The 41,960-nt window shown below is 65.0% G+C and carries 34 protein-coding genes; 14 read left to right on the top strand and 20 right to left on the bottom strand.

Annotated elements, in window-relative coordinates; translation table 11 throughout:
• From ACK5F2_RS03250 to ACK5F2_RS03200, 11 genes are all read right to left on the bottom strand, one after another.
• Positions 1–948: nucleotide sugar dehydrogenase (locus tag ACK5F2_RS03250; protein WP_409862757.1), on the bottom strand; the 948-nt coding region annotated here is incomplete at its 3' end.
• Between the two features lie 35 nt (positions 949–983).
• Positions 984–2,555 carry an exosortase A gene (gene xrtA / locus ACK5F2_RS03245; RefSeq protein ID WP_409862756.1) on the bottom strand — a complete coding sequence of 524 codons (1,572 nt, stop codon included), beginning with the start codon at positions 2,553–2,555 and terminating at the stop codon, positions 984–986.
• The gene (locus ACK5F2_RS03240; protein WP_409862754.1) at positions 2,552–3,772 is read right to left on the bottom strand and encodes a TIGR03087 family PEP-CTERM/XrtA system glycosyltransferase; all 1,221 of its coding nucleotides are present in this window, start codon (positions 3,770–3,772) and stop codon (positions 2,552–2,554) included. Before ACK5F2_RS03240 ends, xrtA begins: the two co-directional genes overlap by 4 nt.
• 73 nt (positions 3,773–3,845) lie before the next feature.
• The gene (locus ACK5F2_RS03235; RefSeq protein ID WP_409862753.1) at positions 3,846–4,898 is read right to left on the bottom strand and encodes a FemAB family XrtA/PEP-CTERM system-associated protein; all 1,053 of its coding nucleotides are present in this window, start codon (positions 4,896–4,898) and stop codon (positions 3,846–3,848) included.
• Positions 4,895–5,782: an XrtA system polysaccharide deacetylase gene (locus ACK5F2_RS03230; protein ID WP_409862751.1), complete on the bottom strand. Its 888-nt coding sequence runs from the start codon at positions 5,780–5,782 to the stop codon at positions 4,895–4,897. Before ACK5F2_RS03230 ends, ACK5F2_RS03235 begins: the two co-directional genes overlap by 4 nt.
• 22 nt (positions 5,783–5,804) lie before the next feature.
• A complete protein-coding gene (locus tag ACK5F2_RS03225; protein ID WP_409862749.1) occupies positions 5,805–6,893 on the bottom strand; it encodes an XrtA/PEP-CTERM system-associated ATPase in 1,089 nt (362 codons plus the stop codon).
• Between the two features lie 3 nt (positions 6,894–6,896).
• Entirely contained in the window at positions 6,897–8,420 is a 1,524-nt protein-coding gene (locus tag ACK5F2_RS03220) for a TIGR03016 family PEP-CTERM system-associated outer membrane protein (protein WP_409862747.1), read from the bottom strand.
• The gene (locus ACK5F2_RS03215) at positions 8,401–9,366 is read right to left on the bottom strand and encodes an XrtA-associated tyrosine autokinase (RefSeq protein WP_409862745.1); all 966 of its coding nucleotides are present in this window, start codon (positions 9,364–9,366) and stop codon (positions 8,401–8,403) included. The genes ACK5F2_RS03220 and ACK5F2_RS03215 overlap by 20 nt, the downstream gene beginning before the upstream one ends.
• Entirely contained in the window at positions 9,367–10,947 is a 1,581-nt protein-coding gene (locus tag ACK5F2_RS03210) for an XrtA system polysaccharide chain length determinant (RefSeq protein WP_409862743.1), read from the bottom strand.
• Between the two features lie 103 nt (positions 10,948–11,050).
• Complete coding sequence (locus ACK5F2_RS03205; protein WP_409862760.1) at positions 11,051–11,620, bottom strand: XrtA/PEP-CTERM system exopolysaccharide export protein; 570 nt, start codon at positions 11,618–11,620, stop codon at positions 11,051–11,053.
• Positions 11,621–11,913: 293 nt separating this feature from the next.
• The gene (locus tag ACK5F2_RS03200) at positions 11,914–12,783 is read right to left on the bottom strand and encodes a ThiF family adenylyltransferase (protein ID WP_409862741.1); all 870 of its coding nucleotides are present in this window, start codon (positions 12,781–12,783) and stop codon (positions 11,914–11,916) included.
• An 87-nt stretch (positions 12,784–12,870) separates the two neighbouring features.
• Here ACK5F2_RS03200 and ACK5F2_RS03195 point away from each other — a divergent pair, with 87 nt between their 5' ends.
• The 3 genes from ACK5F2_RS03195 (at position 12,871) to ACK5F2_RS03185 (ending at position 18,006) form a co-directional block, all read left to right on the top strand.
• Positions 12,871–13,947 (top strand): molybdopterin biosynthesis protein MoeY, encoded by a 1,077-nt coding sequence (locus ACK5F2_RS03195; protein WP_409862739.1) that lies wholly within the window; start codon positions 12,871–12,873, stop codon positions 13,945–13,947.
• 90 nt (positions 13,948–14,037) lie between these two features.
• Positions 14,038–16,830: an XrtA/PEP-CTERM system TPR-repeat protein PrsT gene (gene prsT / locus ACK5F2_RS03190; protein WP_409862736.1), complete on the top strand. Its 2,793-nt coding sequence runs from the start codon at positions 14,038–14,040 to the stop codon at positions 16,828–16,830.
• A gap of 153 nt (positions 16,831–16,983) precedes the next feature.
• The gene (locus ACK5F2_RS03185; RefSeq protein WP_409862734.1) at positions 16,984–18,006 is read left to right on the top strand and encodes an EDSAP-1 family PEP-CTERM protein; all 1,023 of its coding nucleotides are present in this window, start codon (positions 16,984–16,986) and stop codon (positions 18,004–18,006) included.
• 564 nt (positions 18,007–18,570) lie between these two features.
• Here ACK5F2_RS03185 and ACK5F2_RS03180 read toward each other — a convergent pair.
• Entirely contained in the window at positions 18,571–21,318 is a 2,748-nt protein-coding gene (locus tag ACK5F2_RS03180; protein ID WP_409862733.1) for a TonB-dependent receptor, read from the bottom strand.
• A gap of 301 nt (positions 21,319–21,619) precedes the next feature.
• Positions 21,620–22,666 carry a glucokinase gene (gene glk / locus ACK5F2_RS03175; RefSeq protein WP_409862731.1) on the bottom strand — a complete coding sequence of 349 codons (1,047 nt, stop codon included), beginning with the start codon at positions 22,664–22,666 and terminating at the stop codon, positions 21,620–21,622.
• Between the two features lie 343 nt (positions 22,667–23,009).
• Here glk and ACK5F2_RS03170 point away from each other — a divergent pair, with 343 nt between their 5' ends.
• A complete protein-coding gene (locus tag ACK5F2_RS03170) occupies positions 23,010–24,905 on the top strand; it encodes a glucokinase (RefSeq protein ID WP_409862730.1) in 1,896 nt (631 codons plus the stop codon).
• A 13-nt stretch (positions 24,906–24,918) separates the two neighbouring features.
• On the opposite strand, the gene ACK5F2_RS03165 is transcribed toward ACK5F2_RS03170, so the two are convergent.
• Positions 24,919–26,055: a TIGR03364 family FAD-dependent oxidoreductase gene (locus tag ACK5F2_RS03165; protein WP_409862727.1), complete on the bottom strand. Its 1,137-nt coding sequence runs from the start codon at positions 26,053–26,055 to the stop codon at positions 24,919–24,921.
• A 140-nt stretch (positions 26,056–26,195) separates the two neighbouring features.
• On the opposite strand from ACK5F2_RS03165, the gene ACK5F2_RS03160 reads away from it, so the two are divergent.
• From ACK5F2_RS03160 to ACK5F2_RS03130, 7 genes are all read left to right on the top strand, one after another.
• Positions 26,196–26,771, top strand: a complete 576-nt coding sequence (locus tag ACK5F2_RS03160) for a GGDEF domain-containing protein (protein ID WP_409862725.1) — start codon at positions 26,196–26,198, stop codon at positions 26,769–26,771.
• Between the two features lie 100 nt (positions 26,772–26,871).
• Positions 26,872–28,005 (top strand): MFS transporter, encoded by a 1,134-nt coding sequence (locus ACK5F2_RS03155; protein ID WP_409862722.1) that lies wholly within the window; start codon positions 26,872–26,874, stop codon positions 28,003–28,005.
• A gap of 109 nt (positions 28,006–28,114) precedes the next feature.
• Entirely contained in the window at positions 28,115–29,155 is a 1,041-nt protein-coding gene (locus ACK5F2_RS03150; protein ID WP_409862720.1) for an SPFH domain-containing protein, read from the top strand.
• Positions 29,156–29,162: 7 nt separating this feature from the next.
• Positions 29,163–30,746 carry a DUF4178 domain-containing protein gene (locus ACK5F2_RS03145; protein ID WP_409862718.1) on the top strand — a complete coding sequence of 528 codons (1,584 nt, stop codon included), beginning with the start codon at positions 29,163–29,165 and terminating at the stop codon, positions 30,744–30,746.
• A gap of 58 nt (positions 30,747–30,804) precedes the next feature.
• Positions 30,805–31,026 carry a DUF350 domain-containing protein gene (locus ACK5F2_RS03140; protein WP_133604056.1) on the top strand — a complete coding sequence of 74 codons (222 nt, stop codon included), beginning with the start codon at positions 30,805–30,807 and terminating at the stop codon, positions 31,024–31,026.
• A gap of 16 nt (positions 31,027–31,042) precedes the next feature.
• Complete coding sequence (locus ACK5F2_RS03135) at positions 31,043–32,617, top strand: polyamine aminopropyltransferase (RefSeq protein ID WP_409862758.1); 1,575 nt, start codon at positions 31,043–31,045, stop codon at positions 32,615–32,617.
• Positions 32,618–32,646: 29 nt separating this feature from the next.
• Complete coding sequence (locus tag ACK5F2_RS03130) at positions 32,647–34,263, top strand: FAD-dependent oxidoreductase (RefSeq protein WP_409862715.1); 1,617 nt, start codon at positions 32,647–32,649, stop codon at positions 34,261–34,263.
• On the opposite strand, the gene speD is transcribed toward ACK5F2_RS03130, so the two are convergent.
• Genes speD through ACK5F2_RS03100 form a run of 6 tightly spaced genes read right to left on the bottom strand, consistent with a single transcriptional unit; the run spans position 34,242 to position 40,114 of the window.
• On the bottom strand, positions 34,242–34,613 hold the full coding sequence (speD, locus tag ACK5F2_RS03125) for an adenosylmethionine decarboxylase (RefSeq protein WP_409862712.1): 372 nt from the start codon (positions 34,611–34,613) through the stop codon (positions 34,242–34,244). The two genes, ACK5F2_RS03130 and speD, sit on opposite strands and share 22 nt — an antisense overlap.
• A gap of 23 nt (positions 34,614–34,636) precedes the next feature.
• On the bottom strand, positions 34,637–34,888 hold the full coding sequence (locus tag ACK5F2_RS03120; RefSeq protein ID WP_409862710.1) for a MoaD/ThiS family protein: 252 nt from the start codon (positions 34,886–34,888) through the stop codon (positions 34,637–34,639).
• Positions 34,885–36,102: a gephyrin-like molybdotransferase Glp gene (gene glp / locus ACK5F2_RS03115; protein WP_409862708.1), complete on the bottom strand. Its 1,218-nt coding sequence runs from the start codon at positions 36,100–36,102 to the stop codon at positions 34,885–34,887. Before glp ends, ACK5F2_RS03120 begins: the two co-directional genes overlap by 4 nt.
• Positions 36,095–37,489 (bottom strand): threonine synthase, encoded by a 1,395-nt coding sequence (gene thrC / locus ACK5F2_RS03110; RefSeq protein ID WP_409862705.1) that lies wholly within the window; start codon positions 37,487–37,489, stop codon positions 36,095–36,097. Before thrC ends, glp begins: the two co-directional genes overlap by 8 nt.
• A gap of 8 nt (positions 37,490–37,497) precedes the next feature.
• Complete coding sequence (locus ACK5F2_RS03105; RefSeq protein WP_409862703.1) at positions 37,498–38,877, bottom strand: homoserine dehydrogenase; 1,380 nt, start codon at positions 38,875–38,877, stop codon at positions 37,498–37,500.
• A gap of 10 nt (positions 38,878–38,887) precedes the next feature.
• Complete coding sequence (locus ACK5F2_RS03100; protein ID WP_409862702.1) at positions 38,888–40,114, bottom strand: pyridoxal phosphate-dependent aminotransferase; 1,227 nt, start codon at positions 40,112–40,114, stop codon at positions 38,888–38,890.
• A 100-nt stretch (positions 40,115–40,214) separates the two neighbouring features.
• On the opposite strand from ACK5F2_RS03100, the gene ACK5F2_RS03095 reads away from it, so the two are divergent.
• The 3 genes from ACK5F2_RS03095 to ACK5F2_RS03085 form a co-directional block, all read left to right on the top strand.
• Positions 40,215–40,595 carry an Mth938-like domain-containing protein gene (locus ACK5F2_RS03095; protein WP_409862700.1) on the top strand — a complete coding sequence of 127 codons (381 nt, stop codon included), beginning with the start codon at positions 40,215–40,217 and terminating at the stop codon, positions 40,593–40,595.
• 110 nt (positions 40,596–40,705) lie between these two features.
• The gene (locus tag ACK5F2_RS03090; protein ID WP_409862698.1) at positions 40,706–41,185 is read left to right on the top strand and encodes a peroxiredoxin; all 480 of its coding nucleotides are present in this window, start codon (positions 40,706–40,708) and stop codon (positions 41,183–41,185) included.
• A 522-nt stretch (positions 41,186–41,707) separates the two neighbouring features.
• On the top strand, positions 41,708–41,960 hold a 253-nt coding region (locus ACK5F2_RS03085), incomplete at its 3' end, for a PIN domain-containing protein (RefSeq protein ID WP_409862696.1).

Here is a 41,960-nt window from a genome sequence, read left to right as displayed (position 1 = left end):
CCCCAGCACATTGACCTTGGCGCCTTTGATGTAGGAGCCGGCTGCGATCATGTGCTTGACGGTCTGCTCAGCGATGAACTTGCCCATGCCGTCATTGATGCGGCGCCCGGCAAGAATCACCTGCGGGTGGTAGCCCAGCATGTCGGCCTTGTGCGTCAGGTAGTAGGGGTCCACGCCAATGCCGTGTCCACCCACCAGGCCCGGCTTGAACTTCAGGAAGTTCCACTTCGTGCCGGCGGCCTCCAGAACTTCGCTGGTGTCGATGCCGATCTTGTCGAAGATGATGGCCAGTTCGTTCATCAACGCGATGTTCAGGTCACGCTGGGTGTTTTCGATGACCTTGGCCGCTTCGGCGGCCTTGATGCTGCTGGCGCGGTGCACGCCAGGCACGATGATCTTTTCGTAGGTCTGCGCCACCTTCTCCAGCGTTTCCGGGGTGTCGCCGGAGACGATCTTCAGGATCTTGGTGAGCGTGTGCTCCTTGTCGCCCGGGTTGATGCGTTCGGGGCTGTAGCCCACGAAGAAGTCCTGCTTCCACTTCATGCCGGACTCGCGCTCCAGCACCGGGATGCAGACTTCCTCAGTGGCGCCGGGGTAGACCGTGCTCTCATAGACCACGATGGCGCCCTTCTTCATGTGGCGGCCCACGCTGGTGGAGGAACCGATCAGGGGGCGGAAGTCGGGGATGTGGGCCTCATCCACCGGGGTGGGCACGGCCACCACGATGATGTCGGCCTCGGCCAGCAGGGCCGGATCGGCGGTGTAGACGGCATGCTTGGCGGCCTGCACCTGCTCATCGCTCAGCTCGCGCGAGGGATCGGTGCCGCGCTGGCAAGCCTCCACCTTGGACTCGGCGATATCAAAGCCGATGGTGCGCATATGCTTGCCGAACTCCACCACCAGGGGCAGGCCGACATAGCCCAGACCGATCACCGCTACCGTCGTCATTTCCGTATTCCCTCTCTAGATTCAATTCATTGCCATCAGCGCATGCGCTGCGCGCTCTGCAGTGCGGCGGCAATCGCTGGCCAGTTGTTGCTGAGGAATGATTTCAAGGTTTCCTCGGCCACAGCAGGATTGTCGACACTGCTGCGGGTATAGACGATGACGGAGGCGGCATCGTCACCGTCACCGCTGAGCTGGTGCCAGGCAGTCAGGAGCTTGGCGCGCACTGGGCTGGCGGTCAGGCGCCCCCCGATCCAGTAGAACTGCCAGACGCGCAGCCGGGTGTTGGCTTCAGCACCACTCAGACCGCGAAGCTCGGCATCATGCAGAGAAACCGTCTCGGCGCCCAGGGCAACGCTGCGGCTTGAGCCCTGGACGCGGGACCATTGCGTATCCTCAGACCGGACCAGCATATTGCTGGAACTGACGAGCTTGCTCTCATGATTCTGGTGCCGGTAATAGGCCAGATGAAGCCCCACAGCACGAGCGCCCTGCTCATAGCTCTGCTGGAACTCGGCGGCGGGTCGCTCGAAGACCGGCTTCCACGCGGGCAAGACATGGTCCTGAGGCTGCCATGGCGTGAGCGGTGCCAGCTGCAGGCGGGGGGATGCGAGCGGGCCCGCCGCAGGCTCCATGGCGCGCAGCAGCTGATGGGGCAGCACGGCGGCCACGACCAGGCAAGCCGCAGCCAACCAAAAGGGAGCGCTCGCCGCCGGCGAGTGCGAGATGCGGTCTGCGGCCCCAGTCTGCGCTGACTCGGGCTCCGAATCCGCCCAGCGCGCGCCGACCATGAACATCGCAAACATGACCACGCCGAAGAACACCCAGCCGTAGACCAGATGATCGGCACCGACCGCCAGCTCGTTCCCCGAGTGGTGCCCCAGCATGACGATGAGGTAGGCGCGCAGCCAGTTGGCCACAATGGGCAAAACGGTGGCGAAAGCGATGAAGGCCAGCCGCCGCTTCACAGACTTGTAGCTGAGATAGGCGAACAAGGTACCGACCATGACCGAGGCGATCAGGTAGCGCAGGCCACTGCAGGCCTCGACCACGGACCAGTTTCCCGAAGGAATCACGAACTGCAGGCCCTCGCGATAGACCGGGATGCCCGACATGCGCAAGGCCAGCACGGTGAAGTCAGCCGTGGACTCCATGAGCGTGGGCATCAGAAACTCGCCCACCGGCACGCAGAAGAGAAGGAAGCCCAGTGGGAAGGCCATGGCCGCCGCCACCTGCGGCCCCAGCATCAGGGGAACGCAGGCGATCACCATGAGGACGAGTCCGGCCTGGGCCAGGGCATTCACGGCAACCATTTCCCCGAGCAGCCAGGCGGCACCCGCCATCAGCAGTGGCAGCGCAAACCACAGCGATGGTCGGGGATTCATCAGCGCCAGGCGGGCCCGCCGACGCCAGATCAGCCACAGCGCGATGGGCGGCACGATAAAGGCATGGGCAAAGGTGTCAGACCGCTGCCAGATGCCGACCATGGCCATCGCCGTCTCGCGGTAGAGCCCCAGCAGGGCCAGGATCAAGACAAGCAGCAGGGGCAGCGCAAGGCGCCAGCCGCTGTCGCGCCCGGATACCGGAGACTGGATCAGAGCCTGGGTCATGAGGGCTGCACCTCCTCGCGCCGAATATCCTGAAGGTGCCGGTCAATGCCCGCGAGATGGGCCGACCAGCTGTAGGAGCGCAGCACACAGGCTCGCCCTGCCTCGCCCAGGGTCCGGGCACGCTGCGGCGCGGCCAGCAACTCATTGATCGCACGCACGTAGTCGCCGGCTTGTTCGGCGGCCAGCAGTTCCTGCCCGGCTTGGGCGTCAATAGCCTCCACGCATTGGCGGGCCGCCACCACCGGACGCCCCATGGCCATGGCTTCCAGCACCTTGTTCTGAATGCCGCGCGCAAGGCGCAGCGGCGCGACCACCACATCGGCATGCTGCAGATAGGGGCGAACATCGGCCACCGTACCGGTCACCACCACACCCTCGCCCGCCAGCGCCATCACCGCCGGCGTCGGGCTGCGACCCACGATGTAAAAGCTCAGTGCCGGCCGGCTGCGGCGCAGCTCGGGCAAGATCTCGGCGCAGAACCAGCTCACGGCGTCCACATTGGGCCAGTAGTCCATGGCGCCGGTGAACACCAGGGCCTGAGTTCCCGGCTCAAAGGGCGAGGGGCGCTGCTCATCAGGCGCAAAGAACTCGGCATCGACCCCGTTGCACATGGCTTCGACAGGCCCTGTGCACTGCGGAGCAAGACGGCGGAACAGCGCCGCCTCCTTCTCCGTCACGAAAAATGAGCAGCTCGCACGCTCGGCCACACGGCGCTCAAAGTCCAGCAGCTGTCGACCCTCACGGCGGTAGAGCCAGGACATGGGCCAGGCATGAGCCTGCGCATACTCCGTCCACTTGGCCGAATCCACATCCACGAAGTCCACCAGCATAGGCACCCCGTCAAGCGAAGTGGCGTACTGAGCCATGGACGAGGAAAACACCACCGAGGCATCCAGGCCAACGCGCTGGGCCAGCTCGCTCACCCAGCGCGCCATGCCCGCATCCCGGTAGTAAGGCAGGGTCAGGGCTTCGCCGCTGAACAGGCCGCGCAGGCTGGCCATCTTCGCGGTGGCGGGGTTCAGGCGCGTGGCAAACACATCAACACAAAGGCGTTTGAGCAGGGGCAGGTATTGCTCGTCCTCGGGGTCGTCGACAAAGGTCGCCAGATAGACCTCATGCTGGGCGGCCAAGTGCTTGAGCAGATGGTAGGAGCGCACCTTGTCGCCCTTGTTGGGCGGATAAGGCAGGCGATGCACAAGATACAGAATCTTGGCCATCAAGCTGCCCCTTGCCAGCCGTTCAAGCGCGGCCTGGCAGCCCCACAAGGCGACACTGGCTTCATGAGCACCATCACCCCAGGTTGCGCACGATGTAAGGCCCCAGCCAATTTGCCCAGGACAGCGGCATGCGGCGCCAGGTCTTGATCAAGAGCTGGTACTTGGCGTTGCTGGGATTGTTCTGGGGCACGGTATCGCGGCGGTAGAGGCAGTATTCGTAGTGCAGCGGCGTCGGCTCAAAGCCCCAGTTCTTCTTGAACGCATAGGAGCCCGTATCCTGCTTGCTGCGGCCATAGTCAAACACCTTGAGGCCGCGCGCGCAGGCGCGCCGCATCAATTCCCAGTATTTGAAGTCATTGGCCGCCAGCTCGCGTGCCGCAACGGCGTCGCCGGCATAGTAGGGCAGCACTTCGTCACGGAAGTAGAAACTGAGCACCGAACTGAGGGGGGTCCCCTGTGCATCGGACACCGTCAACACCTCGCAGTCGGGCCCGAACTCCTGAAGCAAGGCCTCGAAATAGCGGCGCGGCATCGCAGGTGTGCCGTGACGGTGCACATTGTCGGCATAGAGGGCGAAGAAGCGGGACGCGTCCTTGTCGATATGGCCGATCAGCCCGTTCTTGATGCCCTTGCGCACCATGGCTCGCTGCTTGCGCGGAATGGCCAGCATATTGGCCTCTTCCTCGGGCAGGATCTCCTTGCGAAAGGTGACGTAGAGGTCTTGCTGCGGCCAGTCCGCATGGCGTTGCTGCACATGTCGCAGCTCCAGGTGCTCGACGCCCAACTCGCGCGCCAGCCGCTGCGCCTCGACTTCCAGGGCCTGGGCCGCCTCTTCGGTGTCCGCCGCCACGCCGCCGTACACCGCAAAGGGCAGGCTGATCAGAGAATGGCCAAACAGCCGGCTCTTGATCTGGGCCAGGGGCAGTACCCCCTCGAGGCGCCCTGCCCTTTCGGCATAGAGGAAGAAGCAAGTGTGACCAAAAATCTCGCCCACCATGCGCATCCAACCCGCACGATGGAAGAAGCTGGCTTGTGCACAGCCGAGCACGAAGGCGTCCCAGCGCTGCGCCGTCTGCACATCGCCAAACGCCAGGCGCTGGACGCAAAGACGCGCCGCCTCACTCATGCCGACGCCGCCACGGCCGCACGCCGGCCCTGAGCCTGCCCAAGGAAAATCTCGTCCATGCGGCCCCATTCGAAGTCCTGCAGCAGCTGCGCGATACGGGCTTCGGTGCGCTGGATATTGACGTAGTGCCGAAAGCGCGTTTTCAGATCGATGCCCTCAATGCGCGGCTGGCCGGGATCAATCTCCCAGGGGTGGAAATAGAACACCGCCGATTGCTGATCCTGCTGGTTCACCTGTGCAATCAGCCAGCGCGACAGGGCATAAGGCAGCAAACGGAAGTAGCCTCCGCCACTGGAAGGATAGTTGCGCCCCCTCAGACGCAAGGTCGTCACCGGCACTTCGAGCAAGCCCTCGCGGACCGGAAAGGCGAAACGCGGGGCATCAGGCATGCCGTAGTGGTCGTGCCGAATTGGATAGACGCTGGAGCTGTAGCGATAGCCGCAATCGCGCAGCACATCGAAGGCCCAGAGATTGCCCTTGCCGATGGAGAAGCTCGGGGCGCGATAGCCCAGCACCTCATAGCCGCTCAGATCCTCCAACAGGGCCTTGGCTCGCGCCACATCGCTGCGAAAGGCCTCGGGACTCAGGTCGCTGGCGCGTTCATGGCCGTAGCCATGGCTGGCAATCTCATGTCCCTGCTCAACAATGCGCCGCACCAGCGCCGGATAGCGCTGGGCCACCCAGCCCAGGGTGAAGAAGGTCGCGCAAATGCCCCGATCCGCCAGCAGCGCAAGAATGCGATCCACATTGCGCTCGACCCGGCATTCGCGCACATCCCAATCGCCACGCGGGATGAAAGGCGCGAAGGCGGAGACTTGGAAGTAGTCCTCCACGTCTATCGTCATGGCGTTGCGCGGGCGACTGGGACGGGTGGGCATCAGCATCGGACACTCCGAGGAAGGCAGATCAAGACCCGTCACGGGGCGCATCGCCCCGCACGGACGGCTGGCTCACCGCTTCCACCAAACGCTGCAACAGGGCCAGTGTCTGGAGGTTGATGCGCTCAAGGCGCGCCAGGCTGTTCTCCAGGCGCTGCATCTGCCCCAATTGCTGCTCCTGGCTCAGGGTGGCGATCTCCTGCGCCAGGCCCGCAGCCTGTTCCGTCCCCAAGGCCAGGCGACTCAGATCGAGATCCAGCGTGGGGTGAGCCGCCAGGGCGAGGCCGCCCGACTGGGCAGGCACCTGGGACTCCTGGGCGATATCGCGCAAAACCTCCTCGACATCTTCCTTGCCCAGGTGGGTCTTGCCGGACATAAAGCCCAGCAGCAGCAGGCGATCGCACAGGGAGTTGATCCGGCGAGGAATACCCTGACTGGCCTGGTGCACCACCAGAAAAACCTCGGGATCAAAGCTGGGTTTGCCCTGGCTGCCCGCACACTTCAGGCGATGCTCGATATAGCGCTGGGTTTCGTCCTCGTCCAGCGGGCCGATATGGCAGGTGGCCGCGACGCGCTGGCGGAACTGCTCCATCTCGGGACGCTGCAAGATGCCGCGAAACTCCGGCTGCCCCACCAGAAAGGTCTGCAGAAGCGATTGATTGCTGAACTGGAAGTTGGAGAGCATGCGCAGCTCTTCCACGGCGCGAGCACTCAGGTTCTGAGCCTCATCGACGATGAGCAGGCAGCGCTTGCCCTGGCTGGTCTGGCTGACAAAGAATGCCTCCAGCGTCATCAGCAGCTCGGATTTGGGCAGGTCCTTGACTCGCACACCAAAAGCCGCGCCCACCATGCGCAAGGTGTCTTCGGCATCGAGTTGCGTGGTCACCAGATTGCCGATGACCACCTGGCTGCGGTTCAGACTGTCGAGCAGGCCGCGCAGCAAGGTCGTCTTGCCCGCCCCGATCTCGCCCGTGATGACGATGAATCCGTCATTGCGCAGCACGCCGTAGTCCAGATAGGCCTTGGCCCGGCGGTGCTGCTTGCTGCCGAAATAGAAATTGGGGTCGGGGCTGAGCTGAAACGGCTTGCTGTTCAGCCCGTAGAAAGCTTCATACATGGGCTAGAACTGCTGGGTAAAGGTGGCGAGCACGGCATTCTCGCGATAGGGTTGGATGCTGCTCTCAAAGTCGCTGTGTCGAAGCCCCAGAACCAGGGAGCTGCGAGGCCCCAAGCGGGCCGACCAGTTGGCCAGGACGGAGCGCAGTGCGCTATATTGACTGCTCAACTCGCCACGGCTCTTGAGCTGACTCAGGGTCAGCGTCAAGCTGCTATCCGGCGTCAGCCTATGCGCCAGATTGAGCGCGTAGACCTGCTGGCGGATACGGCTGCTATTGCTGAAGTCATCACGGCCATTCGCCACCGGATCCAAGAGCTCGCTGCGCGTGCGCGACAGGGTGAAGGTAGCCGAGGTCCGCAGGCCTTGCAGGGCGAAGGAGGCCTCCTGGCGCCGCATCAGACTGTTGCTGCTGTTGACAAACCCACCCTGGACCAGGGCGTTGGGATCCAGGCCCAGCTGCGCGAGCTGCTGTCGCACCAGCACATCGCGCTTTTGCAAATCGGGCTCACGGCCAGCGGCCAGCGCAAACAACAAGTCGTAGTTGCTCAGCCCCCCGCCATTGCCCTGCAATCCGGGGCGGTTGACCGACTGGCTGTCGACAAAGCGCCAGACCGAGCGGGCCATGCGGTGCTCCAGACTGATGGAGTGCGTGTCTCCGTATTCGTGATGCTGCCAGTCCAGGGAGAGCCGGGTCCGCGTCTGAGGCTGCCACTGCGCGCTGAAGCCGTAGGTGCTGCCGTTGCGTGCGCTAGGTGTCGCCAGATCCGCGCGCTCGCGCCCGACAGTCAAGGAAGCCGACCACTCCGGATCGGGACGCAGCAAAAGACTCACGCTCCCCTGCTCGGTGTCCGTGCTTCGCCCCTGCCTGGGCGCCGAGTGCAGGCGGCTGAGTTGGGCCGACCAGCCCAACAGACCGGTGGCACCGAGCCCGCCGAGCTGCATGGACAAGTTGTGGCTGCTGGCATCACCAGCCACGCTATCTTTGGCCCTGGCTTCGGTGAAGGCGGCTTGCATGCTGTAGCTGAACAAACCGGCCAGCTGTCCCCTGAGCACAGGCCTCAAGGACAGCGAATAAACCTCGGCCGTGTTCCCGCCTGGCAGAACCGGCGATGCAGAAGTGGGGCCGAAGGCGGACAGCGTCTGCTGGCTGATGCTGGCAGTAGCATCCACACTCAAACGATCTTCGATCAACTCCGCGTTGGCACGCGCGCTAAGTCGGTGCTGAGTTTGGTTGGCACTCTCGCTGCGGCTGTACAGCAAGCCGTTCAGGGTGTAGTCCAGATCACCCCGCAGCCGGCCACCCGAACTACTGACGCGCAGCCCGGGACTGATCTGGGTAATGAGCGCAGCGTCCTTGGCCGTGCTGCTCAAGCGCAGATTGTCGGTATAGGTCTGAGTCAGTCCGAGGCTGGTATCAAGGCGCAAGGCACGGCCATCGGCACCGGACTGCGACCAGGCGGGCAAGGCCAGCAGCACCAGCAGCCATGCCACGCCCTGAGACAGGCGCTCAGGCTTTGCTCGCTTCATGCTCTTGTTCGCCGGATGGCGCCGCCGCCTGACCATAGCCATATCCATAGCCGTACCCGTAGCCATATCCGTAGCCATAGCCGCCACCACCGCCAGACTTCGCCTGATTCAGCAGCATGAGCTTCACAGGGCAGGCCTCAATAGTGGCCAAGGCCTGCTGTACGGCACTCTGCGGTGTCTTGTCGGCATGCACCACGATGACGATTTGCCCCATATGTGAAGCCAGTACCCGCGACTCGGTGGTCAATAGCAGGGGCGGGGAATCGAAGATGATGATGCGATCCGGATAGCGCTTGGCCATGGCATGCAAGAGATTGCTCATGGCATCGCTGGCCAGCAATTCGGTGGCCCTGGCATGCGGTGTGCCGCTGGGCAGAATGGTCAGCTTGTCGACATTGGTGCGCAGCAGCACATCACTCATGTCAACCCTGTCTTCCAGCACATCCAGCAATCCAGGTCCCTGAGGCAAACCCAGCATGCGCAACACGGAGGGTCGGGCCACGTCGGCGTCGACCAGCATCACCGTGTTGTCCATCTCGGCCGCAATGCTCATGGCCAGATTGATCGAGGTGAAGCTCTTTCCTTCGCCGGCCAAGGCGCTGGTCACCATGAGCAGATTGGCATGATTCAGGGTCGATGCGCCCCGCCCCATGGCATTCTTGATCAGCGGACGCTTGATGACCCGGTACTGATCGGCAATCTGTGTCCGCGGGGCGTTGGGTGTCAGAAAGCCCTGGGCGGCCAGAGCCCGCAGATCAAGTTCCACGCGGCGCGACTGCGTCGCGGAGTTGGTATCGGCCTCAGGCAAGGGCAACTCGGCCGGTATGACAGAGGCCGCCGGCATACTGGCCTGCTGCACAGGCTGGGCCGAATCACCGGGCAGCGAAACGCCAGCCTGGCGCAGTTGCTCCAGGCGTTGTGCTGCTTGTTCAATAAGGCTGCTCATTCAACCCGCCTGTCTGCTCAACACGATGGCCATCGCCACCAGACCCAGGATATACACGCCGACCAGCCCCCCGGATGCCGCGCCAAAGCGGATCCAGTCCATGCGCTGACGGCGCTGATCGGCCGGCGTGGTCAGGCGTGACACCACGCCAAGAACCGGCAACTCGGTGCGGGTGCGCAGCTCATTGCCATCATGGAAAACGGGCCGCAACTGCGATGCCGCAAAAGCGGTGAACAGGCCAGCCGCCAGCGCGGCTGCCAGGGCGCCGCCGAGCAGCAGCAAGCGATTCGGCGCCACCGGCTTGGGCGAGGCACGAGGCGGGTCGATGACGCGGAAATCGACAACGCCCGAAGCCACGTCCAGCTCACCACTGAGGGTCGCCGACTCACGCTTGGCCACCAGTTCCTCGTAGTTCTTCTTGTGAATCGCGTAGTCGCGATTGAGCTGCGAAGCCTCGGCCTCCAGCTGCGGAGAGGTCTTTACGGCCGCCATGGCTTGCGCATAGCGGCTGCTGTACTCCGCCACACGCGCCTTCAAGGAAGCAACCTGCACCTCGGCGGCAGCGGCCATGCGACTCAGCTCCTGCTGCATCAAGCTGCCAGACGAGCCCGACACCGGCGCCGCCATCGCGGTCTTGCGCAGCTCGGCCACTTCCTTGCGCTTTTGATCTTCCAGATCGGCGATCAGCTTGCGCGTGCTGACGATGTCGGGATGCTGCTCGGTGTAGCGCTGCAGCAGCGCATCGAGATTGCGGCGCTGGGCATCGATTCGGGCATCGATCTCGGGGGTGGAGACGGCGAGCGAAGATTCCTGCAGAAGGCTTTGCGTGGTACTTTCCCCGCCGTCCTTGGAACGGCTTGAGTCCAGCTGCTTCTTCGCCGCATCGCGCGCATTCTCTGCCTCGCGCAGCTCCAGCCGCGCACGCTCCAGCTGGCCGCTGAGCTCACCCAGTCGCGACGCGGCGTCCTTGCCGTCGGCCGCCATGTTCTGGATATTGCGCAGGCGGAAGTCCTTGAGGCGACCTTCGGCCTCTTCCAGCTTTGCCTCGTAGTTCTTGATCTGCTCGTTGATAAAGGTGGCCGCCGTGGCGGAGTCCTTGCGGCTGGCGCCCAGACTGGACTCCACGAAGATCGACACCAGCGATTGAACCACCCGCTTGGCCGTCTCGGGATCGCTATCTCGATAGGACAAGGTGTAGAGATTGTCCCGGTTGGTACTCTGGATGGACAGCGACTTGGTCACCGTATCGATCAGGGCCTCCTGCTGCGCCTTGGACTGACTCTTCAAATCCAGGTCCGCCATACGAACCAGCTTTTCCACATTGGGGCGGCTGATCAAGGTGCGGCTCAGCATCTGCACCTGCTGCTCGACGTTGGGCTGCACAGCCAAATTCGCCATCAGGGGCTTCAGGATCGACTGCGTGTCGACGTAGATGCGCGCGCTGGCTTCGTAACGATCGGGCATCATCAGCACGACCACGGCCGCGATGAGACCCACCACCCATGACACAAGCACCGCTGGCCAGCGGTACTTCCACATGCTGCGGGCGATATTGAGAAGTTGAGCGATCAGAGAATCCATCGAGATGCACTCGGGCTAGGCATGCAATGCCTTGTGAACAGGTCTGCTTCCGCAATGGCGCGCGGCAAGCCGTGCACCCAGGCGCCTCAGCGCATGCCGGACATCAGAAAAAGCTCTGGGGGATGATCAGGATGTCCCCGGGACGCATCTCGACATTGGCCGCCACATCGCCGCGTTTGAGCAGATCCGACAGGCGCACCGAATACTGCTTGTTGCCTTCGGCCGCCCGCAGAATCGTGGCTCGGTTGCCCGCAGCAAAATCAGTCAGACCGCCCACCGCGATCATCACATCCAGCAGCGTCATCTTCTGCTTGTAGGGAAGGAACTGAGGCCGGGCAGCCTCGCCCACCACACGAATCTGCTCGCTGTAGGGCCCGACAAAGCCCGTCACCACCACGGTCACGACCGGATCGCGAACATATTTGCCGAGCTGCTTCTCGATGTCGCGGGCGATCTCCACGGAGTTCTTGCCCTGCACCATCAACTCATCCACCAGCGGCGTCGAGATCTTGCCATCCGGGCGCACGGGCACCGAAGTTGACAGCTCTGGGTTTCGCCAGACGATGATGTTCAAGGTATCACCTGCCCCGACGACGTAGCTGTAATCCTGCCCGCCTGCCGATGCCGGCGCTGCCGGGTGGCTCGGGCCCGTCATGGCGCAGCCGCCAAGCATCAGACTACCGACAGCCAAGCCGATCACGACCGCTTCCCGCAGGGTTCGAGCAACACGAATGTTCAAAGCGTTCTCCGTAAGAAAGTGTCTGTGCAGCACCGTCGCCCAGGCGCACTGCGCGGTCCATCCGGCGATTCATGATGCCACAAGCCCATGAGCAATCTCAGGGCATGTTCTAGGGCGCATTCCACCCTAGAAACAAGCACTCGCGCCATCCCCCGAGTAGGGGCAAGTCGAGCAATCCGCGCGATATTGCACGCCCAGACCAAGCCAGCGCAGCAGACTGCCGTCAACTACTCAAAACTGCCACGCAATATCGGCCGGATGAAGCGAAGCATGAGCTGCTGAAGGGGATTCGAGTTGCCGCCCGGACGCCAAGTAAATCGCAGCTTCTGGCTGTAGGCATCAAACTGCATGGCCCACGGTGCCGCGCGCAAACTCCCTCGCCCCAGCAGCACCTTGAGCACCGAGGTCCCCATCAGGCCGGCGCAGAAATCGCAAGCCATCATGGTCGACGGCCCCTTGCGGCTGGCAAAGTCCACCGCTTCTGGGACCACGATGTAGTGACGCTGCAACATCGCCGGAGACAAGCCGGCAATGAAGCGCGCGTACTGCTCCTGTTCCGAACGCCCCTCCACCTTGAAGTAGTCCTCAAAGCTGACGCCACCCGGCTTGAAATAGAGCAGGGCGGCGCCCATGCCCAAGGGTGCGGCAGTTAGGGCATGAATGCCGCGTTCGTAACTTTCCTTGAACAGGCGGCGCCGCGCCTCGATGGCGAAAAAATCGATCCCATCGACGTAGACATCGACACCCTCCAGGAACTCGCCAACGTTTTCAGCCTGGACACCGCGCGCAAAGACTTTGACCTCGGCCTCGGGGTTAATGTCCAGCACCATCTCAGCCAGCACTTCGGCCTTTGAACGTCCCAAAGTCTTCATTGAGGCCCCGACCTGACGATTGAAGTTATGAACCTCGAAGTCATCAAAGTCAGCAATATGAAAGCTCCCAACCCCCAAACGAGCCAGGGTCAAGGCATGCGCCCCGCCAACACCGCCCAAACCCGCCACAGCAACTCGCGAGCTCCGGATTTTCTGCTGCTCCTCCTCGGTCACCCAACCGATGTTTCGGGAAAACGCACGGCGGTAGTCAAATAGATTGGCCATCAAGCCTCCCCTAGGACAGACAAAAACATGAGCGAGACACCGCCCGGACCGATACCATCCTAGCCGACACCATCGCCTCGCAAATCTATGAACGACAGCTCCGTGTTGCACAAAATTCTCGACCGCGCACGCTGGGCACCGAGCGGTGACAACACGCAGCCGTGGCGGTTCCAGATTCTGGCGCCGGATCATGCAGTGGCTCATTGTTTTGATACTCGGGACCACTGCGTCTACGACTTGGACGGCCACCCCAGCCAGATTGCGATGGGTGCGCTGATTGAGACGGCGGCAATCGCCGCGAGCGCTCATGGGCTGGCACTGCATGCGCAGCGCCGCCATGATCAAGCTGTGGAACGTCCAGTTTTTGACCTCCGATTCACATCACAACACGACCTTCGCCCCGACCCGCTGGAAGCCGAGATCGAACGCCGCAGCGTCCAACGACGCCCTTTTTCGACCCAGGCCTTGCGCCAAGACGAAAAAGATATCTTGTCTCGCAGCCTGCCGGCAGGCTACTCCTTGCACTGGCTGGAGAGCCCGACGCAGCGCCGCGCCGTTGCGGGACTGTTGTTTCGCTCGGCCAAGCTGCGATTGACGACTCCAGAAGCTTATGCGGTCCATCGCGAGATCATCGACTGGAAAAAGCAGTTCAGCGATGACAAGGTTCCGGATCAGGCCCTGGGCGTCGACGCAGCCACCACACGCTTGATGCAGTGGATCCTGGGAAGCTGGGCCCGCGTGCAGTTTTTCAACCGCTTCATGGCCGGCACTTGGATGCCTCGCATCCAGATGGACCTGCTGCCCGCTCTGCGCTGCGCCGGGCACTATGCCCTGCTCTCCGAGACCCCGCCAAAGACCGTGGACGACTACGTTGCCGCAGGGCGGGCCGTGCAAAGGCTGTGGCTCCAGCTATCGGCACTCAAGCTGCAGATGCAGCCCGAAGTGACCCCGCTGGTCTTCGCACGTTATGCCTCTAAGGGTCTAACCTTTTCCCGGCAGCACGGCAGTTCGCAAGCCGCGAGCGCGGTGCGCGACGAACTGATCTCCTTGCTGGGGCCCGACCTGGAGGCCAGAACGGTTTTCTTTGGCCGCGTAGGCCACAGCCCCACCGCCCGCTCCCGCTCCCTGCGGCTAGCACTTGAAAGGCTGTTGCAGCCGCGCTAGACCCCCTCTGGCGAGTGATTGCCCCAACGCGCGGCGCACCTCAATAATCGCCGCACCCCAACCCGGGCCTCGCCCGCCCCGACTCGTCCCATGAAACCAGCATTGCGCGTCAGAAGGACTCAAGTTGCTCTCGCCCTGTGCCTCATTTCCGCGCTAGCGGCTTGCGGTGGGCCAAGCGCCCAGGAGAGCTTGCAAGCGGCCCAAAGCAGCCTGGCCAAGCAAGATCAGGCAGCGGCGATTGTTCAACTCAAGAATGCCTTGCAACAGGACCCGAATCTCCTGGAAGCCCGGCTACTCATGGGGAAAACCCTGCTAGATCGGGGCGAGGCTGCTGCGGCGATCGTGGAGCTGGACAAGGCGAGAAACCTTGGCGCCCCTGGGGAAGAAGTCATACCTGCACTGGCGCGAGCCCTGCTCGCCAACGGTCAACACGATCGGGTGCTGTCGGACTTCGGCACTGAGACCCTCGCTGGCGCCGGAGCCAAGGCGGACCTGTATGGCAGCTTGGCCATGGCTCATATGGCGGCAGGCAATCAGCTACGGGCTCGCGAATTCGCCGACAAATCGCTGGCCCTGGATGCCAAGCAGACGCCGCCGCTGATGCTGCTCGCAGGCTTGGCCGCGGAGGAGAAGCAGTATCAGCGCGCCCATGAACTGATCGACCGCGCCATCGCTGTCGATCCACGCAATCCTTTGCCGCTGATTCAGAAGAGCGAGCTGATCTTTAAGGCCGATGGTGATCTGGAGTCGGTGATTGCGCTGCTCAACAAGGCCATCGAGTTGCAGCCGGATAGCCTCATGGCGCGCTCCGCCATGGTTCTGGCACTTCTCAAGAGCAACAACACCCAGGCAGCACAGGCCCATATCGATGCACTGAAAAAGGGGCCACATGCCAAGCACCCCCAAACCGCATATCTCGAGGCGCAGGCCGCCTTCAGCGCCAAGCAATGGCGAGTAGCCCACACCCGGGCAAGCGAAGCACTCAAGGCGTACCCTGATCGGGTAGACGTCCTGCACCTTGCCGGCGCGATTCACTTCGAAAATGGCGAGCTGCTAGAGTCCGAACGACTGCTGGCCAAAGCACTCAGCCTCCAACCTGATCTGGATCCGGCCAGACGCCGCCTCGCAGTCACGCAGCTGCGCATGGGTCAGGCGCAGAAGGCCTTGAACACACTGCGCCCGCTGATCAACCGAGGCGATACGGATGCACAGACCTATGCGCTGGCGGGTGAGGCACTGGTCATGTCCGGGCAGGCCGACGCCGCGACACAGCAATTGACGCAGGCAGTCAAGTTCGCGCCAGACAATATTGCCCATCAGGTGCAGCTTCTGCTTGCCCGGCGCAGCAAGGCGGGTGACCCCGCCACTCTGGCGGGCCTGAAAGATCTAGCCCTGAAAGACAAGGGGAGCTACGCCGATCTCATCCTGATTAGCCTGCTCTCCGAAACGCAGCAATTTGCATCAGCGCTGGCGGCCATTGAGAACCTGCAACGTAAACTGCCTGCTGACTCGCCCCTGGCATTCCACTTGCGGGGCAAGGTTGAACTTGCGGCCCAGTCCATGGAGTCTGCTCGCAAGAGCTTCGCTAGAGCTCTTGAAATTGACCCGATGCATGTCCCGTCAGCGGCGGCATTGGCGGGCATGGACTTGCAAGACAACAAGCCCGACGATGCCAAGAAGCGATTTGCAAGCATCATTAAGGCCGACCCCAAGAATCTGGTCGCTCAGTTGGCCATCGTGAAGATTCGTCGACTCGAGAAGGCGCCCCCGCAAGAATTGCAGCAAAGCCTGGAAGGAATTGTTCGCGACCATCCAGGAGAGCCAGGCGCCTGGAGTGAGCTGATCACCCAGCTCATGGCGACAAAGGAACACAAGGCCGCCCTGAATGCTGCACAAAAGGCCGCAGTCGCGCTGCCCGACCGCCCCGATTTGATGGACCTGCTTGGCCGCGCGCAACTAGCGTCGGGCGACTACGCTCAAGCGATGACGACCTACAAGCGCATGGCGGCACTGGAACCGTACTCGCCACGGGCTCAACTGCGCATTGCCGCCACTCAACTTGCCGCAAAAGACACCGGTGCCGCGGAGCAGACCCTTCGACAGGCCCTGGGCCAGTTCCCCGGGAATCTGACGGTACTGGAGACCCAGTACGCATTGGCCCTGGCACGACAACAAAGTCAAGAGGCCGCAAATGTGGCTCGACAGATCCAAAAGGTGTCGCCCACAATTCTTCGGGGTTATGAGCTCGAAGCAGAACTCTCTGCAAGGCGGAGCGATGCTCCAGGCATCGTACGGATTTACACGGCCGCATTGAAGTCAAATCCGGACAATACGTTGGCCGCCATCAAGCTCCATGGCGCCCTGCTCAGGGCAGGTAATGTTGCCGAAGCCGAGCGGATGGCCAAATCCCGGAAAGCCACTCATCCCAAGGATTTGAGCTTCGTAGCGGCGACGGGCGACCAGTACATGGCGGCCGGTATTTTTGCCCAAGCAGAACAGCAGTTTCGGACCATCCTCGCTCAACACCCCAACCATACCGGCGCACTCAATAACCTCGCTTGGGTGCTGGCAGCCCAGAACAAACCCGGAGCACTGGAACCGATCAATCGCGCGATCAGTTTGAGCTCAAGGACGGCGCCCCTGCTGGATACCCTGGCATGGGTACAAGCCTCCGAAAAGCTTTTCGATCAGGCCCTGAAGACTCAGCGCGAGGCCATGGCGCTCTCTCCTGAAGATCCAACACTGCGACTAAACCTCGCGAAGCTCATGGCGCGGTCTGGGGACATACAAGGAGCGCGCTTGGAGCTTGAGGCCTTGACCAAGCTTGGCGACAAGTTCGGCGGCCAAGGTGAGGTCAAAGCGCTGCTTGGCCAAGTCAAGTGAGCTGTCGAAATTCTTTACAAAGCGCATCGCGCGCGCTGAAGTCTGATTTTTAACTCAATCAAATCAATGACTTAAGGCATTGGCACGCATCATGCTTTACAGGCTTACGGCGCATGAAGCGATCTCCGCTTCAGCATCACCAAGGAACCCACCATGAGCAAGTTTGTAAAGCTGAAGACCCTGGCCGCTGTCTCGGCCACCGTGGCCGCCATGTTCAGCGCCGCGCCGGCGCAAGCGTATGTGTACGCAGTGTCGCACCTCAAGGTCGACAATCTCCTGATCGTCACCAAGAACGGCTTGGATCCTTACCTGGCTGCCGTCGGCTCCTATACCTTCAATCAGGACACCAAGGCCAAGCTGAACGGTGCAGCAATCACGAACTCGGTTGACTGCTTCGGCGTCGGCGCTGGCCCCGCAGGTACCAGCTGCAACCCCAACCCAATCGCCGGCCCCGTGTTGGACGCTGCGGCCGTGAATGGCACCGGCTCGACGCTTCTGCGTACCAACAACAACTTTGCACTGTTCGGCATCGACAATGTGAACAGCTACAGCGGCGCTGATGCGGTGCTGCGAACCTCTGAACTGGTTCAAGGCGTTCCCACCAGCCTGGAAGCCATTTCTGAGTCGCTGCTGAACAAGAACGGTTCTGCCAACGCCTCCACGCTGCATCAGTCGAACACCCAGCTGACGTTCAACTTCCTGCTGTCGGGCGGAAGCACGGATCTGGATGTGAGTTTCAATGCACTGGGCAACCACAAGGCTGCGATCAGCGATCTGCTGGGCGCCTACCTCGCCCAGGCGGACCTGCAACTCTCCCTGACGGCCACCCACCAAGACGGCACAACCGTGAGCTGGGTTCCCAAGGGTGACTTCTTGACCAGCTGCACGGTTTCCCCGATCACCTGCGTCCAGACCGCGGGTAATGGCAAGCTGAACACCAACACCACCACGGGCTCGAACCCTGGCCTGGACGACAAGTCTTTCGCAGCGAGCCCCTTCCAAGTCACGCTGAAGGGCCTGAAGGATGGCGAGTGGTCTCTGGCTCTGGCCGCCAAGACTTCGACCTCCATTTTCCGCCGCGTCCCGGAACCCGATAGCCTGGCCCTGCTGGGCGCTGCCCTGGCCGGCCTGGCCTTCGCCACCCGTCGTCGCAGCCAGAAGCAGCAGCAGCGTTGATCCGCTGAGCTTCTACGAATCCTCCACGCAGAGGATTCGTCAAACGCAAACGCAAACGAAAAGGGCCCACCGGGCCCTTTTCTTCTTTCCGCGCCTTGATCACCCAGCGGCCGAGCCTGGTCGCACGGTACTTTCATCAGACAAATCACGCGTCAGCTGCGCGGCAGATCGGAATTGAAGAGATCGCACGATCCGGCACATGGCCATGATGCACATGGCCGTACCAAGTCGCCATGGCTGGCACGAAGGCAAACAGAGGGTCGGACACAGTTGGGGGCGCACTGCTACAAGAGAGCACCATCCCGGCAGTTCAGCTGACCACAAGAGGAGTCCAAGCAGCCACGCAGCACAAGCGCACGCCTTCAGACCGCATCTCGCCGGACCTGCATATGCTCAATGGCGGACGCGACGCAGTACTCGCGTCGCAATCACGACAGCTTGCATCAATCGGGCCGCTGCCATCGCCCCAAGAAGAACGGGGCACCCAAAAAGAAAAAGCCCCGGATCCTTGATCCGGGGCTTTTGAGCTTGAGTGCGCAGACCAAGAAGGTCTGCGCCCAGCGCTTAGAACTTGTAGCCTGCTCCGATCAGATAGCTGCGGCCCCACTTCAGGTACTCGAGCGGGCGATCCTTCGTGCCGGCATAGGTGCGGTACGCATCATCGCCCAGGTTGTTGACCTGGAAGACCAGATTCAAACCCTTGGCCATGCCCTGGTTGAAGGTGTAGCCGAGTTGCAGGTCAACAATGCTCTCGCCCACCACATAACGCAGGGTGCGGTTGCCGTTGAAGTTGCCGATCTCGCCGATGAAGTCCGAACGCTTGCGCTGGCTGATGCGCGCCTCGAAGCCGTCCCGCTCGTAGTAGGCGGTCAGGTTGTAGACCCGCTTGGACAGGCCCGGCAGGGTGATGAAGTCATCGCCCACGCTGCTGGCGCTCTCGGGATCCTTGACCTTGATGTTGCTGCTGTTGAAGCTGGCGCTGGCGATCAGACCAAAGCCGTTGAGCGACTTGCTCAGCAGGCTCAGCGGCATGGAGGCTGACAGCTCCACACCCTTGAGCTTGCCACCCTGACCGTTATAGGGCGCGGTGTAGGTGCCCGTGGTCAGCGCTGCGGGCGAGCCTGCTGGCGGCACATAGCCCGCCACGAACTTCGAGAAGTCGTAGCTCTGGTTGGACTGGGTGTAGATATAGCTCTTCAGATCCTTGTAGAAGGCCGCGGCAGCCACATAGGCCTTGGAACCGAAGTACTTCTCATAGGACACATCGAAGGCATTGGCGATCCAGGGATCCAGCTGGGCATTGCCGCCGCTGGCACCCGGCTTGCCGGTGGCCTTGTCAATGCCGAAGTCCAGAGCCGAACGCAGCTGATCCACACGCGGGCGCGCCATCTGACGCGCCACGGCCAGACGCAGGGTCTGATCATCCGAGAGCGAGAAGGCCAGATTCATGCTGGGCAGCACATCGGTGACGGTCTTGCCATCGGTCACAGGCTTGACCTGCTGGCCAGTCGCTGCAGTGCCATCCCAGTAGTTGGCCCTGGACGACTGCTCCACGCTCACCATCTGCAGGCCCAAATTGCCGCGCATGGGCACACCGGCGAAGCTGCTGTCGATATTGGCGCGCAGGAAAGCCGTGGTGGTCTTCTCCTGCACATCCCAGGCCTTGGACACCAGATAGCTCTCGGTGTCGGTGGGCTTGAAGCTCATATAGCGATCCACCGCACCCGGCACATTCCAGCTGGGGATCTTGCCCAGGCCGGCAAAGCCCAGATCCACCAGACCGTACTGGAGGTCCGAGGCAACAATCGTGTCGCCTTGAGCACCCACATTGATATTGCCCTCGGGCTGGCGCTTCTTCTTGGAGCGATCGACATAGCTCAGGCCGATATCGAAGTCCGAGATCAGGCCCGCCAGCGGGCTGGCCAGCGGGATGTTGCTGCTGAGCTTGAAGCCGTTCAGCTCATCCTCGACACGGGGCACCTTGCCATAGCCCGAGCCGTAAATGGTGCCGCGCAGGAAAAGCTTGGACGGGTCCGAATAGCTCAGCGAGGGCATGATGGACGAGAAGCCGCTGCCACTGAAGTCCAGCTTGACCGTGTCATACGGCACGCCACCCACCGGGCTGAGCTGGCTGTTGTTCTCCAGGCTCAGCTCGTTGCGCTTGGCCTTGGAGAAATGCACATCGGCGACCACGGTGATGCCGTTGTCCAGGCTGAGCTTGTTGTTCCAGCCGGCCGCGGTGATCTCGTCCTCGCGCTTGTTGTACATGCCCCGCACCAGGGGGTAGACATTGGTGATGGTGCCGCCGGTCTGAGTGCCATTGGCATTGGTGCTGCTCTGGGTCCAGTTGCAAGCGGGGTTGCAGGGCCAGTTGCCGTTGTATTGCAGGTTCAGCTCGAACTGGTTGGCGGTGTCAACCTGCTTGGCCTTGGACCAGAAGCCATCCACCACACTGGTCCACTGCTTGAAGGGGCGGAACTCCACGGTGCCCATCACGCCATCGCGCTCGGTCTTGCCGGTGCGGCGCAAGGCCTTGATGCCGTCCGACACAAAGCTGCCGGCCTGCACGCCAGGACGGGACTCCTTCTTCCAGGGCTCATACAGGCCCACCTGGTTCTCCTGCATCGGCGTTTCCTGATGCGCAAAACCGATGGCCACACCCACGGTCTTGTTGGCGAACTGGTCGATATAGCTGGCGCTGAAGCGGTTGCCATTGGCGCTGGCATTGGCGGCCGAGCCCAGGGAGTTGTGCTGGCCACGCGCATTCAGCGAGACCACGCGGCTGCCAAAGTTCAGCGGACGCACCGTCAGCATGTCAATGGTGCCGGACAGGCCCTGCCCCACCAGACCCGCATCCGGCGTCTTGTAGATGGTCACGCCGCTGAGCAGCTCCGAGGGGTACTGATCGAACTCAACACTGCGGTTGTCACCCGTGCTCACCAGCTCGCGGCCATTCAGCAAGGTGGTCGCGAAATCCGGCGAGAGGCCGCGCACGCTGATCACCTGGGCACGCCCGGCCACACGCTGGGCCGACAGACCCGGCAGGCGGGCGATGGACTCGGCAATCGACACGTCGGGCAGCTTGCCAATGTCTTCGGCCGAAATCGACTCCACGATGGCATCGGCATTCTTCTTGACCGAAATCGCGTCCTCGATGCCCTTGCGGATGCCGGCGACCGTCACCGTATCCAGGGTCTGGGTCTGGGTCTGCGCCTGGGCAGCGGCAGCCAGGGCCAGCAGGCTGCAGCCCACGGCCACCTGGCTCAAACGCCAGGCCGAACGGCGCTGGGCGGCCGGGGAAGAGTCAATCATCATCCTTGTCTCCTTCATGCTTCAACGTTGCGATGGCTCTCAAGCCTTGGGGAACACTTGCAAGTCGCCTCCCGCGACTCACCATGCTGGCCCATCACTCTTGTTCTTTTGCTACACCAGCTTTTGCATCATTTGTACCAAAACTAGATTGGCAGCAACACTTGCGTTAACCCTAGATTCATCTTCATCCACTCTCAAACACATCACATGTGCTTGTTTTCATTGGATTTTCTAGAAATTAGCGGCAGCAAAAAACATCAACTGGTATCGAACCACAACTTTGATATGTAGCTTAGCTACATCACCCTCGCTCCACTTGCTGGACATCCTGCGCCAGAGCCTGGGCCGCCCCCTCCAGGGCCACCAAGGTGTCGGTGATCACCGCCGTCGGGATGGCCTGCAGATAGCTGCGAAAACGCCCCTTGGCCTCGAAGCTGTCCCTGAAGCGCGACTGGAAGAAGAAGTCACCCAGGCGGGGCACGATGCCGCCGCCGATGTAAACCCCGCCGCGCGCCCCCAGGGTCAGGGCGACATTGCCTGCAAAGTTGCCCAGCAGTGCGCAAAAGCTGTCCAGACAGCGCAGGCTCAGCTCATCCCCGCCCAGCAGCGCCGCCTCCACCAAGGCCTCCCCGCTCAGGCTTGGCGCCGAGCGCCCCAGCACATCGGCCACCGCGGCATGCAGCAGGGGCAGACCGATACCCGACAAGAGCCGCTCTGCCGAAACATGGGCATAACGGCGGCGTACTGCCGCCAGGAGCTGACTCTCGAACTCATCGGTAGGCGCCAGCGTGGCATGCCCGCCCTCGCCCGGCAAAGCCAGCCAAGCCTGTGCCGTCTGCACCACGCCGGCCACGCCCAGGCCCGTGCCTGGACCAATCACGGCCAACATGCCCGCCGGCTTGGGCATTGCCATGCCCTGCGCGCGCAATTGCCCGGCCTTCAGCCGCGGCAGCGACAGCGCCAGGGCTTCAAAATCGTTCAGCACCCGCAGGCTGTCCAGGCCCAGGCCTTGACACAGCTCGGCCTGGGAGAAGCGCCAGTGGCTGTTGGTCAGCTCCACACGATCACCACTCACAGCCGTGGCCACGGCCACCACCGCACGGCGTGGCGTCGCGAAGCCGGCACCGGCCGGCGACTGTCGAACTTCCTGGAGATAGGCCTGCACCGCCTCCAGAGGCCCCGCATAGTCCGCCACCGGCAGGCTGCGTCGATGCACCAGCCCCCCTGCCGCATCCACGCAGGCAAAGCGCGCATTGCTGCCGCCGATATCGGCCACCAGGCCCAGGCAGCCCGCGCTCACCACCCCAACTCCTTGCGGGGCCGCGCCCTGCCAGGCCTCTTGGGCCATAAACCTCTTGCTGATAAGGAGCATTGCACTTGTGTTCAGCCTTGATCGGCCGCTGGGGCCGTCTAGATACCGGCGTAGAGCGCGAGCGCACGCCACCAGTCTTGTTCCGTAATGCCTGCACTCTAACCCAAACAAAGTAGCAAAACTACATTCAAAATGCTCAGTGAAAACGCGTAAAACTACATTCCCAGGGAAGTCCGGCAAGTACGGGCTTGCAGCACACGCGCACCTCCCGGCAAAGCGCTGAGCTCGGCACTCCACCGCCAGGCCCATAATCGCGCGCAGTTCGTCGGTCTGCCCGGCGCAGGCCCAACCGCTATCCCGGAAGACGCAGCACAGCCCCATGGCCTCCACTTTTGACAGCCCCCGCCTGATCGCCGACATCGGCGGTACCTTTGCCCGCTTCGCGCTGGAGCTGGCGCCGGGACGCTTCGAGCACCTCAGCTCCCTGCGCTGTGCGGACCACCCCGATTTCCATGCGGCGGTCAGCCACTACCTGCAGAGCCTGCCCGCCGGGCTTCACCCCCGCCATGCCGGCGTGGCCATCGCCAACCCGGTCGAGGGCGACAGGGTGCGCATGACCAATTACCACTGGCAGTTCTCGATCGAGGAGATGCGCCAGCGCCTGGGTCTGGACACCTTGCTGGTGGTGAACGACTTCACCGCCCTGGCCATGGCCCTGCCCCGGCTCTCGGGCAATGAGGTGCGCCAGATCGGGGGCGGTCAGGCCCACAAGCACAGCGTGATCGGCCTGCTGGGCTCGGGCTCGGGCCTGGGCGTCTCGGGCCTGATCCCGGCCGGCGAGGGCTGGGTGGCCCTGGGCACCGAAGGCGGCCACACCAGCTTCTCGCCGCGCGACGAACGCGAGATCGCCCTGCTGCGCCATGCTTGGCAGCAGTTCGAGCATGTGTCCTTCGAGCGCCTGCTCTCCGGGCCTGGCCTGGAGCTGATCTACCGCGCCATGGCCGAACGCGCCGGCCAAACGCCCGAACCCTTGCAGGCCCCCGAGATCACACAGCGGGCCCTGGACCACAGCGATGCGCTCTGCGCCGAGACCCTGGAGCTTTTCTGCGCCATGCTGGGCACGGCTGCGGCCAATCTGGCCGTCACCCTGGGCGCCCTGGGCGGCATTTACATCGGTGGCGGTATCGTGCCGCGTCTGGGCGAGTACTTCGAGCGCTCGCGCTTTCGCCAGCGCTTCGAGGACAAGGGGCGCTTCAGCAGCTATCTGGCCGCCATCCCCACCTACGTCATCACGGCCGAGCATGCCACCTTCATCGGCGCCTCCGCCATTCTGCAAGCCCAGCTGCGCCAGCTGGAAAGTGGCGGCGAAGGCGCCATCCTGGAACAGATTCGCCGCGCTCGCGGCCAGCTATCGCCGGCCGAGCTGCGGGTGGCCGAGCATGTGCTGGCCCATGCCCGCGCGGTGCTGAACGATCCGATTGCCGAGATCGCCCGCGCCGCCCAGGTCAGCCAGCCCACGGTGATCCGCTTCTGCCGCTCCCTGGGCTGCGAGGGCCTGTCCGACTTCAAACTGCGCCTGGCATCGGGCCTGACCGGCACCATGCCCGTGACCCACACCCAGGTCACACAGGACGACTCCATGGTGGAGCTGGGCTCCAAGGTGCTGTCCAACACCGCCTCGGCCATCCTGCAGGTGCGCAGCGCGCTCAACCGGGAGATGATCGACCGCGCGGTCGGCCTGCTGCTGGGGGCCAATCGCATCGAGTTCTATGCCGTGGGCCACTACGGCGTGGTCGCCCAGGATGCGCAATTCAAGTTCCTGCGCTTTGGCGTGCCCAGCAACTGCTACACCGACCCGCGCCTGCAGAGCCTGGCTGCCGAGGTGCTGGGCGAGCGCGACGTGGCCGTGATCATCAGCGCCGGCGGCAAGCTGCCCGAGCTGCTGGCCGTGGCCGAGAAAGCCCGCGAGCGCGGGGCCAAGGTGGTGGCCATCACGGCCAGCCAGTCGCCGCTGAGCCGCAAGGCCGACGCCACCCTGATCGTGGATCATGTGGAGGACGTGGCCACCCACCTGCCCATGGTGAGCCGCATCCTGCATCTGCTGGTCATCGATATCCTGGCGGTCGGCATGGCCATGCGCCGCAACCCCGAGGCGCCTCTGGCCGGTCTGGCCCGCGAGGCGCTGGAGGAAGCCAGCGAGCCGCCGCGGCCGCGCGGCGCAGCCAGCGCCGCGCCGGGGGTCAGCCTCTCGCGCATGACCTCACACAGCCGCTGAGGGCAACTCGCCTTCACCAGCCGGAGAACAGCTCCTCCGCCAGGCCAAAGGCCGTGCTGGCCCCTGTGCCGCTGGTCACGGCCACGACGCGCGTGGCCGCGTCCGGCGCCAGCACCAGACAGGGATGGCTGGACGACGAGGGGTAATGCCCCACCCAGCGCTCCAGCACCTCCACCTCGTCCAGCGCCAGGTTCTCGCGCAGATGGCGCAGGATCAGCCCGTCTACCTCGGCCGAGGCAAAGGGTGGCAGCACCGGTCCGTAGTGGTGGGAGTCGCCCACCACCAGGCTGCCATCGGCGCTCTGCACCGCGATCAGATGAATGCCATGGGCCAGGCTCTGCTCCTCCTCCACCGCCAGGCGCGCACGCAGTGCCTGCGCCTCGGGCAGGGCCGAGAAACCCTCGTAGCGCACCAGGCTCAGATCGCCCATCACCGGGGCATCCAGGCGCCAGCCCGCGGGCGGGCGCACGCGCAGCATCTGCAGCTGGCACTGCCGCAAGCCATGCGTTGCCCACAGCGGCGCAAACAGACCGTTAAGCTCACCGCCACCGCAGACCACCACGCGCTGCGCGCGGTACTCTGCACGCGCACTGATCACCCGCGGCGTTTGCACCTGCAGCACCGCCTCCCCAAACCGGAACTGGACCCCATGCGCCACAGCCAGCCAGGCCGCCAGGCGCGGAATGGCCTCGCGCGACTCCACCCGCAGCTCATGCGGGCTGTAGAGCACCGCACCCAGCCCCTGCGCCCGCAGGGCGGGATGGCGGCGCAGGGCCTCGTCCGGCGTCAGCAGCTCGCAGCCCTCCGCCATCTCGGTGACCATGAAGGCCTGGAGCAGCGCCACGGCCTCGGGTCGCCGAGCACAAATCCAGGCCCCGCGCTGCAGGATGTCGATGCCGGCCTGAGGCGCCAGCTCGGCCCAGCGCTCGCGGCTGCGCCGGGCACGCGCCCAGCTGCTGCCAGCGCGCTGACCGCTCACCGTGACAAAGCCGAAGTTGCGGATGGAGGCGCCTATGCAGGCGGCATCGCGCTCCAGCACGATCACACTCAGCCCCCGGCGCGCCGCCTCCCAGGCATGCGCCAGTCCCACGATGCCCGCCCCCACGACGAGCACATCGCAATGCCGTTCAGCCGAATCCGCCCACCCCATGACTGCGTGCTCCGCAAAAAGTGCCCGACTCTAGGGCTGGGTCATGGCAGCGCCGTGACAGTCCCCCGGGTTATGGAGCATGTATCGCCTCCCCGCCGCCCCTAGCATGGGGCATCGCATTTCTTGAGTTGGAGCCGCCCATGAGCGCTGTGGTTCAGGCCGATCTGCCCTCCCTGCCCGGTCTGCTGGACCGGCAGGCCTTGCGTCCGGCGCTGGCCGCTGCGGCGGACGCGGCCAGCGCCAGCGGCCATGCCCTGGCCCTGCTGACCCTGGACCTGGACCATTTCAAGGACTATCAGGACCGCGCCGGCGAGAACGCCGCGCGTCAGGTGCTGACCCAGCTGGCTCTGCTGCTGGAACAGCTCAAGCCGCCCACGGCCCGTCTCGCCTATCTGGGTGCCGATGAGTTCGTGCTCATCCTGCCGGACTGCCAGCTGGCTCAGGCCACGGCCCTGGCCGAGCGTCTGCGCGAGCGCATTGCCGAGGCCCTGGCCCGGCTCGACCAGCAGCCCCCGCTCACCGCTACCTTGGGCGTGGCCGCCACACCGCCGGGTCGCGACTGGAACGCCGAGAGCCTGCTGGCTCTGGCCGATACCCGCATGACCTTTGCCAAGCGCCGTCTGCCGCCCCACCACAACCTGGTCTGGGCCGGGGCCCTGCCCTCGGACTGGCTGGGCCGCCTGGGCCTGAGCGCGGGCAGCTGGCCAGGTCTCTGAGGCCCCACCCGGCCACCGGCCGCGGCGCAACTCCCGGCCGTGCGAGCTGCGGCGCCCGCGTGGCAGCGGCCCGATCCGCCCTGCCTAGAATCAAGCGGCCATGCGCCCCCTGCCCCTGATCGTCATCCTGCTGGTGCTCAATCATGTGGCGTTTGCCGGCAGCCGCATGGCGGTGGCGCTCTTCGCCCTGCAGCAGCCGGGCGCCGGCGCCCTGACGGTGGGGCTGCTGATGGCCGTGTATGCCCTGCTGCCAGCCCTGCTCTCGGTCAGCGCCGGACGCTGGATCGACCGCGAGGGCATCAACCGCCCCATGCTGCTGGGCACGGCCGGCGTGGGTCTGGGCACCCTGGCGCCCTTTGTGCTGCCGGGCCTGCCCACCCTGTTCTTCACCGCCGTGCTGGTGGGCCTGTCCTTCATGCTCATCAATGTCGCGGCCTATCACGCCGTGGGCGAGATGAGCGCGCCCGAGGAGCGCACGGTCAACTTCAGCTATGTGGCTCTGGGCTTCTCCACCTCCACCTTCATCGCGCCCCTGCTCACCGGCGTCTCCATCGACGCCCTGGGCTACCGCGCCGCCTTCCTGATCCTGGCCCTGTTCACCGTGTTGCCCCTGCTGGCGCTCTGGGCACGGCTGCTGCCCGAGGCCCAGCGCCAGGAGCACCGCGGCAGCGAGGCGCCCGGCCCCGTGCTGGAGCTGCTGCGCGACCCCGAGCTGCGCCGGCTCTTCATCGCCATGGCCATACTCACCGTGGGCTGGGACATCTACAACTTCGCCGTGCCGGTCTATGGCGCGCAGAACGGCCTCACGCCCTCCCAGATCGGCATCGTCATGGGTTCCTTCGCCGCGGCCACCTTCACGGTGCGCCTGGCCATGCCCTTCATCGCCCACCGCACGCGTCCCTGGCCCCTGCTGGCCGTGTCCCTGCTGCTGGCGGGTCTGGCCTATGCCGCCCTGCCCTTCACGCACAGCGTGGGTCTGCTGATGCTGATCACCTTTGTGCTGGGTCTGGGCCTGGGCGCGCCGCAGCCCACGGTGCTCACCCTGCTGCACCAGAGCGCGCCGGCCGGTCGCGCGGCCGAAGCCCTGGGCCTGCGCACCACCATGATCAATGGCAGCCAGACCGTGATGCCCCTGGTCTTTGGCGCCCTGGGCGCGGCCCTGGGCGTGGCCCCACTGTTCTGGGCCATGGCCGCGGCCATGCTGGCGGGCAGTGTGTTTGCACGGAGACGCTGAACCCGGGCCTGGCGGCTACACACCCCCGGGGGAAGGACAGCCCCCAAAGACTGACCGATACTGCGCCTGCGGCCAAGAGGGCCGCGACGCTTTTTCCGGAGAACAAGCCATGGGCCTGATGGATTTCATCAAGAAACAGTTCATCGACATCCTGCAGTGGACGGAGCAGGACGAGGAGACCCTGGTCTGGCGCTTTCCCATGGCCGAGATGGAAATCCAGTACGGCGCCTCGCTCACGGTGCGTGAGTCGCAGATCGCCGTCTTCGTCAACGAGGGTCAGGTGGCCGATGTCTTCGGCCCCGGCATGTACAAGCTCAGCACCCAGACCCTGCCGGTGCTGACCTATCTGAAGAACTGGGACAAGCTCTTCGAGTCGCCCTTCAAGAGCGATGTCTACTTCTTCAGCACCCGCCAGCGCCTGGACCAGCGCTGGGGCACGCAGCAGCCGGTCACCATCCGCGACAAGGACTTCGGCGCCGTGCGCCTGCGCGCCTTCGGCAACTACGCCTACCGCATCGTCGACGCCAAGCGCTTCCACACCGAGGTCTCAGGCACGCGCGAGCGCTACACGGTGCAGGATCTGGACGGTCAGCTGCGCGGCCTGATGCTGCAGCACATCAGCGACGCCGTGGCCCAGAGCGGCATTCCCTTCCTGGACCTGGCTGCCAACCAGATCGAGGTCGCCAAGGCCCTGCAGGCGGCCACCGCGCCCGCCTTCGAGGCCCTGGGCCTGAAGCTGGAGTCCGTGACCCTGCAGAACGTCTCCCTGCCCGAGGAGCTGCAAAAGATCCTGGACCAGAAGATCGGCATGGGCATGATCGGCCAGAACATGGGCCAGTTCATGCAATACCAGGCCGCCCAGGCCCTGCCCAAGATGGCCGAAGGCGTGGGCCAGGGTGGCGGCAGCGGCGTGGCTGGCGATGCCATGGGCCTGGGGGCAGGTCTTGCCATGGGTCAGGTCCTGGCCCAGCAGCTGCAGGCCGGCCTCGCACCGGCAGCTGCAGCCGCGGCCGCGCCCGTGGCACCGGCGCAGAGCGCCGACGAGATCATGGCCCTGCTGGAGAAGCTGGGGGATCTCAAGGCCAGAGGCATCCTGACCGACGAGGAATTCGCAGCCAAGAAGGCCGAGCTCCTGAAGAAGCTGGGCTGATCCGGCTTTGAGCAGCTCGCAGCAACGCCGCTGGGAGGCGGCCTGCCCCCATTGCGGCGCGCCGGTGGCCTTTGCCAGTGCGGCCTCGGCCAGCGCCGTTTGCAGCTATTGCCGCTCCACCCTCGTGCGCGAGGGCGAGGCCCTGCGCAAGATCGGCCTGAGTGCCGAGCTCTTCGAGGACTACTCGCCTGTGCAGCTCGGCGCCAGCGGTCGCCATGCGGGCGCATCCTTCAGCGTGTTGGGCCGCCTGCAGCTGCGCTATGCCGAGGGGAGCTGGAACGAATGGCACATCCTCTTTGACGGCGGGCGCAGCGCCTGGCTCAGCGAGGACAACGGTGCCTTCGTCATCGCCTTCGAGGCCCCGCTGGACGCACCGGCGCCGGCCCTGGACGAACTCGTCGTCGGGGCCCAGCACATCATCAACGGCCAGCCCTGGCAGGTGGCCTCCAAGCTGGAGACCACCCTGCTGGCGGCCGAGGGTGAGCTGCCCCACCCGCCCGAGCTGCTCAAGAGCTTCTGGGTGGTGGAGCTGCGCAACGAGCTGGGCGAGGTGGGCTCGCTCCAATACAGCCAGCCCGGCCGGCCGAGCTGGTCGCTGGGCCGCTCGGTGCGGCTGGCCGAGCTGGCCATGAGCGGCCTGCGCCAAGACAGCAGCAAGAGCGTGGCCGCCCAGGCCCGCAGCTGCCCCAGCTGCGGCGCCGCGCTGGAGCCGCGGCTGGAGAACAGCCAGTCCATCGTCTGCGGCCAGTGCCAGTCCGTGGTGGACATCTCGCGGGACGCGCTGGGCGCGGGCCTGGCCCACTACGCCCAGCAAGTGGGCATGCCGCCGCAGATCCCCCTGGGCAGCACCGGCCTGCTGGCGCTCTCGGGCGGCAAGCCCCTGCCCTGGCAGGTGGTGGGCTATCTGGAGCGCTGCGACATCCCCGAAAGCGCCGAGGACGAGCAGAGCTTCTGGCGCGAGTACCTGCTCTTCAACAAGACCGAGGGCTTCGCCTTTCTGGTGGACACCGACGAGGGCTGGAGCCTGGTGCGTCCGCTCACCGGCGCGCCACGCGGCAAGGGCGAACGCGTCGAATGGCAGGGCAAAACCTTCAGCAAACGCTGGACCTATACCGCCAAGGTCACCCATGTGCTGGGCGAGTTCTACTGGCGCGTCAAGCGCGAGGAGCGCGCCCTGGTCAGCGACTACGAGTGCAAGACCGGCAGCCGCAGCGAGCTGCTCAGCCGCGAGCAAAGCGGCCAGGAGGTGGTGTGGAGCCAGGGCCGCACCCTGGACGCGGCCGAGGTGCACAAGGCCTTTGCCTTGGCGCCGGAGCTGGGCGCGGCCCTGCGCCGCGATGCCACCAGCCTGGGCGGCGACTCCGGCACCCTGCTGCGCAATATCGCGGTGGGCCTGTTCATGGTGGCCCTGGTCTTTGCCCTGATCCGCGGCTGCAGCCGCGACGACTGCGAGGACTACCGTGATGCCTATGGCGCCAGCAGCCAGGAGTACCAGCAATGCCAGCAGCGCAGCAGCGGTTCGGGCGTGCGCTTCGGCTCGGGGGGCGGCTCCTACGGCGGCTACAGCGGCGGCGGAGGCGGCCACAAATGAGCGGCTCGACGGCCGCTGCACCTAGCTTTCACTCAAACGGCTTCTGAGGAGAACAGAGATGGACATTGAATGGCTCAAGCCCGCCGTGGTGCTGGGATCGGTGATGTATGCGGTGATCGGCGTCATCGTGTTCTGGGTCAGCTTCGTCATCGTCGACAAGCTGACGCCCTACAAGCTCTGGGAAGAGATCGTCGAGCACAAGAACCTGGCCCTGGCCATCGTCATCGGGGCCAAGTGCATCGCGATCGGCCTGATCGTGGCGGCGGCGATCAAGGGGTGATGAAGCCTATACCGTGCTGACTCAAGATCCCGACTCCGCGGCACCGCAGCCTAGCGCCCGCATCTCCCTGCCCGAGCTGCTGCTGCTCGCCGGTGTCTTTGTCATCGCTGCCTGCGGTCTGGTCTACGAGCTGGCGGCCGGGGCCTTGGCCAGCTATCTGCTGGGCGACTCGGTGCTGCAATTCAGCACCATCATCGGCGCCTACCTCTTTGCCATGGGTCTGGGGTCCTGGCTCAGCCGCTATGTCGAGAGGCAACTGGTCGCACAGTTCCTCAAGATCGAGCTGCTGGTGGGCGTGATCGGGGGGCTGATGCCCGCCGCCCTCTTCATGGTGCACAGCCTGCTGCCGCCCGAGCACAGCACGGGCTTTCGTGTGCTGCTCTACGGTCTGGTGCTGCTGGTGGGCACCCTGGTGGGCCTGGAGATCCCGCTGGTGATGCGCATTCTGAAAGCCCAGTTCGGCCAGCGCTACGGCCTGCGCGAGCTGGTCTCCCAGGTGCTGACCTTCGACTACCTGGGCGCCCTGCTGGTGGCGGTGGCCTTTCCGCTGCTGCTGGTGCCGCATCTGGGGCTGATACGTACCGGCGTGTTCTTCGGCCTGCTCAATGTGCTGGTGGCGGTCTGGGCGCTGTGGCTGTTCCGCGGCCAGCTGCGCGCTTTCAAAAGCCATGCCTGGGCCTGCGCCCTGTCCCTGCTGCTGCTGGGCACGGCCATGCTGCAGGCCGAGCAGCTGACTAGCTGGGCCGAGCAGCGCTTTTACGGCGAGCGCATCCTGCTCAAGCGCAGCAGCGACTACCAGCGTATCGTCGTGACCGAGAGCCGGGCCGGCACGCGGCTCTTTCTCAACGGCAATCTGCAGTTCCACTCGCGCGACGAGTACCGCTATCACGAGAGCCTGGTGCATCCGGCCATGGCCGCCCATGGGGCACCCAAGAAGGTGCTGGTGCTGGGCGGCGGTGACGGCATGGCGGTGCGCGAGGTGCTGCGCTATCCCGCCGTAGAGCAGATCACCCTGGTGGAGCTGGACCCGCAGATGACCCAGCTCTTCGCCAGCCTGCCCCTGCTGACCCGCCTCAATGAGCAGGCGCTCCAAAGCCCCAAGCTGCGCATCGTCAACGCCGATGCCTTCGGCTGGCTGGAGCGCAGCCGCGAGGTCTTCGACCTCATCATCATCGACTTCCCCGACCCCAGCAATTTCGCCCTGGGCAAGCTCTACACCGCCAGCTTCTACCAGCTGGTGGACCAGCATCTGGCGGCCGGCGGCTTTGCCGTGGTGCAGACCACCTCGCCCCTGATTGCCCGGCGCAGCTTCTGGACGGTGGTGAACACCATCGAGTCCGTGGGCCTCGCCACCACGCCCTACCATGCCCATGTGCCCAGCTTTGGCGAGTGGGGCTTTGTGATTGCCTCACGCCGTCCCTGGCAGGCTCCGCGGGAGCTGCCCCCCGGCCTGCGCTATCTGAGCCCCGAGGTGCTGCCGGGCATGCTGCAGTTCCCCCCCGATATGGCGCGGGTGGAGACGGGCGTGAACCGGCTGTCCAACCAGCTGCTGGTGCAGGAGTTCGAGGCCGAATGGGGCAAGCACCATTGAAGCCCGCCGGATTGCACAGGCGCAGCTTCTTGCTGGCGGCTGCCAGCGCCCTGCCCCTGGCGGCCTGTGAGGCACCGCCCCCCGCGCTACATGGGGGCTGGGTGGGCGCCAGCCCCGAGCGCGGCCACCGCCTGCGGGACGCGGACAAGGCGGCGCGCTGGGGCGAGGGCCCGCTGCGCCGGGCACAGCTTGTGGTTGTCGGGGGTGGCGTAGCGGGCTTGGCCTGCGCGCGCCAGCTGGCCCAGGCTGGCGTGGACGTGGCCCTGCTGGAGCTGGAAGACCAGGCCGGCGGCAATGCCCGCGCTCACAGCCTGGGCGGCCAGGCATGCCCCCTGGGTGCGCATTACCTGCCCCTGCCCGGCAGCGAGGCCCGCGAAGTGCAGCGCCTGCTGCACGAGCTGGGCCTGGCGCGCCAGCATCTGGGCCGCACGGTCTATGAGGAGCGTCATCTCTGCCATGCGCCGCAGGAGCGTCTGTTCTACCAGGGCGCCTGGCACGAGGGTCTGCTGCCGCCCCATGAGGAGGACCCGCGGCGCTTGGCGCAGTACCGCGCTTTTGCCGCGGCGGTCGACCGCGCTCAGCGGGAGCTGGGCTTTGCCATGCCCTCGCACCGCGCGCCCTGGACGGCCGGCCACGCAGCCCTGGACGCGCAGAGCTTTGCCCAGTGGCTGAATCATCAAGGCCTGGATGAGCCCGGCCTGCGCTGGTATCTGGACTATTGCTGCCGCGATGACTACGGGGCCGACAGCCACGAGGTCTCGGCCTGGGCCGGCATCCACTACTTCGCCAGCCGGCATGGCTTTCATGCGCCCGGCGATGCGCCTTCCGAACGCGAGGCGGTACTGACCTGGCCCGCGGGCAATGCCTGGCTCACCCAGCGCATGGCCGCCGATCTGGGCGAGCGCATCCACGGCGCACGCGCGGTGCTGCGCGTACGCGAGCAGCGCGAAGGCATCGAGCTGCTGGCCTGGAACGAGAAGGCCCAGGCCCCCGAGCGCTGGCTGGCCCAGCAGCTGGTACTGGCCACGCCGCTCTTCATCACCCGCCGGCTGCTGGAGCAGGCGCCCGAGCCCCTGCAGCAGCTGCAGCTACCTGATCAGCGGCCTTCCCAGCTGTCTTCCCAGCTGTCTTATGCCCCCTGGTTGGTCAGCAATCTGCGCCTCAAAGTGCCCGAGCTGCTGGCCCGCCCGGGCATGGGCCAGGCCTGGGACAGCGTGGTCTACGGCAGCAGCGCCCTGGGCTATGTGGACGCGCGCCACCAAAGCCTGGACCCCACGCCCCGCCCGGGGCTGATCACGCACTACTGGGCCCTACCCCGCCGCGAGCGCGGCGACCTCTTGCAGGGCCGCTGGGAGAGCTGGGCCCAGCGCGTGATCGCCGAGCTCGCGAGCACCCATGCCGATCTGCCTGAGTCCGTGAGCGAGATCGCCCTGGCCCGCTGGGGCCACGCCATGGCCATTCCGGTGCCGGGCCTGCGTGGCTCAGCAGCGCTGGCGGCCCTGCGCTCGCGCGCCTGGGGGCGACTGCACTTTGCCCACAGCGATCTGGCGGGCTATTCGGTGTTCGAAGAGGCCTACACCCAGGGCTGCGAGGTGGCCAGCCGCCTGCTGCACCGCGCACGGACTCAACCGCGCGCGAGCTCCTGAGCCTGCACGGTCTGCGGCTCGAAGGCCGGCAGCAGCCCATCCATCAAGGCCCGGGCCTTGGCCCCATTGTCCTGACCAAGGTTGCAGACATACACATCCACGGTCACCGCCTGCAGCTCCGGCCAGGTGTGCAGGGCCAGATGCGATTCGGCCAGCAGCACCACACCGGTGACGCCACTCTGGCTCTCGCCCGGGGCGGGTGTGAAACGGTGAAACAGCTCGCCCACAGCTTCCAGCCCCACATCGGACACGGCCGCCAGACAATGCCGGCGCAAGGCCTCGACATCGCTCATCAAGGGCAGATCGGCGCGGCAGCCGCGCAGATCCGCTACCAGGTGCAGGCCTTGCATGGGAGCAACGGGGGCGCGGCGCTTCAGCCGCCGGTCACGGGCGGGAAGAAGGCCACTTCGGCCCCATCCGCGACCTCGGCCTGCTCATGGCTGAGCTGCTGGTTCAGCGCGCAGCGCAAGGCACGCTCACGCGACAGGGCCGAGGCATGCGGCTCGCCCCTTGCCAGCAGCTGATCCCGCAGGGCACCCAGGGTCAGGCCCGGCTGCCAGTCCAGCGTCTCGCTGGAGCCCAGGGCCTCGCGCAGGGCTGCAAAGTAGCGCACGGTGATGCTCATGACAGCAGCTCGCTGAAAGGAATGAAGCGCACCATCTGACCGGGCTCCACGGTCTGGCCGGGCGGGTTGTCCACCAGGCCATCACCCCAGACGGCCGAGGTCAGCACGCCCGAGCCCTGATTGGCGAAGAGGTCCAGTCCACCCGCCGCATTGAGCCGCACGCGCATGAACTCACGCCGCTTGTCGGCCTTGGGCCAGGCAAAGTCGGCGCGCAGGCTGAAGCCCTTGGCCTGCAGGGACAAGGCGCCCTGCAGACGCAGGATCACGGGCCGCACCAGCAGCAAGAAGGTGATGAAGCTGGCCACCGGGTTGCCGGGCAGACCGATGAACCAGCTCTCGCCCACCCGGCCGAATGCCAGGGGCTTGCCGGGCTTGATCGCGATCTGCCACAAATCCCGCCGCCCCTCGGCCTGCACCGCGGGGCGCAGATGGTCTTCCTCGCCCACCGAGACGCCGCCCGAGCTGATGATCAGATCCGCCTGGGCTGCCGCCTCGCGCAGCGCGGCGCGGGTGGCGTCCAGGCTGTCGGGCACGATGCCCAGATCGATCACCTCACAGCCCAGGCCTTGCAGCAGGCCGCGCAGGGTGAAGCGGTTGCTGTTGTAGATGGCGCCGGGCTTGAGCGGCTCGCCGGGCATGAGCAGCTCGTCCCCGGTAGAGAACAGGGCCACGCGCGGGCGCGCCGCCACCTGCAGCGTGGCCGCGCCCACCGAGGCGGCCAGGCCCTGGGCCGCGGCGTCTAGCGTGGGGCCCGCGGCCAGCACGGTGGAGGCCGGCGGCACAGCCTCGCCGCGGCGGCGGATGTGCTGGCCCAGGCTGGGCTGGGTCTTGACGCGCACGCCGCCCTCCACGGCCTCGCAGAGCTCCTGCATCACCACGCAGTCCGCCCCCGGCGGGATGGGCGCGCCGGTGAAGATGCGCGCCGCGGTGCCGGGCTGCAGGGGCTGGGGCACGCTACCAGCCGGCACGCGCTGGCTGATGGGCAGCACGCCGGCGCCGGCATCGGCCACGCGCAGGGCGTAGCCGTCCATGGCCGTGTTGTCGGCCGGTGGCACGTCCAGGGTGGAGACCACCTCGGCGGCCAGCACCCGGCCCAGGGCGTCAAAGGTGGAGACGCGCTCGACGCGGCCCAGCGGGGCCACGGCGCTCAGCAGGCGGGCCAGCGCCTCGTCCAGGCTTTGCAGGGGCAGACGCGGGGCAGCGGGCTCAGACATGGGCTTGGATGAAGGCCTTCACCTGCGCCACATCGGCCGGCAGCACGGTAACGCGCTTGGGCAGGGCCTCGATATTCTCCAGGCCCGCGGGGCGCGGCGGCTCAAGGTCCAGAGCCTCGCGGATGGTGGCCGCGAACTTGGCCGGCAAGGCCGTTTCCAGCACCAGCATGGTCGTGCCGGGCTCGCGCTGCTCCAGCGCCACCTTGAGGCCATCGGCCGTGTGGGTGTCGATCAGCTGCCCGTACTGCTGATGGCACAGACGGATCGTGGCCAGGCGGTCGGCATGGGTGGAGCGGCCCGAGCTGAAGCCGAAGTCGGCAATCCGGACCGTCTCGTCCGCGCCCAGGGCGAAGCCGCCGGCCTGCGTGAAGAGCGTCTTCACGCGGGCACCATCACGCCCCAGCAGGTCGGCGATGAAGCGCTCGAAATTGCTGGCCTTGGAGATGTCCATCGAGGGGCTGGAGGTCTCGTGCGTGTCGGCGCTGCCGCGTGGGCGGTAGACGCCGGTGCGGAAGAACTCGTCCAGCACGTCGTTCTCATTGGTAGCCACCACCAGCTTGGCAATCGGCAGGCCCATCATGCGAGCCACATGGCCGGCGCAGACATTGCCGAAATTGCCCGAGGGCACGGTGAAGCTGACCTGCTCCGCATTCGACTTCGTGGCCTGGAAGTAGCCGGCGAAGTAGTAGACCACCTGGGCCAGCAGGCGCGCCCAGTTGATGGAGTTGACGGTGCCGATGCGGTAGTTGCGCTTGAAGTCCAGATCGTTGGAAACGGCCTTGACGATATCTTGGCAGTCGTCGAACACGCCCTCCACCGCCAGGTTGTGGATATTGGCGTCCTGCAGGCTGAACATCTGGGCCTGCTGGAAGGGGCTCATGCGGCCATTGGGGCTGAGCATGAAGACGTTCACGCCGGCCTTGCCGCGCATGGCGTATTCGGCCGCGCTGCCGGTATCGCCCGAGGTGGCGCCCAGGATGTTGAGCGTCTCGCCGCGACGGCCCAGCTCGTACTCAAACAGCTGGCCCAGCAGCTGCATGGCCATGTCCTTGAAGGCCAGCGTGGGGCCGTTGGACAGGGCCTCCAGGGCCAGGCCCGGCTCCAGGGGCTTGAGCGGCGTGATCTCGGGCGTGCCGAAGATCTCGGCCGTATAGCTGCGGCGCACGAGGGCGCGCAAGTCCTCGGCCGGGATGTCGTCGATATAGAGGCTCAGGATCTCGAAGGCCAGGTCGGCATAGGCGAGGCCGCGCCACTTCGTGAGCGTCGCCTCGTCGACCTTGGGGTACTGGACCGGCAGGTAGAGCCCGCCGTCCGGCGCCAGGCCTTCCAGCAGGATCTCGCAGAAACGGCGCTCGGTCTTGTCGCCGCGGGTGCTGATGTACTTCATGGGATCAATCAGGCCAGCTCTTCCTTGCGGATGCGCACGATGGGCGCCAGCACCGTCTCCAGTGCCTGCATCTGGGCCAGGGCCTTGTCCATGCGGCCTTCCAGCGTCTCGTGGGTCAGGATGATCAGGTCGGTCTGCTTCTCGCCCTCGCCGGACTCACGCTGCAGCACGGCATCGATGGAGATGTCGTGCTCGGCCAGGATGGTGGTGATGCGCGAGAGCACGCCAGCCTGGTCAGCCACCACCAGGCGCAGGTAGAAGCTGGTGGCCACCTGCTCCATGGGCAGGATGGGCGTATTGCTCATGGCATCTGGGCGGAAGGCCAGGTGCGGCACGCGGTGCTCGGGGTCGGCGGTGTGCAGGCGGGTGATGTCCACCAGGTCGGCCACAACGGCCGAGGCGGTGGGCTCGGAGCCGGCGCCCTTGCCGTAGTAGAGCGTGGTGCCCACGGCATCGGCCTGCACCAGCACCGCGTTCATCGCGCCTTCCACATTGGCGATCAGGCGCTGGGCCGGGATCAGGGTCGGGTGCACGCGCAGCTCGATGCCGCCACCCTCCACGTCCTCGCGGCGGCGTGCGATGCCCAGCAACTTGATGCGATAGCCCAGCTGCTCGGCATACTTGATGTCGGCGGCCTGCAGCTTGGTGATGCCCTCAACATGAGCCTTGTCGAACTGCACCGGGATGCCGAAGGCAATGGCGCTCATGATGGTTGCCTTGTGCGCGGCGTCCACGCCCTCGATGTCGAAGGTCGGGTCGGCCTCGGCATAACCCAGGCGCTGGGCTTCCTTGAGCACCACGCCAAAGTCCAGGCCCTTGGAGCGCATCTCCGAGAGGATGAAGTTGGTGGTGCCATTGATGATGCCGGCGATCCACTCGATGCGGTTGGCGGTCAGGCCCTCGCGCAGGGCCTTGATGATGGGGATGCCGCCGGCCACCGCGGCCTCGAAGGCCACGATCACGCCCTTGGCATGGGCCGCGGCGAAGATCTCGGTGCCATGCACGGCCAGCAGAGCCTTGTTGGCGGTGACCACATGCTTGCCGGCGGCAATCGCCTCCAGCACCAGGGTCTTGGCCACACCGTAGCCACCGATCAGCTCGACCACGATGTCGATCTCGGGGTTGGCGATGACCTTGCGTGCGTCATCGACCACCTCGCAGGCGTCGTCCACGATGCTCTTGGCGCGGGCCAAGTCCAGATCTGCCACCATGGCGATCTCGATGCCACGGCCGGCACGCCCACGAATCTCTTCCTGGTTGCGGCGCAGCACCTGGAAGGTGCCGCTGCCCACGGTGCCAATGCCCAAGAGGCCGACTTTGATCGCTTTGACTTCGGCCTCACGTCGCTGTGCGACATGAGCCTGCGTCGCAACACTGCGTGTTGTCATCTTGCTTCTTTCAGGAGGAATGGCGCTTGCGGTAATGCGCCAGGAATCGTTCGATGCGGCCCACCGCGTCCTGGAGGTCGTCGGAATTGGGCAGGAACACGAGGCGGAAGTGATCGGGGGCGATCCAGTTGAAGCCCGTCCCCTGAACGATCAGCACCTTTTCCTCGGCCAGCAGCTCGTAGGCGAACTGCTGGTCGTCCTCGATCGGATAGATCTTGGGGTCCAGGCGGGGGAACATATAAAGCGCCGCTTTGGGCTTGACCACACTGACGCCGGGAATCTGGCTCAGCAGCTCATAGGCCAGATCGCGCTGGCGGCACAGGCGGCCACCGGGGGCGACCAGGTCCTTGATGCTCTGGTAGCCACCAAGCGCGGTCTGGATGGCCAGCTGGCCCGGCGTGTTGGCGCACAGGCGCATGGAGGCCAGCATGTTCAGACCGGTGATGTAGTCCCTGGCATGACGCTTCTCGCCCGAGACGATCATCCAGCCCGCGCGGTAGCCGCAAGAGCGGTAGTTCTTGGACAGGCCGTTGAAGGTCAGGCACAGCACATCGTCGGCCAGCGAGGCAATGCTGGTGTGCACATGGCCGTCGTACAGCGTCTTGTCGTAGATCTCGTCGGCCATGATGATCAGCTGGTGCTGACGCGCGATCTCGACGATCTCCCGCAACAGGCTCTCCGGATAGAGCGCGCCCGTCGGGTTGTTGGGATTGATAACGACGATGGCCTTGGTGTTGGGCGTGATCTTGGCCTTGATGTCGGCAATGTCCGGGAACCAGTCGCTGCTTTCGTCGCAAACGTAGTGGACAGGATTGCCGCCCGAGAGCGCCACCGCGGCGGTGTAGAGCGGGTAGTCGGGCGCGGGCAGCAGCACCTCGTCGCCGTTGTCCAGCAAGGCGTTGAGCGCCATCACGATCAGCTCGGAGGCGCCGTTGCCCAGGTAGACATCGTCCACCGTGACACCACGGATGTTCTTCTCCTGGCAGTAGTGCACCACCGCCTTGCGCGGCGCGAACAAGCCCTTGGAATCCGTATAACCCGCGGCCGCCGGCAGGTTGCGTATCATATCCTGCACGATCTCGTCCGGGGGCTCCAAGCCGAAGGCGGCGATATTGCCGATGTTCAGCTTGATGATCTTCTGGCCCTCTTCCTCCATCTGCCGCGCCTTGTCGAGCACGGGCCCGCGGATGTCGTAACAGACATTGGCCAGCTTGCTGGACTTGGCAATGGGCTTCAAGACGGACGCTCCTGATGAGGGATGAGATCGGACAAAGAAGAACCCGCGATTTAAACACAGGGTTTGCGCCCTTATCGGGCGTAACCCGCAGCAGCACAGCATGAAGTTCCAACTCGACGAGCAGCAAGGCGGCAACAGCATTTCGCGCCAGGAAGACCAGAAGGTCTGGGTCAACGGTCAGGTTCACCAGCGCAGCCTGCTTGTGCCCTGGCGCGGTGAGGTCCAGGCCTGGGATGCGGCGCGCTTCGAGGACCTCGGCGAGGCCCACTTCGAGCGCATCTTGGCGCTCAAACCCGAGCTGGTGGTGTTTGGCAGCGGAGCCCGGTTGCGATTTCTGCGCCCGGCCATCTATCGCTGCCTGATCGAGGCGCGCATTGGCGTGGAGACCATGGACACGGCGGCCGCATGCCGCACCTACAACGTGCTGGCCAGCGAAGGCCGCAGCGTGCTGGCGGCGCTGCTGATCGAGGCGCAGGACTGAGATGACACCGCACTCTCCAGACCCCGGGCCCAGCCTGGCGGGTGGGGCTTGCCGTTCACCGTATAATTAGCGGCTATGCCCTTTCGGGCACACTCACTACAGAACGCCTCATGACGCCAGCGCTCAACAAACCCCTCCCGGAAATTGAAGCTCTTGCCACCGGCGGCGTGAAGTTCACGCCGAACGCCTTCCTGGGTCAGGCCGTGGTGCTGTACTTCTACCCGAAGGACAATACCCCGGGCTGCACGACTGAAGCCATGCAGTTCCGTGACCGCCACAAAGACTTCGTCAAGGCCGGCGCTGTGGTGCTGGGCGTGTCGCGCGACAACATGGTCTCGCACGACAAGTTCAAGCAGAACCTGGAGCTGCCCTTCGAGCTGATCGCCGACACGGAAGAGAAGCTCTGCCACATGTTCGGCGTGGTGAAGAACAAGATCATGTACGGCAAGAAGGTCAAGGGCATCGAGCGCTCCACCTTCCTGATCGACGCCCAGGGCATCCTGCGCGAAGAGTGGCGCGGCATCAAGGTCGCCGGCCATGTGGACGAGGTCCTCAAGGCCGTCAAGTCGCTCAAGAAGGAAGCGGCCTGAAGCTTTTTTTGGCAGCGCGAGCTTGCCAGTATCCACGCAAAGCCGGCCTGGCCTCATCGCCGCGCCGGCTTTGTTGCATCAGCGCCGCGCCAGCGCCAGCGTCATCCCCGCTGTGCATAATCGGCCCATGCCCTGGTGCCCCGAAGCCGACCCATCGCCTGAAAGCCGTGCAGCCTGCTGCGCGGCTTTTTGCTTTTCAAGCCCGGGCATCTATCTTCTGCCTTTGACCCCCGGCCACTGATCCCAGCGGCCGCACCCTCACCCATGCCACTGCCCAAGCCCCCGACCAAGCGCGCCAGCCTCCTCGAGCCCTCCGCCTTTGCCGCCACGCTGGCGGTGAGCAAGCCAGCCCCGGCCCCTAGCCCGGCCAGCAAAGCCAGTCCCAAGGCCGCGAGCAAGCGCGCCGCAGCGGCACCTGCACTACCGCCTGCACTGCCGACAGTCGCCAGCGCCGCGCCCGCCGCGCAGCCCTCGGTTCGCAAGCCCGTCAGCGCACCGCCCCCGGCGGCACGGGCGCAGACCATGGCCAGCCCGGCGCAGCCCTCGGCCCCGACCACCCCTCAGGCCAAGCCCGCCCCCAAGAGCAAGCCGGCCCCCAAGGCCCGCAGTGCCGGCAAGCCCAAGAGCCTGGAAGCACCCAAGCTGTTCGTGCTCGACACCAATGTGCTGATGCACGACCCGATGTGCCTGTTCCGTTTCGAGGAACACGACATCTACCTGCCCATGATCACGCTCGAAGAGCTGGACGGGCACAAGAAGGGCATGTCGGAAGTGG

The sequence above is a fragment of the Roseateles sp. genome (assembly GCF_046300915.1).
GTDB lineage: Bacteria > Pseudomonadota > Gammaproteobacteria > Burkholderiales > Burkholderiaceae_C > Kinneretia.
The sequence above is the reverse complement of the archived record's forward strand: the minus strand, read 5'-3'. Positions and strand labels throughout refer to the sequence as shown.

Bases quoted from the DNA above. Each gene is read 5' to 3' on its own strand.
- ACK5F2_RS03205 (WP_409862760.1), bottom strand. From the start codon at position 11,620: ATGCTTGGCGGCTGCGCCATGACGGGCCCGAGCCACCCGGCAGCGCCG.
- ACK5F2_RS03105 (WP_409862703.1), bottom strand. From the start codon at position 38,877: ATGACAACACGCAGTGTTGCGACGCAGGCTCATGTCGCACAGCGACGT.
- thrC (WP_409862705.1), bottom strand. From the start codon at position 37,489: ATGAAGTACATCAGCACCCGCGGCGACAAGACCGAGCGCCGTTTCTGC.
- ACK5F2_RS03235 (WP_409862753.1), bottom strand. From the start codon at position 4,898: ATGAGTGAGGCGGCGCGTCTTTGCGTCCAGCGCCTGGCGTTTGGCGAT.
- glp (WP_409862708.1), bottom strand. From the start codon at position 36,102: ATGTCTGAGCCCGCTGCCCCGCGTCTGCCCCTGCAAAGCCTGGACGAG.
- ACK5F2_RS03240 (WP_409862754.1), bottom strand. From the start codon at position 3,772: ATGGCCAAGATTCTGTATCTTGTGCATCGCCTGCCTTATCCGCCCAAC.
- ACK5F2_RS03170 (WP_409862730.1), top strand. From the start codon at position 23,010: ATGGCCTCCACTTTTGACAGCCCCCGCCTGATCGCCGACATCGGCGGT.
- ACK5F2_RS03185 (WP_409862734.1), top strand. From the start codon at position 16,984: ATGAGCAAGTTTGTAAAGCTGAAGACCCTGGCCGCTGTCTCGGCCACC.
- ACK5F2_RS03155 (WP_409862722.1), top strand. From the start codon at position 26,872: ATGCGCCCCCTGCCCCTGATCGTCATCCTGCTGGTGCTCAATCATGTG.
- ACK5F2_RS03195 (WP_409862739.1), top strand. From the start codon at position 12,871: ATGAACGACAGCTCCGTGTTGCACAAAATTCTCGACCGCGCACGCTGG.
- ACK5F2_RS03230 (WP_409862751.1), bottom strand. From the start codon at position 5,782: ATGCTGATGCCCACCCGTCCCAGTCGCCCGCGCAACGCCATGACGATA.
- xrtA (WP_409862756.1), bottom strand. From the start codon at position 2,555: ATGACCCAGGCTCTGATCCAGTCTCCGGTATCCGGGCGCGACAGCGGC.
- ACK5F2_RS03120 (WP_409862710.1), bottom strand. From the start codon at position 34,888: ATGAGCATCACCGTGCGCTACTTTGCAGCCCTGCGCGAGGCCCTGGGC.
- ACK5F2_RS03090 (WP_409862698.1), top strand. From the start codon at position 40,706: ATGACGCCAGCGCTCAACAAACCCCTCCCGGAAATTGAAGCTCTTGCC.
- ACK5F2_RS03160 (WP_409862725.1), top strand. From the start codon at position 26,196: ATGAGCGCTGTGGTTCAGGCCGATCTGCCCTCCCTGCCCGGTCTGCTG.
- ACK5F2_RS03210 (WP_409862743.1), bottom strand. From the start codon at position 10,947: ATGGATTCTCTGATCGCTCAACTTCTCAATATCGCCCGCAGCATGTGG.
- ACK5F2_RS03150 (WP_409862720.1), top strand. From the start codon at position 28,115: ATGGGCCTGATGGATTTCATCAAGAAACAGTTCATCGACATCCTGCAG.
- speD (WP_409862712.1), bottom strand. From the start codon at position 34,613: ATGCAAGGCCTGCACCTGGTAGCGGATCTGCGCGGCTGCCGCGCCGAT.
- prsT (WP_409862736.1), top strand. From the start codon at position 14,038: ATGAAACCAGCATTGCGCGTCAGAAGGACTCAAGTTGCTCTCGCCCTG.
- ACK5F2_RS03140 (WP_133604056.1), top strand. From the start codon at position 30,805: ATGGACATTGAATGGCTCAAGCCCGCCGTGGTGCTGGGATCGGTGATG.
- ACK5F2_RS03200 (WP_409862741.1), bottom strand. From the start codon at position 12,783: ATGGCCAATCTATTTGACTACCGCCGTGCGTTTTCCCGAAACATCGGT.
- glk (WP_409862731.1), bottom strand. From the start codon at position 22,666: ATGGCCCAAGAGGCCTGGCAGGGCGCGGCCCCGCAAGGAGTTGGGGTG.
- ACK5F2_RS03180 (WP_409862733.1), bottom strand. From the start codon at position 21,318: ATGATTGACTCTTCCCCGGCCGCCCAGCGCCGTTCGGCCTGGCGTTTG.
- ACK5F2_RS03225 (WP_409862749.1), bottom strand. From the start codon at position 6,893: ATGTATGAAGCTTTCTACGGGCTGAACAGCAAGCCGTTTCAGCTCAGC.
- ACK5F2_RS03095 (WP_409862700.1), top strand. From the start codon at position 40,215: ATGAAGTTCCAACTCGACGAGCAGCAAGGCGGCAACAGCATTTCGCGC.
- ACK5F2_RS03220 (WP_409862747.1), bottom strand. From the start codon at position 8,420: ATGAAGCGAGCAAAGCCTGAGCGCCTGTCTCAGGGCGTGGCATGGCTG.
- ACK5F2_RS03165 (WP_409862727.1), bottom strand. From the start codon at position 26,055: ATGGGGTGGGCGGATTCGGCTGAACGGCATTGCGATGTGCTCGTCGTG.
- ACK5F2_RS03215 (WP_409862745.1), bottom strand. From the start codon at position 9,366: ATGAGCAGCCTTATTGAACAAGCAGCACAACGCCTGGAGCAACTGCGC.